The 57,671-nt window shown below is 32.8% G+C and carries 52 protein-coding genes (1 of these 52 running past the window's edge); 1 reads left to right on the top strand and 51 read right to left on the bottom strand.

All coding sequences use genetic code 11. The features are described from left to right. From F0000_RS15625 to hutH, 51 genes are all read right to left on the bottom strand, one after another. Positions 1-1,415: the 5' portion of a pitrilysin family protein gene (locus F0000_RS15625; protein WP_149625663.1), read on the bottom strand. It extends 1,438 nt beyond the left edge of the window; the window shows 1,415 of its 2,853 coding nt (coding positions 1-1,415); it begins with the start codon at positions 1,413-1,415; its stop codon lies beyond the left edge, outside the window. 74 nt (positions 1,416-1,489) lie between these two features. After that, a complete protein-coding gene (locus F0000_RS15620; protein WP_149625662.1) occupies positions 1,490-2,044 on the bottom strand; it encodes a 4'-phosphopantetheinyl transferase superfamily protein in 555 nt (184 codons plus the stop codon). Continuing rightward, entirely contained in the window at positions 2,041-2,295 is a 255-nt protein-coding gene (locus tag F0000_RS15615) for an acyl carrier protein (RefSeq protein WP_149625661.1), read from the bottom strand. Before F0000_RS15615 ends, F0000_RS15620 begins: the two co-directional genes overlap by 4 nt. Positions 2,296-2,303: 8 nt before the next feature. Beyond that, on the bottom strand, positions 2,304-3,575 hold the full coding sequence (locus F0000_RS15610) for a beta-ketoacyl synthase (RefSeq protein WP_149625660.1): 1,272 nt from the start codon (positions 3,573-3,575) through the stop codon (positions 2,304-2,306). Beyond that, complete coding sequence (locus F0000_RS15605) at positions 3,572-4,036, bottom strand: 3-hydroxyacyl-ACP dehydratase FabZ family protein (protein WP_368668108.1); 465 nt, start codon at positions 4,034-4,036, stop codon at positions 3,572-3,574. The genes F0000_RS15610 and F0000_RS15605 overlap by 4 nt, the downstream gene beginning before the upstream one ends. Beyond that, on the bottom strand, positions 4,024-4,503 hold the full coding sequence (locus tag F0000_RS15600) for a hypothetical protein (RefSeq protein ID WP_149625659.1): 480 nt from the start codon (positions 4,501-4,503) through the stop codon (positions 4,024-4,026). Before F0000_RS15600 ends, F0000_RS15605 begins: the two co-directional genes overlap by 13 nt. Positions 4,504-4,623: 120 nt before the next feature. After that, positions 4,624-5,679, bottom strand: coding sequence for a type III polyketide synthase (locus tag F0000_RS15595; RefSeq protein ID WP_149625658.1), 1,056 nt, complete (start codon positions 5,677-5,679; stop codon positions 4,624-4,626). 27 nt (positions 5,680-5,706) lie between these two features. Further along, positions 5,707-6,414 carry a methyltransferase domain-containing protein gene (locus tag F0000_RS15590; RefSeq protein WP_188112141.1) on the bottom strand — a complete coding sequence of 236 codons (708 nt, stop codon included), beginning with the start codon at positions 6,412-6,414 and terminating at the stop codon, positions 5,707-5,709. Next, positions 6,411-7,547, bottom strand: a complete 1,137-nt coding sequence (locus tag F0000_RS15585; RefSeq protein ID WP_149625656.1) for an NAD(P)/FAD-dependent oxidoreductase — start codon at positions 7,545-7,547, stop codon at positions 6,411-6,413. Before F0000_RS15585 ends, F0000_RS15590 begins: the two co-directional genes overlap by 4 nt. A gap of 79 nt (positions 7,548-7,626) precedes the next feature. Then, positions 7,627-8,322: an OmpA family protein gene (locus F0000_RS15580; protein ID WP_149625655.1), complete on the bottom strand. Its 696-nt coding sequence runs from the start codon at positions 8,320-8,322 to the stop codon at positions 7,627-7,629. 35 nt (positions 8,323-8,357) lie between these two features. After that, entirely contained in the window at positions 8,358-8,837 is a 480-nt protein-coding gene (locus F0000_RS15575; protein WP_149625654.1) for a lipocalin family protein, read from the bottom strand. A 154-nt stretch (positions 8,838-8,991) separates the two neighbouring features. Beyond that, complete coding sequence (locus F0000_RS15570) at positions 8,992-10,206, bottom strand: class I SAM-dependent rRNA methyltransferase (RefSeq protein WP_149625653.1); 1,215 nt, start codon at positions 10,204-10,206, stop codon at positions 8,992-8,994. A gap of 172 nt (positions 10,207-10,378) precedes the next feature. Further along, positions 10,379-11,074 carry an OmpA family protein gene (locus F0000_RS15565; protein ID WP_149625652.1) on the bottom strand — a complete coding sequence of 232 codons (696 nt, stop codon included), beginning with the start codon at positions 11,072-11,074 and terminating at the stop codon, positions 10,379-10,381. Positions 11,075-11,090: 16 nt separating this feature from the next. Beyond that, complete coding sequence (locus tag F0000_RS15560; protein ID WP_149625651.1) at positions 11,091-11,570, bottom strand: lipocalin family protein; 480 nt, start codon at positions 11,568-11,570, stop codon at positions 11,091-11,093. A gap of 264 nt (positions 11,571-11,834) precedes the next feature. After that, positions 11,835-13,130 (bottom strand): MFS transporter, encoded by a 1,296-nt coding sequence (locus tag F0000_RS15555; RefSeq protein WP_149625650.1) that lies wholly within the window; start codon positions 13,128-13,130, stop codon positions 11,835-11,837. Between the two features lie 87 nt (positions 13,131-13,217). Then, a complete protein-coding gene (locus F0000_RS15550; protein ID WP_149625649.1) occupies positions 13,218-14,039 on the bottom strand; it encodes a M48 family metallopeptidase in 822 nt (273 codons plus the stop codon). Between the two features lie 299 nt (positions 14,040-14,338). After that, the gene (locus F0000_RS15545; protein WP_149625648.1) at positions 14,339-16,744 is read right to left on the bottom strand and encodes a glycoside hydrolase family 31 protein; all 2,406 of its coding nucleotides are present in this window, start codon (positions 16,742-16,744) and stop codon (positions 14,339-14,341) included. A 302-nt stretch (positions 16,745-17,046) separates the two neighbouring features. Further along, the gene (gene glgB / locus F0000_RS15540) at positions 17,047-18,954 is read right to left on the bottom strand and encodes a 1,4-alpha-glucan branching protein GlgB (protein WP_149625647.1); all 1,908 of its coding nucleotides are present in this window, start codon (positions 18,952-18,954) and stop codon (positions 17,047-17,049) included. A 222-nt stretch (positions 18,955-19,176) separates the two neighbouring features. Then, positions 19,177-20,451, bottom strand: a complete 1,275-nt coding sequence (locus tag F0000_RS15535) for a glucose-1-phosphate adenylyltransferase (protein WP_149625646.1) — start codon at positions 20,449-20,451, stop codon at positions 19,177-19,179. A gap of 2 nt (positions 20,452-20,453) precedes the next feature. Then, positions 20,454-21,866 (bottom strand): glycogen synthase, encoded by a 1,413-nt coding sequence (locus F0000_RS15530; protein WP_149625645.1) that lies wholly within the window; start codon positions 21,864-21,866, stop codon positions 20,454-20,456. Positions 21,867-22,144: 278 nt separating this feature from the next. Further along, positions 22,145-23,458 carry a phenylacetate--CoA ligase family protein gene (locus tag F0000_RS15525; RefSeq protein WP_149625644.1) on the bottom strand — a complete coding sequence of 438 codons (1,314 nt, stop codon included), beginning with the start codon at positions 23,456-23,458 and terminating at the stop codon, positions 22,145-22,147. A 378-nt stretch (positions 23,459-23,836) separates the two neighbouring features. Beyond that, the gene (locus tag F0000_RS15520) at positions 23,837-24,838 is read right to left on the bottom strand and encodes an SBBP repeat-containing protein (RefSeq protein ID WP_149625643.1); all 1,002 of its coding nucleotides are present in this window, start codon (positions 24,836-24,838) and stop codon (positions 23,837-23,839) included. A 95-nt stretch (positions 24,839-24,933) separates the two neighbouring features. After that, a complete protein-coding gene (locus tag F0000_RS15515; RefSeq protein ID WP_149625642.1) occupies positions 24,934-26,601 on the bottom strand; it encodes a C45 family peptidase in 1,668 nt (555 codons plus the stop codon). Further along, on the bottom strand, positions 26,601-28,142 hold the full coding sequence (locus tag F0000_RS15510; RefSeq protein ID WP_149625641.1) for an NAD(P)/FAD-dependent oxidoreductase: 1,542 nt from the start codon (positions 28,140-28,142) through the stop codon (positions 26,601-26,603). The genes F0000_RS15515 and F0000_RS15510 overlap by 1 nt, the downstream gene beginning before the upstream one ends. Beyond that, positions 28,143-31,823 (bottom strand): MMPL family transporter, encoded by a 3,681-nt coding sequence (locus F0000_RS15505; protein ID WP_149625640.1) that lies wholly within the window; start codon positions 31,821-31,823, stop codon positions 28,143-28,145. It lies immediately after the preceding gene. After that, positions 31,816-33,024 carry a DUF2062 domain-containing protein gene (locus tag F0000_RS15500; RefSeq protein WP_149625639.1) on the bottom strand — a complete coding sequence of 403 codons (1,209 nt, stop codon included), beginning with the start codon at positions 33,022-33,024 and terminating at the stop codon, positions 31,816-31,818. The genes F0000_RS15505 and F0000_RS15500 overlap by 8 nt, the downstream gene beginning before the upstream one ends. A gap of 447 nt (positions 33,025-33,471) precedes the next feature. Continuing rightward, entirely contained in the window at positions 33,472-35,958 is a 2,487-nt protein-coding gene (locus F0000_RS15495; RefSeq protein WP_149625638.1) for a T9SS type A sorting domain-containing protein, read from the bottom strand. A 64-nt stretch (positions 35,959-36,022) separates the two neighbouring features. Beyond that, a complete protein-coding gene (locus F0000_RS15490; RefSeq protein ID WP_149625637.1) occupies positions 36,023-36,499 on the bottom strand; it encodes a hypothetical protein in 477 nt (158 codons plus the stop codon). A 10-nt stretch (positions 36,500-36,509) separates the two neighbouring features. Then, positions 36,510-36,875 (bottom strand): 3-hydroxyacyl-ACP dehydratase, encoded by a 366-nt coding sequence (locus F0000_RS15485; protein ID WP_149625636.1) that lies wholly within the window; start codon positions 36,873-36,875, stop codon positions 36,510-36,512. A gap of 1 nt (position 36,876) precedes the next feature. Further along, a complete protein-coding gene (locus F0000_RS15480; protein ID WP_149625635.1) occupies positions 36,877-37,413 on the bottom strand; it encodes a hypothetical protein in 537 nt (178 codons plus the stop codon). Between the two features lie 64 nt (positions 37,414-37,477). Continuing rightward, positions 37,478-38,104 (bottom strand): outer membrane lipoprotein carrier protein LolA, encoded by a 627-nt coding sequence (locus F0000_RS15475; RefSeq protein WP_188112139.1) that lies wholly within the window; start codon positions 38,102-38,104, stop codon positions 37,478-37,480. Next, positions 38,097-38,870 (bottom strand): polysaccharide deacetylase family protein, encoded by a 774-nt coding sequence (locus F0000_RS15470; protein ID WP_149625633.1) that lies wholly within the window; start codon positions 38,868-38,870, stop codon positions 38,097-38,099. The genes F0000_RS15475 and F0000_RS15470 overlap by 8 nt, the downstream gene beginning before the upstream one ends. After that, entirely contained in the window at positions 38,864-39,928 is a 1,065-nt protein-coding gene (locus F0000_RS15465; protein ID WP_149625632.1) for a beta-ketoacyl synthase N-terminal-like domain-containing protein, read from the bottom strand. Before F0000_RS15465 ends, F0000_RS15470 begins: the two co-directional genes overlap by 7 nt. Further along, positions 39,928-41,124 (bottom strand): beta-ketoacyl-[acyl-carrier-protein] synthase family protein, encoded by a 1,197-nt coding sequence (locus F0000_RS15460; protein ID WP_149625631.1) that lies wholly within the window; start codon positions 41,122-41,124, stop codon positions 39,928-39,930. The genes F0000_RS15465 and F0000_RS15460 overlap by 1 nt, the downstream gene beginning before the upstream one ends. Before the next feature lies 1 nt (position 41,125). Then, positions 41,126-41,383, bottom strand: coding sequence for a phosphopantetheine-binding protein (locus tag F0000_RS15455; protein ID WP_149625630.1), 258 nt, complete (start codon positions 41,381-41,383; stop codon positions 41,126-41,128). 2 nt (positions 41,384-41,385) lie between these two features. Then, entirely contained in the window at positions 41,386-41,865 is a 480-nt protein-coding gene (locus F0000_RS15450) for a hypothetical protein (protein WP_255452767.1), read from the bottom strand. 139 nt (positions 41,866-42,004) lie between these two features. Further along, positions 42,005-43,141, bottom strand: coding sequence for a beta-ketoacyl synthase (locus tag F0000_RS15445; protein ID WP_149625628.1), 1,137 nt, complete (start codon positions 43,139-43,141; stop codon positions 42,005-42,007). Then, positions 43,138-43,584 (bottom strand): thioesterase family protein, encoded by a 447-nt coding sequence (locus F0000_RS15440; RefSeq protein WP_149625627.1) that lies wholly within the window; start codon positions 43,582-43,584, stop codon positions 43,138-43,140. The genes F0000_RS15445 and F0000_RS15440 overlap by 4 nt, the downstream gene beginning before the upstream one ends. After that, positions 43,562-44,851, bottom strand: coding sequence for an ABC transporter permease (locus F0000_RS15435; protein WP_149625626.1), 1,290 nt, complete (start codon positions 44,849-44,851; stop codon positions 43,562-43,564). The genes F0000_RS15440 and F0000_RS15435 overlap by 23 nt, the downstream gene beginning before the upstream one ends. Next, the gene (locus F0000_RS15430) at positions 44,844-45,599 is read right to left on the bottom strand and encodes an ABC transporter ATP-binding protein (RefSeq protein WP_149625625.1); all 756 of its coding nucleotides are present in this window, start codon (positions 45,597-45,599) and stop codon (positions 44,844-44,846) included. The genes F0000_RS15435 and F0000_RS15430 overlap by 8 nt, the downstream gene beginning before the upstream one ends. A 10-nt stretch (positions 45,600-45,609) precedes the next feature. Then, the gene (locus F0000_RS15425; RefSeq protein WP_149625624.1) at positions 45,610-46,608 is read right to left on the bottom strand and encodes a BtrH N-terminal domain-containing protein; all 999 of its coding nucleotides are present in this window, start codon (positions 46,606-46,608) and stop codon (positions 45,610-45,612) included. Then, positions 46,598-47,005, bottom strand: a complete 408-nt coding sequence (locus F0000_RS15420; RefSeq protein ID WP_149625623.1) for a hypothetical protein — start codon at positions 47,003-47,005, stop codon at positions 46,598-46,600. The genes F0000_RS15425 and F0000_RS15420 overlap by 11 nt, the downstream gene beginning before the upstream one ends. A 49-nt stretch (positions 47,006-47,054) precedes the next feature. Further along, positions 47,055-47,513, bottom strand: coding sequence for a hypothetical protein (locus F0000_RS15415; protein WP_149625622.1), 459 nt, complete (start codon positions 47,511-47,513; stop codon positions 47,055-47,057). Further along, the gene (locus F0000_RS15410) at positions 47,513-48,646 is read right to left on the bottom strand and encodes a beta-ketoacyl-ACP synthase III (protein ID WP_149625621.1); all 1,134 of its coding nucleotides are present in this window, start codon (positions 48,644-48,646) and stop codon (positions 47,513-47,515) included. The genes F0000_RS15415 and F0000_RS15410 overlap by 1 nt, the downstream gene beginning before the upstream one ends. 13 nt (positions 48,647-48,659) lie before the next feature. Then, on the bottom strand, positions 48,660-49,583 hold the full coding sequence (locus F0000_RS15405) for a dialkylrecorsinol condensing enzyme DarA (RefSeq protein WP_149625620.1): 924 nt from the start codon (positions 49,581-49,583) through the stop codon (positions 48,660-48,662). Then, on the bottom strand, positions 49,580-50,476 hold the full coding sequence (locus F0000_RS15400; RefSeq protein ID WP_149625619.1) for a lipid A biosynthesis acyltransferase: 897 nt from the start codon (positions 50,474-50,476) through the stop codon (positions 49,580-49,582). The genes F0000_RS15405 and F0000_RS15400 overlap by 4 nt, the downstream gene beginning before the upstream one ends. Continuing rightward, on the bottom strand, positions 50,476-50,733 hold the full coding sequence (locus F0000_RS15395; protein WP_149625673.1) for an acyl carrier protein: 258 nt from the start codon (positions 50,731-50,733) through the stop codon (positions 50,476-50,478). Before F0000_RS15395 ends, F0000_RS15400 begins: the two co-directional genes overlap by 1 nt. Before the next feature lie 26 nt (positions 50,734-50,759). Further along, positions 50,760-51,977 carry a beta-ketoacyl synthase gene (locus F0000_RS15390; protein WP_149625618.1) on the bottom strand — a complete coding sequence of 406 codons (1,218 nt, stop codon included), beginning with the start codon at positions 51,975-51,977 and terminating at the stop codon, positions 50,760-50,762. 6 nt (positions 51,978-51,983) lie between these two features. Then, positions 51,984-52,715: a 3-oxoacyl-ACP reductase FabG gene (fabG, locus tag F0000_RS15385; RefSeq protein ID WP_149625617.1), complete on the bottom strand. Its 732-nt coding sequence runs from the start codon at positions 52,713-52,715 to the stop codon at positions 51,984-51,986. Between the two features lie 298 nt (positions 52,716-53,013). Continuing rightward, positions 53,014-54,153 (bottom strand): WG repeat-containing protein, encoded by a 1,140-nt coding sequence (locus F0000_RS15380; protein WP_149625616.1) that lies wholly within the window; start codon positions 54,151-54,153, stop codon positions 53,014-53,016. Positions 54,154-54,244: 91 nt separating this feature from the next. Beyond that, complete coding sequence (gene hutH, locus F0000_RS15375; RefSeq protein ID WP_149625672.1) at positions 54,245-55,792, bottom strand: histidine ammonia-lyase; 1,548 nt, start codon at positions 55,790-55,792, stop codon at positions 54,245-54,247. Positions 55,793-55,893: 101 nt separating this feature from the next. On the opposite strand from hutH, the gene F0000_RS15370 reads away from it, so the two are divergent. After that, a complete protein-coding gene (locus tag F0000_RS15370; RefSeq protein WP_149625615.1) occupies positions 55,894-57,135 on the top strand; it encodes an NAD(P)/FAD-dependent oxidoreductase in 1,242 nt (413 codons plus the stop codon). Positions 57,136-57,671: the final 536 nt, after the last annotated feature.

Below are 57,671 nucleotides of genomic sequence, written 5' to 3'. Positions count from 1 at the left end.
ACAGTAGCTTTTTGTGATCCCGCAACAGCAAGCTCCAATTCCCCTTTGGGAACAACACTTGTCATGACATAGTTTTTATTCTTGATATACTTTGTATATACGTGCATAATGTCTTCTCTGGTGACAGCGCTCATAAGCTTTACTGTCTCAGAAATATACCCTGGATCTCCATTAAATTCGTTATCCTGTACTAATTGGAAAGCTTTATTTAATACCGTACTAAATCCTTGGTACATTCTGGTTTCTAATTCCGCTTTTATTCTTTTTAATTCAGTATCAGTAAATCCATTTTTTTCAAACCTCAACAAACCTTCCTGAATAGCAGATTTGACGCTATCTAGATCTTTTCCGGCATTAGCACGTATTCTAAAGGTAAATTCTCCTGCTAATTCACTGGATTTTTGAGATACAGAAATTCTGGGAGCTAATTTTTTCTCTTCGACAAGGATTTGATACATAGCAGACTTCTTACTTCCTGTTAGCAATTGTCCAAGAATCTGTAGTGCATATCGATCAGTATGATATTCTTCTACCGTAGGAAACACCATTCTAAGTTCTGGAAGTTTCGCAAAATTATCTTCAAAATATAAAGATTTACTCTCTGATAATATAACAGGCATCGGTTTTAATGGCTCTATTGCGGGGCCTTTTTCTATTTCTCCAAACCACTTTTTAACTAACTCCTTAGTTTTAATAACATCAATATCTCCCGCAATTACAAGAGATCCGTTACTAGCACCATAATATGTTTTATAAAATTCTTTTACATCTTCCAGCGTTGCAGATTGTAAATCCGGTAATGAGCCAATTACTGTCCAGCTATAGGGATGTCCTTCTGGATATAAATTTTTTCTTATAATCTCGTCAGTATATCCATAGGGTGCATTATCTACTCGCTGACGTTTTTCATTTTTAACTACTTGTTTTTCTCTTTCTAAGGCAGCATCTGTAACCGTATTAATCATATATCCATATCGATCAGAATCGATCCATAAGATTTTTTCAAAAGCATCTTTGGGTACTACCTCATAATATACAGTGCCATCAGTCCATGTTCCTCCATTGCGCTGCCCTCCCCATTCCGGAATTAGTTTTCTATTGGCTCCCACGGGTGTATTTTCTGAATCATTGAAAGACATATGTTCAAAAAAATGAGCAAAACCTGTTTTTCCCGGCTTTTCTCTATTAGAACCTACATGCATCATGGTTGCTACTGCTACAATCGGATCGCTATGATCCTCATGTAAAATAACTTCTAACCCGTTATCTAAAGTAAATTTTTCATAATCAATTTTAAATTCGGGAGCTTTACTATTATCTGTTTGAGAAAGTTCAATATCCTTTTTAGCCTTGGCACAGGAATATGTGAAAAATACAATCGTTAGCAGTATACCGATTTTTCTTAAAAATAACATGATGTGTAATTGTTTTGATTAATGAATTATTGAAAATAGCCCTAATCAAAAATATGAAAATCAATAAAATATTATTATAAAACAATCACAAAAGCGGTAAATGAGCCATGGGAAGTAAGTGAAAATTGAATATCTGTCAATTTATGATCAATCATTATCATAGGAATACCGTTGTCATTTTTTTCTATTGTAATACGTGAAGAATGAATTTTTAATTCTTCAGCAATAATTTTTTTTAGTTCATTTTTATAATAATAAAAACTATTTTTAAATACCCTGGAAGTATACAAAACATTTCTTAATGTGATTGACGAGGCTATGGTGTATAAACACCTATCATTCATTAACTTAGATATTGAAAAATAACTATAGTTACCAATAGTGATTATACTGTCAGTACAAACAAAATCTTTAGGATTAAACTTAGGTGCTAATAAAAACTGCCTTTGATGTGCTTTATAGGTAGCTTCTTTCATGCTCCAGAATTTCCAAACCAAGTGATGAGGGTTTTCTGATATCATTACTTGATTTTGTTCTGATACTGTAAAAATTTTTTGTACCCATCCTTTTCTCTGCCAATTATTTTGGATTTCTGCTGTTTTTAAATCTACAATATCATTGCCAATCATTTTGCTGCTAATTTCTCTAAAATCACATCTATAGATGCACTGACAGTGAGCATCTTTTCCATGCCATCATTATCTATTTCAATACCAAATTCATCTTCTACATCCAAAATTACATCTACGAGATTGGCAGAATTGATATCAAGATCGTTTATAAAATCAGTGTCTCCGGACAGTTTTTGAAATTCTTCCTGATTTTGCACATAAGGCTCTACAATAGTTTTGAGTTTAGATAGTAATTCTTCTTGTGTCATAATTATTATTAATATTTTTTAAAGATAATACAAGCATTTACATCCCCAAATCCAAAGCTGGCTTTTACCACAATATTAAGAGGTTTGTATACTGTTTTTGTGGGGATACGTGATCGGTCTACTAAGGATGATATTTCGGGATGTAGTATTTCACAATTAATCGTGCCAAATATAAAATTTTCTTTTAATTGAAGTATACTTGCCACGCTTTCTATACTCCCCGAGGCTGCTAAACAATGCCCTATTAAACTCTTTAAAGAGTTTATGTATGGGAACTCTTTTCCGCTACGATTCAACGCCTGAGTCCAGTTTTTGATTTCCTCAGGATCTTTGGTAGTTGCTGTCAAATGCCCGTTGATAGCATCAATGTCATCAGCATGAATACCTGCCTGAACTATTGCTTGCTGTATACATTTTTGTACCGCCATGCTATTAGGAGCAGTCATGCTACCACCGTTTCTTTGTCCGCCACTATTTACCTGACCTCCCAGAATTTCTGCATGAATAGTAGCACCTCTTTTTTTGGCACTCTCTAAACTTTCTATAACTAGTGCTCCTGCCCCGCTTCCAGGAACAAAACCAGCAGCTGTAGCACTCATAGGTCTTGAGGCTTCGGTTGGATTATCGTTATACTTATGTGGTAGAATTCTCATAGCATCAAACCCTCCCCAAATATAAGGACCGCTATCACTAGTACTTCCTGCCAGAATGATTTCTGATTTTCCTGATGTTATGTGATCATATGCCATTAAAATTGCTTCGGTACCAGTGCTACACGCAGAAGAATTAGTAGTTGTAATATTTCCGCAGCCTATCATACCTCCCAAAAAGGCACTGATTCCACTTGCCATAGTCTGGATAACTGTGGTGCTGCCCAAACGCCTTACGTTATTGTTGTCTACTTTATATATAGCTTCACGAAATTTATCTACTCCTAGAATTCCTGTGCCAAAAATGACCCCAGCCTCCCATAGAGGTTCTTCTTCTTTACTAACCAAAGATAAACCTGCATCTTTCCAGGCATCCAGACCTGCAATAACTCCATATTCTAAACCAGATGCATTCAGTCCTCTTAACTGAATGTTATTAAAGTAATTGTTTAAATAATCCTTATTATAATTCGGTTTTCCAGCTATTTGACATGAAAAATTTAGTTTTTTAAGATTGTCTATATATTCAATCCCACTTACTCCATTCTGCAGTGCATTTTTAAATTCTGAAACGTTCGTTCCATTTGGTGACACTACCCCTAATCCAGTTACTACCACTCGCCTACTCATGCGTTCCATGGTTTAACCATTCCTGAGATAGTTCCTTTTGCAACTACTACATCTTTCTCGTTATACATAGAAACTTTGCACTTCAACTTATTAAATCTAAAGTACTCTTTCTCAGAAACCACAAAGACTTTTTCACTCGGCAACACTGGTTTATAAAAATCAATGTTTGTATTACTCATTGCCACTCCAATAGTCTGATTATCTAGTTCATTTCTAAAAAGAAAGATACCCAGGCATGCAACTCCAATCTGAGCCATAATTTCTGTGAGTATAACACCTGGCGTAATGGGGTTGTCTCTAAAATGTCCTTTATAGAAATATTCACTCTGTTTTAAAGTATAATCTCCTTTGATACAGTCTTCAGAAACATGTATAATGTTGTCTACAAACAAAAAAGGTGCATCATATGGTAGTTTTTTAATAATCTCTTCTTGTAACATAGCAAGAATTAAAATGCGCATCCATTGGGTAATGGAGCTGTGGTTTCTACATCGGAAGCAAAATTATCTTCTAGATCAAAGGATTCAAATCCCTGCAAAACACTCCCGCCGAAAGCACCTCCATAGCCCATATTGTTCATGTGAACTCTTACATATACCACTTGATCATTGGTGATTGAAACTGGACCTCCAGATCTTGTAAAAGGTTGTTCATTTACATGACTATGTGCCAGAATTCTTCTGTAAATCAATGTCCCCTCTTCAGAAATAACTTCCCACCAATCTGCATATTGATTACAACCCAGATCCGGACTTTTTATCCCAACATTGAAGGTGTACTGATTCTCTTCTCCTGATACAGTCACAGAAGTTATAGCTGCTGTAATTTCTGACACAACATCATCTGTATTTGTAACCGAACTATCATCATCCTTGCAAGCCATTAATTGAACAAGTCCACAGGTTAAATAAATAAATATATTTTTCATATTCAAGATTTTTCTTATCAATCACATTGTTACTAGTTAATTTTGCATAAAATTATTCATTCGTAAAAAAAATAAATAAAAACTTTAAATAAATTACATAAATAATTTAAAAACAATGATTTAATTCCATTTTAATAAAATTCTTTGCGCAGAAAATCCAGGACCAAAACTCAGCATTAACCCTATAGTTCCTTGTGATTGTTTTTGATCTATAAATCGTTCTAAAACATATAATACAGTAGCACTACTCATATTACCATATTCTTTTAAAACGGCTTTGGTTTCATCTATATTTTTTCCGAGACCTCCAAAAAGTTCTTCCACGGTTTGCACTATTTTTTTACCTCCCGGATGGAAGATAAGGTGATCAACTTCTTCAATTGATGTATTGTATTTTTTTAAAAAAGGATGTATGATCGCTGGAAAATGATTTGCGATTCTTTCCGGAACTTCTTTGTCTAACACCATTTGCAAGCCTCCATTTGTCAATTTGAACCCCATCATATCAGTAGCATTATAAAAATGATACATTTCGTCACCAATAATTTCCGGGCCTTCTGCATCAATTTCTGACGATAACAAAGCACAAGCAGCACCATCTCCAAAAATTGCAGCACTGACAATATTAACCATACTAAAATCATCTAATTGAAATGTAGCTGTAGGTGATTCTATTGCAACTACCGCTGCTCTTTTTCCTGGATTTGCTTTCAGAAAGTTTCTAGCATATATAATTCCAGAAACCCCAGCGGCACATCCCATTTCAGTAACAGGAAGCCTTACAATATCTTGCCGCAGGTCTAAGGCATTTATAAGATATGCATCTAAGGATGGTATCATAATTCCTGTACAACTTACCGTGATTATGTAATCTAACGACTTAGGATCCCAACCAGCTTTATTCAATGCCCTGGTCACTACAGATTTACCAAGTTTTTTGACTTCTCTACAATAAATATCATTTTTTTCCTGAAAAGAAGTTGCTGTAAACACCTCTTCAATACTCATAATCCCATAACGTTTATCCACTGCTGCATTTTCAAAGATTTTAAGTACTTTTCTCTTAAAACGCTCTTCCTGACCCGTTAGCCATTGAGAAACAAAAGGCAATATCTCTTTAGTTTCTCTTGCATATTCTGGCAGTTCTTTTGCCACGTTAGTTATTTTTACACTCAATTTATTTTACTTTAATTTTAAGTTCATTTATATATCAATAATCCATCTGTATCTAAACGCCCATTTCCAATGTAATTGATATTTTTTAAGCTGTAATTCTTTTGCAAAATTCACTAACTCTTCTCTTTTAAATCCTCTTTTTATGGATACCAAACCATCATTTTTGGCAACATATCCTTGAATAAAGAAAAAACTAAAAAGTTTAAAAAGATAATATGTCATCTGATTTCTATGAATGTCATTGATGATTACAGCTGTTGAAACCAACTCCATACTCTTTTTGAGTACTTTCTTTATGCCTTCATCACCAAAATGATGTAATGTCAAGGTACAAATGATTATATCACAATTAAAATCCTGTTTTGTTAATTTAAAAATATCTTGCGTATAATATGATATTTCTGGATACTCAACACTCATTTTTCTGGCTCTGACAATACATTTATCATTAGTGTCAATACCTATTAATTGTATGCTTATATTTTCTTTTCTCGCATGTTTCGCAATATACCGTAACATCTCTCCATCCCCACATCCCAGATCTATCAGTACCCATTTTTTTACAACGGGTGTTTTTTTAATTTGATTAAAAACTGCTTTTACTGTAATACTAGTTCCACCTAATAGCCTATTTACTCTGGATATATCAGAAAGAGCAACATTCAATGCTTCTTCAGTAACATTAGGATCATCCATAAGCTCTTCCTCATTACTTCTCTTTGAAAGATCTATCAACATATTAACGGTTTTCCATGAGTTTGCTCAATAATTTTAGGCACAATCGACGGAATGATACTTGCCAACGTCTGTGTTACTTCCTGAATTTTATCATTCAATAGCACTTTTTGAAGTATTCGACCTACATATAATCTTTTTGCAAAGGCGGTATTCCAGTTTTTTTGATATATTTTTTCTATTTCAGCGCGCAAAAATAAATTATTTTCATAACTCTGTATTAGTAATGTAGCAAGAATCTGGGCACTCTGAATTGCCATAGCCATGCCATTACCACAAAGAGGATGTATCACTCCTGCCGCATCTCCTGTCATAAATACATGGTTTTCTACGGGTTTTTTCTTATCAAAATTAATCTGACTAATCGTGATTGGTTTTTCGAATATTGATGTCGCATTCTCAAAAAAATCCTTTAAATACGGATTCTCATATAATACTGCTTTCTGAAAAGCATTGATATTTTTATATTTCTTAAAACTTTCATAGTGCACCAAATAACAGGCATTCACCTTGTTATTTTCAACTTTTGAAAGACCACAATATCCTCCTTCAAAATTATGTAATGCGACTACATTTGTATCAAAATTTGATGTATAATGTCCTTTTACAGCCAACCACGGAGATTTTTTCAGGCTAAAATCACGTTCCAGATTTCTGTCAAGAGCTGTACGTTTGCCATATGCCCCAATAACATAATTACTAGTAATTGTTTCTTTTTGTATTAGGGTTTTGATATTAAATAGATCACTGTTTTTATCATATTCTATATCCACAACCTGATCATTGATCAGCTGCACGCCGATATCTTGCGCTTTGTTCCACAAATAATAATCTAGCGTATATCTACTAATCCCAAAACCTCCTAAAGGAAGTGTACTTTTGATTACTTTACCTTTCCTGGTAGTAATAGTTAATTCTGAAATTTTTACTGGGTTTAAAACATCAATATCAATCTCCAAAAATTCTAAATACGGAAGCACCTCATTAGAGATATACTCTCCACAAACTTTATGTTTGGGATAGCTATCTTTTTCTATCAGAATGACAGGGATATTGGCTTTTGCCAAATGAATTGCATTAGTCAATCCTGATAATCCGCCGCCTATTATTAATACATGAGAATGCTTATTCATTTATTGAAGATACACAAATTTTGGGCATAAAAAAATCCCAAACGCTTAGTCGGGATTTTAAGTAATCAATTACAATAATTTACCCTTTTGTTTGTGTTGCTACTTGTTTTCTCATGGCTTCATTAGGTGATATCGTTACTTCTACTCTTCTATTTTTTGATCTCCCTTCTGGAGTTTCATTTGTAAATTTAGGCTGAGATTCCCCATGATATTCTACAGTAAATCTTTGTTCATCAATACCTTGAACAACTAAATAATTTCTAACAGATTCTGCTCTTTTTTTAGAAAGAAAAAAATTAAATTCATCTTTTCCTACATTATCTGTATGTCCGGCTATCAAAATATCAGAATTAGGGTATTCATTTAGTATGTTTGCGAGTTTTTTAATACTTTCTTTGGAGGTGTCATTTAGTTCGTGTTTATTACTCTTAAAATAAACACCACTAGTTTCATCAAAAACAATATTGATCTCTTCTTCTACTCTTTCTACAGATACACTTGGTAACTCTTCTTCTATTTTTTGGGCCTGTTGATCCATTCGATTACCTATAATACTTCCTACTGTAGCTCCTACAATTCCTCCGAGTACTGCTCCTACTTTTGCATCATCGCCAATCTCATTGCCTATTACGCCCCCTATCACTGCTCCTCCGGCAGCTCCAATAAAGCCACCTATTTCTGAGTTTTTCATAGATTTACAACCCATCAAACTGATTGCAATCAATGCGGACAATGCTGGTTTTCTTAGTTTTATAATATTGCTGTATGTTTTCATGAGCGTATTGATTTGTGAGTTAAGAATAAAAAAAGTTATTTTACAAAATTGAGTTTCAATAAAAGATTTTTTCCTTCTATGGTAACATCATAAGTCCATACCATGGTAGCTGTATCTAGTTCTGATAATTGCATTCTATATGCTTTGTCATTTGTAGTGCTTTTCATTTTTTTATTTACTGGTTTCAGCATAATACTATACTCTAATCCATACATCTCTGTCGGAATTGACCAAATGAAATTTTTAATACCTTTTTCGGTACACGCATCATTTGATAATTCATAATTACCGCTATGATTGTTCGCTATAAATTCCCAATGAGAACCTTCTATACATTGGGTTGAGATTTTGTCTAAAATTGTAATATTAAAAGTCCCTTTGGCATTTGTTTCATAATCGATATTTTTTAATAACCATTTTCCATTGATCATTTTTTTAGCTGATCGCGTAATACCATCGGATGCTCCACAGGCTGTTAAAATAACACACAAGGAAATAAGTACAATATTTTTCAAGAAAGTTTAGATTTTAAAAGAGTTTTTAATAAAATAACACACCTATTTTAGGTATAGGCAAATATTTTAAAACTGTTGCGCCTACACAATATCGTAAATAGTGAAAACAAGACCCCTGTTTTCAGGGGGTTGAAAATGCAGTGTTAAGATCGTATTATGTCACTTGATAATATCCACATTTGAGATATGCACCTTCTGGAAAAGTAATGGGATGATCTATATCGTGATATGTCTTTTTGAGTAGGGTATACTTCTTTCCTTCTTTTAAAATATTTTGCTCAGAAATTTCGAAAAAATCTTCTGAAGTTACTCTGGATGAACAGGAAGCTAATACCAGTGTTCCATTTGGTTTTATAAGCTTAGCGCCTAGTCTAGCTAATCGGGCATAGCTATTCTTTGCTTTTGATACCTCAAGCTCCTTCTTGGCAAAGGATGGAGGATCAATTACTATAACATCAAATTGATTACCATTGTTAATTAATTTTTGTAATCCATCAAATGCGTCGGCAACTATAATAGAATGTTTTCCTGAATGATGATTCAATGCAGCATTCTCTTCTGCCATTTTTAAGGCTTGTCTGCTGATGTCTAAACTGATTACTTCGTTGGCTCCTCCAGCAAGTGCATGAACTGAAAATCCTCCTGCATACGAAAATACATCAAGTACAGTTTTTCCTTTGGAGATCAGCCCTACATGTTTTCTATTATCTCTATGATCCAGGAAATATCCTGTTTTATGTCCTTTGATTACATTAGCAGAAAATAAAACGCCATGTTCTCTAAAGATTACCACCTCATTTTCTAAAATACCATAAATAACTTGCCCATCATATAAATTATAGGTTTTCTCACTTGTCTGGAGTGCTCTACTAAGCCTTAATACAGCTGTAGTACATCCAGTCTGATCTATTAAACGAGGTATGATGTCATTAAGATAAGGAAACCAAATATGTGAATACAATTTTACAACCAAAACGGTATCATATACATCGGCTATAAACCCTGGCATATGATCGTTTTCTCCAAATATTAATCTGTAACTGTTTGTATCTGTTTTTAGAAGTGGTTTTCTGATTGTGTATGATTCTAGAATTCTTGTTTGAAACCATTTACTATCTATTTGTACAGCTTTCTTAAACTGAATTAGTTTAATTCGTATTGGAGATACTGGGTCATATAAACCAATGGCTATTATATTATTAGCTTTTTTATCATAAACTATAGCCAGGTCTCCTGCGTTCCCATCGCTATTTTGTTTAATAATACTATCAGCGAAAACCCAGGGATGTCCCTTTTTAACCATTTTTTCGCCAATAGGTCTAAGCTTTATAGCCAACCTTTTTATTTCTATCTGCGGTACTATGTTCATAATAGTATGCAAGAATAATACTATTTTTTAGGATTTATAGCTTTTCTACTTTAAAATTACCTATTCAAAAATTCCTCGTTGTATTCGATTTTTTTTAAATTTTTAGTATCAATACGCAGTAGTTCCAATAGGATAAGAAATCGTATAAGAAAATCCTTGATGTACACAGTGATTAATCTACTTTTTTCTTAGCCTCGTCAATCATTTTATCATTCGCAAGAATACCGAACTCTACTCTTCTGTTTTTTGCTCTGCCTTCTGCCGTACTATTATCATATTTTGGTAATGTTTCACCATGAAAATAGGTTGTCAGACGTTCTTTACTGATTCCTTGAGCGATTAGGTAATTGGTCACAGAATTAGCTCTTTTCTTAGATAGTTCAAGGTTATAAGCATCATTTCCAGAACTATCTGTATGTCCTTCTACTATAATATTTGTATCCGGATATTCTTTAAAAATTCCTGCTAATTTATTTAAATTCTCCTGTGATTTAGTATTGATGTCATGTTTGTTCGTATCAAAATAGACACCACTGGTTTCATCAAATACGATATCTATTCCTTCGCCAATACGAGTTACTTCTGCTCCGGGGATTTCTTCTTCGATTTTCTGAGCTTGTTTATCCATTTGTTTTCCGATAACTCCACCAGCGACCCCACCAACAACGCCTCCTATAACGGCCCCCAGTACAGAATTTTCTTTATTCCCGATATTATTCCCCAAAACACCGCCAAGAACAGCGCCTGCGGTAGTACCTATTACAGCTCCTTTTTGTGTGTTATTAGCATTTTGTACTGCATCACAACTACTCAAAAGGGTAAGTGTAATTAGTGCTATTGCTATTTTATGTAAACTTAATTTGATCATTGTTTAAAAATTTGATTTATTGTATTTTATTAAAATTCATGATGATCATAAACGGTTTTCCTTCAAGGGTAACTGCTTGTGTCCAGGTCATTGTAGTTTCGTCCAGATGCTGTAAGGTCATTCTATATCCTTTATTATTATTTGTACTTTTCTTTTTTTCATTAATTGGTTTGAATAAAAAACTATATTCACCATTTGATGAAGGTTCTGGGATCGTAAACCTGAAATTACGAGCTCCTGTAGAAGTACATTGCGTATCATTTACTGTGTATATTCCGGTATTATTATTAGGGATAAATTTCCAAATACCTCCTGTAAGGCATTCTGCAGAGACATCATTATATAATAAAACGTCAAAAACTCCTGAACGATCATAAGATATTTTATCTAATGACCATTCGCCTTTTAATGTTTTTTTAGCCGAAATAATTGTTTTCTGAGTCGCAGAACAAGAAGTAAGTAAAATGACTGTTATTATTAGGATTACTTTTTTCATGAGTACAAAGATTTGTGTAATTAAAAATGATGTGACTGTCTATATCCAAATATTACGCCAAGCTACAATGTATATAAAATTTTATTTTAAATACAAGAATATGAATTATTTAAAAAAAAAAGGTGTACAGTGTATACATTTTTCAGGTTTTACATTTTATTACTAATCTATATAAGATTTAATCTGAAATGAAGAATATTATCAAAAATTAACTATACTATGTTAACAAAATTTAACAGGTATCTAAAGTGATTTTCCTGATTTTTACTTTGATTCTTTGGGGACTCTGAAAAGTAGAAAAATCCCTAAAATAAAAAATACTATTAAAAATACTGTGGCATTACGCATACTGCCGCTTATTAAATCTACTGTTGCATAAATAGCCATCCCAATGACGATTCCTATTTTTTCTGTCACATCATAAAAACTAAAGAAAGATGTGGTATCTTCTGTTTTAGGTAAAAACTTAGAATAAGTAGAGCGCGATAATGCCTGTACTCCTCCCATAACCAAACCTACTACTCCCGCTGCTATATAAAAATGCATTGATTCTGTCATAAAATATGCATAAATACAGATGAATGCCCAAATAAAATTAATTCCGATAAGTGTTTTGATATTCCCAAAACGTCCTGAACACCTCGAGGTTACAATCGCTCCTAATACTGCAACCAGCTGAATAATAAGAATACTACTGATTAGCCCTATTGTTTTCTTATCATCACCACCCCAGTTAATTTCTTGTTCTCCAAAATATACTGCTACCAACATTACGGTTTGCACTGCCATACTATAGACAAAAAAGGCTATTAGATATCTTTTTAATCGAACAATTTCCGACATGGCAATCCATACTTGTTTGAGTTCTCTAAAACCTTTTAGGAATACATCATTTGTCACTTTATGTCCTTTGCTAAATCCTTTTGGCAAATAGTAATAGGAAAACTGACTAAAAAGAATCCACCAGATACCTACCATAATGAATGAGTATTTCATAGCCGCTATTTTGGCTTCACCGCTATCTACTGTCATCACCATTGCCAAATTAACGATCAATAAAATAACACTACCAATATATCCCAGAGAATATCCTTTTGCACTTATTTTATCATGCTGTTCAGGAAATGCAATATCTGGTAAATAGGAGTTATAAAAAACAATACTTCCCCAAAAACCGACCAATGCCATTATATAGAAAAACAGACTTATATAGATATGATCCTTACTAAACCAATACAATCCTACACATGATAACGCTCCTATATAGTTAAAAAACTTCATAAAAACCTTCTTATTTCCTATATAATCAGCAATTCCAGAAAGTACAGGCGACACCAATGCTACAATTATAAACCCTATAGCAGTAGCATAACTGATGAGTGGCGTACTCCTAATATCCATCCCAAAGACTTCGACTGTTTCATTTTTTTCAAAAATAGCACCATAAAAAATGGGGAAAACAGCAGAAACAATAGTTAAGCTATATACTGAATTAGCCCAATCATAAAAAGCCCAGGCATTTAATAATTTCTTATGTCCTTTTGGTAATGTTTCTCTCATTTTTATGGTATTAAAAAAGCTGTTTCAGAGTATTCTGAAACAGCTTCTAAAATAAGTATAATCTTTTTAAGAATTGAAACTTTACAATTATTTAAAGGTCGTTACTCCAAATTTCTTTGCTTCTGCTTTTGCTGCAGGTGCCCAAGCAGTAAGATTTGCTATACGCGTATCATTAGATGGGTGTGTACTCATAAACTCAGGTGGTGCCTGTCCTCCACTATTAGCTTTCATGCGTTTCCATAATTCTGCAGCTTCGTCTGGATTATAGCCTGCAATAGCCATTAATGTCAATCCTATTTTATCGGCTTCTGTCTCGTGGCTTCTGCTAAATGGTAGCATAACTCCAAACTGACTTCCCAGACCAAAGGCTGTTCCTACTATTTGTTGTGTTTCTTCTTTTTGACCACTAACTGCTACTGATGCAGCAACTCCGGCAACTTGCTGTATCTGACCAGCACTCATACGCTGCTGTCCGTGATTAGCAATTGCGTGAACTACCTCGTGCCCCATAATGGCCGCGATACCAGTTTCTGTCTTAGCAATCGGCAAAATACCTGTATAAAAAGCTATTTTACCTCCAGGCATTGCCCAGGCATTTACTACATCGTCATCAATCAGGTTATATTCCCACTTGTAATCTTTTAGATATCCCTGATGTCCATTGGCATTCAACCATCTTTCTGCAGCCTTAGCTATTTTTTGACCTACTCTCGTAATCATTTGCGCATCAGAAGTACCTTTTACAACCTTGCTTTCTTCTAACACTTGACTATATTGAGCAAAAGCAGCTGGTAAAATCTGGGAGTTTGGCACTAATGCCAATGTCTGTTTACCCGTAAATGGATTGGTTGCGCATGATAAGAAAAATAAGATTGATCCAAGAGCAACTATAATTTTTTGTTTTTTCATGATAATAAAATACATATGAATTCTTATTGAAGTGGTTTAAACTTTTTTCAATTCGCTATAAAAATGCCTTTTTTTACTCAATTTTTGTCTTTTTCTTACTTCGTAACGCTGCTATGAAGTGCAAAAAAAACACTTCAATTGATTAAAAAAACTATTTTTCGCCTGAATCAAAAAAGTTTAAACCACTTCATTGTTAAAATTACAAAATTCAACACATTCATTTTAATAATTTACGATCTATTTATCCCAAAAAATCTATATAATACACTATAAATACTATAATCACCGATAAACTGCATTTATTTTGCAGTGATATGAAGTTCTGTAAAATCTTTGGTTACTGTAATGGTATTATTCTTTTTATCAAAAAATAAACTTTTCAGATCTACGACAACATTATCGATTTCGATCTTATGAATATCAAAGGGTAATCCTATTAATTCAATTTTCATTGTTTCATAATCAGCGACATACGTTCCATTTTTATGTTGTTGTATAATCATTTGATTTTCTTTACCTGTAAAAGAGAAACTGCGCAAACTAAACCTCCCTTTTGCATAATCATACCCATCATGAGCATCTTCATATACTTTGGATATTTCTTTACTTCCTAGTTTATAATAGACTTCTAATTTAAGCTCTTCGATTTTCTTTTCTCCAACATATTGCTGAATTGGATATTTAGGAATAATCGCTCCTTCTTTAACAAATAATGGTATTGTATCTAAATCCGCATCTACCCATTGCTCCATACCTCCTTTTACATATTCACGTGTCCAGTAATTATACCAATTACCTCTGGGAATGTATAATCTTCTTCCTTTAGCATTTGGTTCCTGTACCGGGCAAACTAATATTTGATTTCCAAATACAAACTCATCGGTTCTATAATGAGTTTGCGGATCATTTTGGTCATAAAGAACTAATGATTTAAGCATTGGGATTCCTTCTTCTGCATATTCCCAGAACATTGTATATAAATAGGGCAACAATTGATAACGTAATTCTACATATTTTCTGGTTACATCAACGACTTCTTCTCCAAATGTCCAGGGCTCCTGGTTTCCGTGATCTCCAGAAGAGTGTGTACGACAAAACGGATGAAAAACACCTAATTGAATCCAGCGAGCATACAACTCTCCTGTTGGATGTTCTGCAAAACCTCCAATATCACTACCGGTAAATGACATCCCACTCATACTCATTCGCTGTGCCTGAATATTGGCTATCCATAAATGTTCCCAGGTAGCTACATTATCTCCAGTCCAGGAAGAAGTATAGCGTTGCGCACCAGAATATGCTGATCTTGTAATGACAAAAGGTCTTTTGGGATATGCAAATTGTTTGATTCCTTCATAGGTTGCTCTGGCCATCTGAGTACCATATATATTATGTGCTTTTCTATGACTACACGGATTACCATCGTAGTTATGGCGTACATCATCAGGGAATGTTTTTCCGGGAACCTCCATAACCGCAGGCTCATTCATATCGTTCCAAACACCTTTTACTCCAATCTCATCAATTAATTCTTTAAAGAGTCCAGCCCACCATTCTCGTACCTCCGGATTCGTAAAATCAGGGAAGAAGCATTCTCCTGGCCAAACTTTACCCCGCATATAAGGGCCATCGGCTCTTTTACAGAAATAATCATTTTCCATTGCTTCCTGATATACCCAGTAATCATCATCAATCTTAATACCCGGATCTATAATTACAATGGTCTTATAGCCGTCTTCAGCTAATTCTTGTACCATACGTTTTGGATCAGGAAAGTATTCTTTATTCCAGGTAAAACACCTGAACCCTTCCATATAATCTATATCTAAATAAATAGCATCACATGGAATTTTTAAATCTCTGAATTTGCTTGTTATTTCTTTTACCTTACTCTCTGGATAGTAACTCCATTTACATTGATGATATCCTAATGCCCACAATGGAGGGAGTTCCGGCTTACCGGTAAGATCTGTATATCTGGTAACAACATCTTGCATATTAGGGCCGTAAAAGAAATAATAATTCATTTCTCCTCCATGTGCCCAAAAACTGGTTACGTTTCTTCGTTCGTGACAAAAATCAAAATAAGTTCTAAAGCTATTGTCAAAAAATATTCCGTACGCCTTTTCCTCATGCATTCCAATATAAAAAGGAACACTTTTGTATAGTGGATCCTGATCTTTACCAAAGGCATATTGATCTGTAGCCCAGTTTTCTATTCTTTTTCCTTTTAGGTTAAGATGCATCGGTTTATCACCCAAACCATAATAACATTCTCCCTGAGGAGCAGCCTTACTCATTTTTACAATGTTACCACCGTACTCATAACTCTGTTCCCAATGAAATCCCCAATCATCTTTACAAATGATGTTATCTTTTTTATCTTTTATAGTAACCTGAATATTAGACTTAGCTATGTAAATTTTTATTTTCTTAGTAATAATTTCATACTCATCATCAAGTTCAATAACTGATAACTCACTATATCCCTTTGCTCCTTTTTCACTAATTGCATAAGAAAAATCTTTTTCAAAGTTATTATCAGTTGCATATCTGAAACGGACAACACTTCCTCTTATAATAGTTACTTGAAGAATAACACCATTTTCTGTGGTGAAATTAATCTTGTCTACATTTTGCGAAAAATCAATTATTTTTCCTGGGAATAAATTTCCTTTGCTTTCTAATTCTGTATTAACGATCATAGTAGGTTGGTTGGTTTTTCTTATAATCTTTCACTATTGTAAAAAAACGATATCTATCTCAATAAAGAAACTGTTTTAATTAGTATTTATTAAAAAAAACTAACGAAAACGTTTGAAACCACATTGAATTAACAATTGTTTAAAGTGTAAAACAGCGTAAACTAACGCAACGGATTCTTTTACACTTGTTATTCTCTGTTTTTTTACTCGATGATCGAGATTTAAATGCTCCGAGGTTTGCCTCGAAATCAAAATGCTTTTTTTCAATAACTACCTCGTGGGACTTGCCCCGAGGTAGTGTACTAATCTATTTTAAATACTATAGCTCCTAATGGTGGAATACTAATTTCTGCCGAAAATTTCCTATAATGCCATACTTTCTTATGGATAACAATCTCTTTTTTAACAGAAAAATCGCTGCCTCCATATTTTTTTGCATCACTATTAAATAATTGAACTAACTTTCCTTTTTGTGGTAGTCCAATACGATATTCATTTCTAGGTACTGGTGTAAAATTACACGCAACCACCAGTGTTTTTTCATTTTCGTTTCCTATTCGTATATAGGCAATCACTGAATTTTCGTGATCATCATAGCTGATCCATTGAAAACCTGATATGTCAAACTGATTTTCATACAATGCAGGGTATTTTTTATAGAGCTTGTTCAGGTCTATAATTAGCTTTTGTATTCCAGAATGATACTCATACTGGAGCAAATGCCAATCCAGACTACTCTGAAAATCCCATTCATCTCTTTGACCAAATTCTGCTCCCATAAATAATAAATTGGTTCCGGGATGAGTAAACATATAACTATATAATAACCTTAAATTTGCAAATTGCTGCCATTCATCACCAGGCATTCTATTAAGGATACTGCGCTTACCATAAACAACTTCATCATGTGATAACGGAAGCATAAAATTTTCTGTAAAAGCATAGGTCATACTAAATGTAAGATCATTTTGATGATGTTTTCTATATACAGGTTCTTTACTAAAGTACAGCAAAGTATCATGCATCCATCCCATCATCCATTTCATACCAAAACCTAATCCTCCAACAAATGTAGGCTTAGAAACCATCGGGAAAGAAGTGGATTCTTCTGCAATTGTCTGTACATCAGGGAAACTTTTATATACTTCTTCATTGAATTCTTTCATAAATGACATAGCATCGAGATTTTCTCTTTCTCCATAAATATTAGGTTCCCATTCACCATCTTCTCTTGAGTAATCCAAAAACAGCATAGAAGCTACAGCATCAACGCGTAACCCATCTGCGTGATATTGATCCAACCAAAAAATGGCATTACTAATCAAAAAACTCCTTACTTCATTACGCCCATAATTGAATATTAAGCTTTTCCAATCGGGATGATATCCTTTTCTTCTATCTGGATGTTCATATAGGCACGATCCATCAAAAAAGCCTAACCCGTGGGCATCTTCTGGAAAATGTGATGGTACCCAGTCTAAAATGATTCCTATATCATTTTGATGTAATTTATCTACTAATAGTTTAAATTCTTCTGGATATCCAAAACGTGAAGTAGGTGCAAAATATCCTGTGAGTTGATATCCCCAGGAAGGATCATAAGGATATTCCATAATAGGCATTAACTCCACGTGAGTAAATTGCATCTCTTTTACATAAGAAACCAGTTCCTCTGATAATTCTGTGTAGGATAAAGATCTATTTTCTTCTATTTTCTTCTTCCACGAGCCCAAATGTACTTCATAAACAGAATATGGCGCGTTAATGGCATTATGCTTCTTTCTTTTTGCCATCCACTTGTTGTCATTCCAGTGATAGTCATCATCCCAAACAACAGATGCAGTACTAGGTGGATGCTCACACCTTCTAGCATACGGATCAGCTTTTTCTGTTATAATACCATTATTATGCGAATGAATTTTATATTTATAGATATTTCCTTTCCCAATATCGGGAATAAAACCTTCCCAAATCCCTGATTCATCCCACCTTACGTGCAACTGGTATTCTCCTTCGACCCAAAAATTGAAATCTCCTATCACAGAAACTGATTTTGCAGACGGCGCCCAAACAGCAAAATATGTTCCTTTTATCCCATCAAGAGTAGTGATATGTGAACCAAATTTTTCATATAATCTATAGTGTTTTCCGGATTTAAATAAATCGATATCAAATTCTGAAAACAGGCTATGTACTTGTACTTTACCCATGTTTTAATTCCTAGTTTAGCGGTTAATAATTTTGATACTTCTACTTGGTAAAAGTACCAAACATTGTTGTGAAAATTAGTAATTTGTGTACATCATACCGCAGATATCAATTTGTTTACTATAAACGGCAATTATCAATGTGTACTTTTTTTGATCATTAGAATTCACTATAAACTACAAAAAAATATTCTCTTTTACAGTGAATTCTAATGAGGTAATGTATTACTCAATTTTAAAACCATTCGGGATAATTGCTCCTTTCTTGATAACGATTATTCCATCTTTGATAACATATTCTTCTTCATTTCTATCTTCAAGATGTTCACCACCTGCAATAATCACATCATTTCCTATTCTACAATTCTTATCGATAATAGTATTACTAATCTCACATCGCTCTCCAACACCTATAAAAGGTCTGCTTTCACTTGCATCAATATTTAACTCATCAATATCTTGATATCTGTTACTACCAATCATATATGTATTTTTAATACTGGTATCTTTTCCGATTCTGGATCGAATACCGATAACTGATTCTTTGATCTCTTTTGCCTGAATTAAGCATCCTTCTGCAATCATTGACTTATCCAGGCAGGTACCAGAAATTTTGGTTGGAGGAAGTATTCTGGGTCTTGTCAGAATCCTTTTAGAATTATCAAATAAATCAAACTTAGGAATATCATTTGCTAATTCTATATTTGCTTCAAAAAAAGAAGATATATTCCCAATATCCGTCCAATATCCTTCATATTGATAGGCAAGCACTTTTTTATTATCGATAGACTCTGGAATAATTTCTTTTCCAAAATCTATTCTACTGGGATCTGATAAAATGTCAACTAGTAGTTGTCTGTTAAAAATATAGATCCCCATAGACGCTAAATAATGCCTGTTCTCATTTCTCATTTCTTCGCTAACTTCAGACTCCCAACCAGGAAGTTTATCCAGACTCGGTTTTTCTGTAAATGAAGAAATAAAGCTGTCTTCATTTGTTTTAAGAATCCCAAACTGCGTTGCATCTTTAGGGTTTACTGGTAAAGTAGCTATAGATATGTCTGCTTCTTTTTCTATATGCGCATCAATCATTTTATTAAAATCCATTTGATATAATTGATCGCCCGATAAGATCAATGCATAATCAAAATCATGATTGAGAAAATGATGCATGGATTGCCTCACAGCATCTGCAGTACCCTGAAACCATGTTTTATTATCTGGTGTTTGTTCAGCCGCAAGTACATCTACAAAAGCGTCACTAAAAGAACTAAATATATAGGTGTTCTTAATATGACTATTTAAGGAAGCAGAATTAAATTGTGTAAGTACAAACATTCTTTTAATATCAGAATGTATGCAATTAGTAATAGGGATATCTACTAATCTATACTTTCCTGCAATAGAAACCGCAGGTTTAGATCTACTTTCTGTTAATGGAGATAATCGTGTTCCTTGTCCTCCACCAAGGATAATAGCCAGGACTTTTTTGTTGATCATATTTATTGTTTTAAGGATTTATATAATTTGATATATTGTTTGGCTGAGTTATTCCAAGAATTATCAATCTTTACGATACGTTTTTGTAGTTCACTATAACTTTCCTGATCTTTATACAATTCAATTCCCCTATTAATTGAATAACATATATCGTGCACATCAGCATGTTTATGACAAATTCCAAAACCTCCATCTCCGATATCAACTACAGTATCTTTTAGCCCTCCTATACTGCGAACTATCGGGATTAATCCATATCGCAGTGCATACATCTGATTAAGACCACAAGGTTCTACTCTCGATGGCATCAATAAAAAATCTGCTCCGGCATATATTATATGTGATAATTTTTCATCATACCCTATATACGTATTATAGTTACCAGAGAAAAGTTCTTTGAGCTCTTGTAATCGTCTCTCTACTTCTTTATTTCCTGATCCCAAAATAAGAATTGAAATGTCATCAGTATTCACCAGTGTTTGATATATGGCATCTGGAAGTATATCTGCTCCTTTTTCATATACTAATCTTCCTATAAAGGCAAATAAAGGCTTTTCCGGGTTTAGGTTAAACTCTTTACATAACCATTCTTTATTAGGTTTTCTTTCGGAAACTAGATTGTCATCTGTATAATTTTCGATAATCATAGGATCTGTTTCAGGATTCCAGGTATCATGATCAATCCCATTAAGAATACCGGTACACTTTTTATTTTCGTGAGATAACAAACCTTCTAATCCATTTGCTTTTTCCTGAAGTTCAACCATATAACTTGGAGAAACTGTAGTAACACTCCAAGCACATTTTATCGCTGCTGCTAGCGGGTTAATAGATTCATACCAATCTAATAATCCTACATTATTAAAATTAAATGGTGGTATATATCGTAATCTATCATAAGAAAACTCCCCTTGATATTGAGCATTATGGATGGTTAAAATAGTAGGGATTTCACATATACTTTGATATTTTTCTACTTGCGAAACAAAAAATGGAATTAAGCCTGTATGATGATCGTGGCAATGTATAATATCTGGTTTTGTTTCTGAGCTCACTATCCAGTCCATTACTGCAAGCTGAAAAGATATAAATCTTTCTGTATCATCAGGATATTCATATATACCAGGTCTAAAAAGTAATTTATTGATATCGACAAAAAAAACCTGAAACCCAAATACATTTGACTTCTCTTTTTTTATCGAAAAATCAAATGTATTTGTTCCCAGATTTAAAGATCCGGAATATATAGTTTCGCACTCTAATTGATTAATTTTTTCGGTATCATAAAACGGAATTATAACATAGGTTTCACATCCTAAACCATTTAGGTATTTAGGTAGAGAACCAACTACATCTCCTAAACCTCCAACTTTTGCTAAGGGATAACATTCGAAACTTGTGTGAAGTATTCTCATTAATTTTATATAGAAATTTAGTGGTTAATATTAAAAAACTGTTAATAATTTCTAACAGCACTTAAAACTAAAAAAAACCTTAAAACAATTCCCGATATAAATTCTAAAAAAACAAAACATTAATGATAATTTAATAATTTTTTAGTGTTATTACTTTGTTTTTCGCAATTAAGAAAAGTTAATAAAATCCTACACTGTTATTTTAACTGTTTTTAAAAGATATTAAGACGTTTTTCACATTAAAAAGAAACGTTTTATACAAATTACAACAATTCATATTATTTTAAAATCTTACTATTCATAATATTACCTCTGGAATCTATAAATGAGATAGGTTTACGACTCATTTCAGGAAACTTTTTTGCTTTTAGCGCTGCTTTGGTATTCAATATTAAGTCGGGTACCACACGTAGATTTGCTCTCAAATGCTCTTTTAATTCCTTTTGTTGTAAGCTACTTAATTCATCAGAAACATGAATCAATAACCTATCTGTTCCTAGTTCTCCAATCACAACTTCTATCACATAGATATCAAGATCCTCAAAACTTGTTAACACTTCGATCACACTTTGTGGATATAGCGTTGTTCCTTTATATTTGATCATATGTTTTTTTCGCCCCAATACTGGACTTAAACGCATCGTTGTTCTGCCACAACTACAGGTTTCTGTATGTGATTGCAACATATCTCCCGTGGTATAGCGTAACAAGGGCATGGCTTCTATACCTAATGTAGTAATGGTTAATTCTCCTATTTGTCCTTCATTAACAGTATTCCCATCCTCATCAAGTATCTCTGCAATAATAAGTTCGGGTCTATGATGCCCTCCTTGATGTGCTTTGCATTCGGTAAATGCTGTACTCATTTCTGTAGATGCATAGGTTGAGTATAAGTTAATATCCCATTTTTCTTTAATCTTTTTTCCCAATGTGTTTAGATTGAATTCCTGATCTCTTAAGGGTTCGCCAATGCAAATAGCAGCTTTGATAGAAGAATTTTTGTAGTCAATTCCATGAGTTTCGGCATATGAAATCAATTTTAGTAAAAAGGAGGGTACTACTACTAAATATGTAGACTGAAAACGTTTTATAGAATCCCACTGCAATTCGGGTATTCCCGATCCAGCTCTCACTATGGCTGCGCCTAATTTTCTTGCCCCCAGAAAATAAGCCAAGCCAGCCATAAAACGTCTGTCCAGTGTAGTGGTCAGTTGCACAACATCATTTTTTGTAACTCCTGCTGTTTCAAAGGAAACAGATTCATTGTACGCTAAACGCTCTAAATCCTTTTCTGTAAGTGCAAAAGTAACAGGCTTTCCCAAAGTTCCTGAAGTGGTGACATAGTCTACAATCTCTGATTTAGGAACACATAGAAAATCATCATTATATTCTTGTAAATCGTCTTTGGTGGTAATAGGTAACTGAGATAGATCATGAACCGTTTTGATATTTTTAATATCAATAGCATGATCTGAAAATAACCGTTTATAATAGTTAGAATTTTCAGTTATATATATCAGTAAATCACGAAGTTTTTTATTTTGAAGACTTGATATTTCTTCTTTTGTAATGAATTCTATAGTATTAATCATATATTCATATGTAGTCCAATGATAGCAATAGTTTTTTCTATAAGTTATCTTTCTCTAAATTAAATCTAAATCACTTCTCTATAAACCTGTTGATAATCTATTAGTTATAGGTGCTTATTCCCCTAGATGCATACAAATATACACATTTAGACAAAATCTTATCTAGAGAAATGATATTCGGATTAAAATATTAATACTTTATTTAGATAATGCATAAGAGCAGATTTTTTGAAAATTATCTTCAAAAAATCTGCTCTTAAAATTTTGTATACATTAATTAGAATTGTTCTTAAAAATCTAATCCTCTTGTGATTTTAATAAGTCAAAATACTTTTCAAGAAACCGTATCTCTATATGATATCCAGAGCTCAGAACAAGTTACTTTATTTGTAAAATACTAAATGTCTCCTGTGTCAAATCTCCATTTAATACTTTACCCAAATATGCATTAAGAACATACACTTCTCCATTGCTTGCTAATGCTGCTGTTGTAGGGAATTTCTCGGCATCAATAGCAAATGATGAATCTAATGTAGCTGAAACCCATCCGTCATCAGAAGATAGTAATTGTGTCCCAGGATTTTGACCCAAAGAGTTTTCTACTAGAATAATATCTCCATCAGCTGTTAATTCTAATCCGTCACCACCAATAAATATAGGAGCATCAATCTTCTCATAAGCAGAAGGATCAGCAATCGGAATTCTGAATAAAGCTCCATCATCTGTTTTGCACACTACTAAGTTTCCATCTATATAAACTATTCCATTAAGACCAAACCCCATTGGCGCTGGTGTAAAGTCGATACCTCCATCAACGAATATAGACGTTTCAAAAGAATTCCCATCTACTTTATAGATCACAGGTGCAAAAGAGTCTGTAACGTATATATTACCATCGGGATCTATGGCAATATCATTTGCAAAAACTGCCGTATCCGAAGGCAATACTTCTGTTAAATCAATTGCTCTGATACGTTCTCCTGTTTCTAAATTATATATTCCCAAATATGCTACAGTACCATTAGCTGTACTATTTGTAGAAAAGCCCAAATCTCCAGAAGCCACCAATAAATGATTACGAATTTCATCCGTAAAAACACCTGTAACGCTCGCTAAATTTTCATCTGTTATAAAAGTAGTATACGCACCAGTTTCTGTTTCTATATATCCTACTTCACTTTTGGTAATTGACCCTACTACGAACTGATTATTTATAGTATTAAAATCTATTCCTTCTGGATATAATCCTATTTCCGAAATAGTAATAACTTCTGGAATTGTAGGAGTTGGAGTTACTGAATCATCATCATCTTTACAACTTTGTAAAATTCCTAATAATAGGAAGAATACCAAAATGTGTCTGGTTATAAGAGTTTTCATAAGTTTTTGTGTAATGTTTGATTAGTATGAGTCGGAATATTCAATAAAACTTACAAAAACATGATTGAGGATATCTAACTAAAAAGCACTTCTAATTAAATTTTATTTTTACATTTTCTGATATATTTTTTTAACTTTTCTATATCAGGTATTGTAGTTACTTCTCGTTTTTTTGCTTGTTTAAAAAAAACTAGTGCTTTTCTAAAATCTTTCTGCGTATAATAATATTTCCCGAGTATAAAATAGGTTGCCCAGTAGTTGGGATTCAGGTTTTGAAATTGGAGTAACTCTTGTTCTGAAACTTTTTGCTTTTTTTCTGTGTAGCTTTGTATTTTTCTGTTTAAAATTCTGAAATTCTCATAATTATCATATGTTTTTGTATGTATGAAGGGATCTTCAGAGATATTTAATATTTCTGAAGCGAGTATGACTTCCTGGTTGTGGGTTGACATCTTATTAAAAACTTCTTTTAAATCATAAGCGACAAACGCCCCCATTTGATATGGATTTGTTGATACCCAAACCAGTCGTTCTTCTGGTTTAAAAACAATTCCGTGATGTGCTAACATCTGATTTAGTGCTTTTTCATTACCATAACCAATTAATTTATCGTCAATACCATCTCTATTTCTTAGGATGGCAACAGCCTTCTCGGGTGTCAATTTATCATGCGCAGAAAGCAATTCTGTCATTCGCTGATATCTATATAATGAATGACTTTCCACTATGGCTTTTTGATTGCGCTTATCCTTTGAATATGAATCACTCTGGAAATGATTTGCGCAAACCAGCTGACTAGTGTTTGCTATCTCGTAGACTCCAAAATTATCAGGTGACACTTCAATTAATACTGCTTTTTTATCTATGGCACTACCAATCATAATAGATTCTGAAACAAATACTTCTCGCTTTTTGGCTATGGCAACAGCCTCTTCTATAGTCGATGCATACTGCAAGATTTCACGGGTAAGGATTGAAATTGGTGTTTTGGCAATTAGTGGGATTTTGGATTTTCCTGCGTTGATAGTAACTGTTAATCCTTCTATATTCATACCTGACAATGCTCCCATCATACCGGCCCACCCATAAGTCATAAACTTATGGCCTTTTGATGGATTCATAAAGGTGATAAGCTTTTCTTTGGAGAATTCATCCCCTGCATAAAAGTCAAAATTTCGTCCAATCAATAACTGTCCATCTGCTGTTTTTTCTCCCCAAGTGGCAAATGAAGTACATCCTACGAGCATCAAATCCTGCAAGGCATGACCTATATCATGAGCACCGTGGGCGTATAGCATGCGCACATATGGTTCTGCAAAATCATTATAGTCATTGGATGCATACCTGGAAACACCATAAATTTCTTTTTTATATTCTTCGGGGACATTAAGATGTAATTTGCGATTGTACCAAGCTATAATTTTACTTAAAAATTTGAGATATCGCTCTGAAGATATTAATTCAGTAATCTTACCTATAAAAGCATCTTCCTGAATTTTTATTAATTCTCTAGCTAAACTACCCGCCGCAATACCTCTTTCCAAAGGCGCTCCCTCAATATAGAGTTCCCATAATCCTTGTTTATTCTTGCGCAGCATATTATCATTCAGGGTGTAATATGTATCTGTATGTTTTATTCTAGTCGTATCAATATTTTTTATCCCGGAAATATTAGGCCGTGCGGCTAATGATTTCTTAACTCCGCAAGAAGAAATTAACAGCAACAGTGATAAAAGAAATATATGTCTCAAAATATTTCTCATTAGGATTCTAATTGTTCTTTTTTATCAAGGTGGCTTTTTATTTTCTGTAACAGGTATTCTTTTCCGATCAATTCCCCACAGGTTACTACTGCACTGATTGTCACGCCTAATACGCCGTGCATATTAAGTCCTTGACCAGTGAACAGCAGATTCGGAATTTTAGTTCTAGGGGATAAAAATGATTTCATTGGATTTTCTGCATCCTTGACAAAGCCATACATTGATCCTTCGTGACAACCTATATAATCTCTATAAGACAAAGGTGTGGATGTATGAACAGATTTAATACAAGAGCGTATCTCAGGAAATTTTTTCTCTATTTCTTTAATATATGATTCAATTTTTCGTTCTTTAAAAGCTTCATACCCCTCTCCTCTATCATTTTTAATCGCTACTGTATTGAAGGTATCAGCCCAAGGTTGAGTTTCTTCGAATCTCATATAGGCAATCGAAGTAAGATTTTCGGCATATCCAGGGTTTTTAAGGTCTTCATTAAAAGAAATTAAATAAGCTTCTGGCCAGTTTTTTTCTTCATAGTGCTGCGTTGTCCATACTTTTTCTATGGTATTGGTATGATAGTAATTTTTGTTTACGTAAGGAAATGTACCCGGTTTAAAAACAATGTAAAGGCTAAAAGAAGAGATTATACTTTCTGTATCTTGTATTCTTTTATAGTATATATTCCTAAATCGTTCTTTACCAATAATATTTAGTGTTAGTTTTGGATCTATATTAGAAATAAAATTGTCTGCAAAAAATGTGTCACCTTTTGTTGTAGACACCGAAACAAGTGTATTTTCATTAAAATTAAAAGTATTGACCTGCTGATATTTAAAAATTTCCCCTCCTAATTGTCTATATTTCCTTACTAATAGTTTAGCGATCTGGCTTCCTCCCTGTATACATCTCCATGCACTTTCTATATATGAATTAATAGATAATGCATGTACATAAAAAGGGGTTTTATCCGGATCTCCTGCATATAACAAGTTAGAACCAGCAAGTACTGCTCTTAGTTTAGGATCTTTTACTACACTATCAATAAAATCCTTTGCTTTGAGTGTTAATAAATCTTCACCATAATAGTGATCACCAGGTTCTAGATTATATAGCGGAAATTTATAACAGGTTTCTTTTACTTTATCTGTATATTGTTTAATTCCTTTTGTTTCTTCTGGAAAATACCTTGATAATTGCTTAATAAAATTATCATATCCCTGTGCGTGCGGGTATTCTATCTCATCATCATCAAAAGTAATCACATCATAAGAATTGACATCCATTCTTTTGATCCTGAGATCATCCATAATACCCAAATACTTAAAATACTGATATAAGTTTTGCCCTTTGTCTAATCCACCAATATAATGAATACCAGTATCAAAAATACTCTTGTCTCTTACAAAAGTTTGAAGGTTTCCACCAAATTGGTTGTTCTTTTCCAGTACACATACTTTTTTCCCTTCTTTGGCAAGAATATTTGCAGAAACCAAGCCTCCTAACCCACTACCTATGATTATAACATCAAATTTATCTTGCATTTATGATATTCTATTCAAAATTGTTAATCCAAACTCTTGATCGGCTACTCTAAACATAGCTGTTATATTTGCAGAAAATCCATTTTCCTCAGAGAAAACTATGATACATTTTATATCCTCGGTTATCAATGTTTCTAAAAGTTGCGGTTGTATTGGTGTAGTTGTATCTAACAAAAGTACATTAAATTTTTCCGAAGTCAAATCCTCAATGGAGACAAAATCAATTTTATTACGGATCGAACTATAACAATTACTAGCAAGTAACACTTCCTCTTTTCCTTGTAAAATACCCTTCAATTTGGCGTAAGGTTTTTTAAAACTCAGATAGATCAAAAATTGTCCGTAGGTATCGCCATAGTACAGTACCCTACTTTTTTTGTGTATATGGGTAGCTGCCTTGTAGTATTTATTTTTATGTATGGTAAAATCTTTTTTGATTTCGGTAAAACAACTTTTATATCGATAGTTATTTAATAAAGCCTTTTTGTAATAATCAACATTTTCTACTTCTTCCTGAATCAAACTGTACTGCTCTTTAAAATACGAGCTTATTTTTTTAGTTCTTTGAACATATTCAGTTCCATAAATATCATTAACAGCTATAATTCTGGGAAGTATCTTTACATGGATTGTACCATCGTGAATAATAAAATCTCCTTTTGGAGAAACATGAGCATTTCCGTGAATTATTACAGGTAGTATATCCAGGTTTAATTCCTGAGCTAAATAGAAAGCTCCTTTATGAAACCTACTCATCTTTGCCGTATTGGTTCTTGAACCTTCAGGAAAGGCTATTAATGAATATCCTTGAGCTACTTTTTCTTTTAAATGCATTACACCACCTTCGATACCAGAAGAAACGGGATAGAAACCAGCCAATTTTGCCGCTTTGCCAAATACAGGGTTGTTATAGACCCAATCTTTAACCAGATATATTAATTTAGGATGTAACATTCCTATGGACAGGATATCTAAAAAAGAAGCATGATTAGCAACAATGATACATTGTTTTTTAAAGTCTTCATTTTCAGTATTAACAATCCGCTTTTTTACATACGGATTAGAATATAGAACAGATCCCATTAAACCAGATATAACAGTATGAAAAATCTTCATTTTCTTTTCTTTACGAGCTGGAAACCAAGGAATAATTAAGCTACTCAAAACAGAAATGATAAACCCTCCTATACTAAAATATCCAAAACTAAAAATAGACCATAATGTCTGTCGTATTCTTAATGGCGAAAAGCCTTTTTCTGATCTAGCACTGATAAGCGTTCTAAATAACATTGGCTGAATCGTAAATGAGACCAATACAGCTGATAAAATCCCAATTAGAGAGACTATAGAAATAGAACGTAAAGCCGGATGTTTTGCAAAAACTAAAACCCCTACGCCTAATATTGTAGTAATTACGGAGAGTATAATAGAGGTTTTATAAGTAGGTAATTCCTTTATTTTATAGGTATGTTCTTTTATAAGTCCATTGGTAATAAATATACTGTAATCTACCCCTAGACCAAAAATGAATGTAGAGATGATCACATTAAAAATATTAAAATCAATCGCCAGTATTTTCATAACTCCCAGCGTAATCACCCATGTAATTGCGATTGGTAAGGCTGTTAATAACGTGAGCATTGCATCACGATAGAAGATTAATAACAATACTACTACAGCAATTAAGGAATATCCTATCAATGAATTAAAATCATTCTTCAGGTTGCCTAATAATGTTTCATTAAGTTGTTTTCTATCAATAATAACGGTATTAGCCGTATTACTTACTGATGCACTAATTATGTCGGCTCCTTCATGGAGTGTCTTTATGGCAGAAACAACAGTTGCAAAATTGTCTTTGTCTGTAATAAATTCATCGAGATATAATTCTTTAATCTCTTTATATACAGCAAAATCAATGGGAATAACCTGAGTATCTAATGTAGTATAAAATCTTGAAAAAGTTTCTGGTTTAAAACCTATAATACTTCCTTCTCTTTTTAAAAATGTCTGAATAGAATCCTTACGATTAGTTGTCCAGAAATCATTCCATAATTTTATTTTTTCTTGCTGTACTTCTTGAGATAAAACGACGCCTCCTATAGAGCTATAGTTAATGATTTGTTGATTTTTTTTCTTCTGTTCCAGAATTTCATACAGTTTATTATTAGCATTTAGAGCTTCATTAACAGATGCACCGTACGAAACTAAATAAATAGTTTTTGCTTTGTTATTATTTATTCTATCCAAGTCATTTTCTGCTTCTATCAGCGCTATAGGTTGATAATTCATGGTATTTAAATCTGTGCTAAATCCAACTTTATGAAACAGAAATAATGCAATTATAAATACAATGGTAATACCTGAGATCAGGAGTTTACTTTTGTGAAAATCGATTTGAGAAGCTCTATCTATATATGTTTTTCTTTTTATGACATTTTTTTCAGAGAAATGATACACCTGAGGTATAAATATTAACGCAAATATGGATGCTCCAACGACGCTGATTGCTGCAAAAATACCAAGATCATTTAATGCCTCGGATTTTACAAAAACCAGGCATAAAAAAGCTATAGCAGTCGTTAGGCTGCTCATCAATATAGGCATTGCAACATCTTTATATAATTCTGTAACATTATTGTTATTTCTAAAATGCGTGAGAATGTGCAAAGAATAATCAAGAGTAATCCCAAGTAAAACAGATCCAATTCCGAGAGAGATTGCAGAAATCTCACCTTTTAGAAGATACAAAAATGCAATGGCAACAATCCCTCCGAATATAGTGGGAGTAAAAATGATCAAAGGAATTGTTAGTTTTCTATAAAAGAAAATTAAAATGAGTAACAATATACTCATCGCAATGCTCACTGTAAGTTGTATGTCTTTTTTAATTTGTTTGGCATTCGCTACAGCATATAATGTTGCTCCAAACAAACTAGCTTCAGCTTGTCCTTTATACTTTGTATTTAGAGAAGCTGTAATTCTTTTTAGCTTTTCTACAAAAACGGTATTTTTTGCAGTTTCATTTGTAGCCAACGTTGGGGTCAAAAATAATAATAGATTTTTTCTGTCTTTTGTAATCAGAAAACTATTGTACAGGTCATAGTTGTCTCCTAGCTGAAGTTGTGCCAGTTTTTGTAAACCTATAGGTGTAAGACTCAATGGATCATTTACTATATATTTTTTAGTGACTAAACCGGCTGGAGATATAAGGGTTTTATAGTTATTCTCTAAAATTTTTCTAATCGAATCTGTATTGATTTTCTGAGCTATTTTTTCATAATCATCAGTTGTCATAAAAAACGGAAGATGATCGTATACAAAATCATATAACTGCATTATATTATCATCTGCAACTTTCCCCTGTATTTTTTGCACAAATTCAGAAAGATGTGTCTCTACAGAATCAATATAAGTTTCTGCATACGCTGTAAGAGTATCAGGATCCTCTCCTTGATTACTAATATTAATAACAATTTTATCAGAGAAAGAAACTGTTTTTAATACCTTTTGTGTAATTTCTGAAGACTCACTATTAGGAATCAATCTGGTAATATCTTCTTCAAAACCAATACGGCTCGCAAGAAAAGCAAACAAGCCTATAATTGCTATGATTAACAACCATGAAAACTGCTTATTTTGTCGTATATACTGATATATTAAAAGAAAGAAATTATGCATCTACGGCATTATTTTTAGATTGTCGAGTACTAAAATACAAATACGCAATGACTCCTGATATCAAAGCTACTACTATTGCCAGTGTTATACTGCCAATAATATATTGCCCAAAACTTTTAAAAACATCGGCACTAGATTTTATATTCTCGATATTAAGAGATACATCTATTTCTTTTCCCATAAGAATTGCTCCTATTTGATAACTGATATAAATAATAAAAGGAATTAATGGAGGAATGCTGATATTAGAAAACAAGAATGCAATCGTTCTGTTTAATTTAAGAATTGTTGCCAATGATAAGACCAAAATAGTCTGAAAACCCCATAATGGAGCAATTCCTATGAAAAGCCCCAACATAATTGCCAGCGTTTTTTTTAATGGAGATTCATTAATTTTTAATACATTTTCTTTCCAATATTTTTTTAACCCTTTTTTTTTTACTCTTGCAATCAATCGTTTAGGAAGGTAGAATAAAAGTGTCAATGTAACTAACCAGGTATTTAAAATACTGATTCTTGTAAAATCCTGAAATGGTCTAAAATGAGAAACTCGCTCTGTTTCATCATACAATACCTGAATCGGTATATTACGAACTTCTATTCCCTGCCATGCCAGTTTTACAATAACTTCAATTTCTAATTCAAACTTGGTAGTGAATAATCTTAATTTATTGACTTCTTTTACGGGATACATTCTAAAACCAGATTGTGTATCCTCAAGTTTAATTCCTGTTTCTATATAATACCAAAAATTCGAAAATTTATTTCCAAAACTGCTTTTCCCAGGAACCGAAGGATCATCCATATTCCTGGATCCAATGAGTAAAAGAGGTTGGTCTGTATCTTGTTGTTTTAATTCATTAAGAAATACAGGGAGGTCTTCAGGGAAATGCTGTCCATCACTATCAATAGTAATCATATAATCATATCCTAATTGATTCGCACGCTTAAACCCTTCTCTTAGTGCCACTCCTTTTCCTTTATTTTTTGGAAAAGTAATTACCTCTAATCGATTTTGATATTTTGATAAGATTGTTTCTGTAGCATCGGTAGCACCATCATTAACAATAATAATTCTATCTGTATAGTCCAGAACTCCTGTAATAACGGCATCTAGTGTTTTCTGATTATTGAATGTAGGTATAAAAACACAACAGTTACGTGTTTCAAAAAGATTATTGTGTAATATGTGTTTAGTCACAGTTTTTTTTTTCCAAAGCAAAAATAAGACAATCTTGCTATCTTATTAAATTTTAACTTTTATTGTATGATATTACCTTATAGATTGAGAAGTTTAAACTATTTCATTTTCTGATTTGATCGGTGGCTTAGAAGAAAGTTTGAAAACCTTTCGTTTTCAATAAACTAAAAATCGTTATTACATATAAGAAAATATGATTTTAATTTTCTTATATGTAATAACGGCTATTATTCTTTTTATGGGAGGTGTGAGTACGCTCCCTTTTTTATGAAATGTTTAGAGCTTTTTTAAAAACCTTACTTCTTGAAAACAAATATTTTAAGAACCGTGAGGTTACTTCAAATTAATGTAAATATCTAGATATACTCATTATTTGAAGTGTACTCAGAACCTCAAACTATTGATTTTCAATTTGTATTCTTTTTAAACATACTCTTAGAATATCATTTACTTAACGACTAGTTTTTTAACTATTTGTTTATTTCCATTCTTGACTTGAATCATATATATTCCAGAACTATATGCAGACATATCTTTGGTTACTGATAATTCTGTAGTAGTAAAGTTCTCTACCACGCCTCCTATAAGATTATAAATCATAATATTGGATTCTCCTTCGATATCTTTTAATTGGATTGTTAATTTTCCCTCGGTAGGATTAGGATATATCTCTAATACGTTTTCAGAAAATTCAGTTACCTCTAATACAGAAGTTGATTGCAAATCTATTTCCCAAATACCTCTACCATAGGTAGCAACTCTCAGTTTTTCTGTACCATAATGGATTTCGATATCATTTACGACTACTGCTGGTAGACCTTCACCAAAGAGCTCCCAGTCCGTTGCCAGATCATTTTTATGAAATACTCCTATATCAGTACCTAAAAATAAATCCCCATCTCCTCCTGTCAAATACACTATTTTATTTGCCGGAAGATTGGGTAAGGTACCAGAAATGTTAGTCCAGTTACTTCCTGAATCGGTAGATTTGAAAACCTTATTCCCTGCATTATATCTGGCATAGCATATGTATACTTCCTCTGGTACTGTTGAGTTTACCGCGATACTCCTTATTAATCCCTGAACGGGTAAAGATAAATTGTTCCAATTTACACCTCCGTCTGTTGTCATATAAACTTTGCTACCGTCACCCACATAGATCACCTGATTATTTGATGGTGCAATTGTAATAACATTCGGAGTCCCTCCAGGAAAATTAAGATTTGTCCAGCTATCACCAGAGTTTGTGGATTTGTAAATATTATTAAAACCTCCATAAATAGTAGTTGGATCAATAGGATCTATTTCTAATGGCCATACAAAGCCTGCTCCATTTGGAGTAGTTAGTTGTGTTGTTGGTGTTGCCCAACCATCGGTTGTTCTTTCGAGTTTGCCAAATTGGCTACAACTCCAGGCAATATCAGAATTGCTATAGTTCCATAAAGCTTCTACTCCATCACTAACAAAATTTCTATTTACCCATGTTGTTCCATCGTAGTGAGTAACATCATTGTCCTGGGCTCCTGCCAATATAAAATCAGCATTTTGTGGAGTACCTGCCAGTTTATAGTATTGTGTAATAGCTAATCCAGAAGATAAATCTGTCCAGGCATCATTACTGGTAATATCTCCTTTGAATAATCCACCATCATTTGCAGAAAAAACTTCTGTAGTACTTCCGGGTAAAAACTCAAGATCGTGGTGATCAGAATGAACATAAAAAAATGGATCTCCGGACTGCCAGTATCCATTCATATATTTTTCCCAGCTATCACCACCATCAATACTCCTCCATCCATCAACTCCTCCTAAAAGAATCAGGTCTTTATTATCAGGAGCAATAATAACTGTTTGATTATAACCTCTCTGGGTTTCGAATGTCGGAGGTTTAGTAATTACTGACCAGGACATACCTCCATCTATAGATTTAAATACAGAATTAGCATTTATGCCTATAATAAATTCTGGATCACTTGTTGTTGTTGCAATATCAAGACGCCCAAATCCTGCTGCCGATAATCCGACAGAAGAAGAAGTCCAATTTTCTCCATTATCAGTAGAAATATAAAATTCGGTATCTATTGATGTTGCGAACAATACTGATGATGATCCTTCTTTATACACAATATCATTAAATACTGTCGTACCATTTTTTAATTCCCAATTAGCTCCGCCATCTATAGATTTAAAGATTCCTGCAACAGATGTTGCAAATATGGTGTTGGGATTAGTAGGATCAATCAATAGGTGTGAGATTAATTGAAAGTCTTTCTGCTCGTAGTTCAATCCTGTAATTTGCCAGCTTTCTCCATGATCTGTTGACTTTAAAACTCCAATCGAAGGATTGAAGCGCCCATCAAAATCTCCAGAAGCCAGGTATATAATATCTGGATTTGTAGGGTGAAAAACAATGTCTGAAACCGTTAGATTAGGTATTTGATCTCCTTTTGGTATCCAGGTTGCACCAGCATCATCAGAGCGCCAGATTCCACCACCTGCTGCACCAACCCAGATTTCATTCGGATTGGTAGGATTAAATGTAACAACATTTAGCCTTCCCATTCCTGCATACGATGTTATTTCTGAATCTGGAATCACCTTAGGCCCAATTAATGACCAATCCGAAGCGTTATTATTCTTTATATCGCTTTTTTGCTGATATGTATTCCATTCGTTGAACGCTATCATTGGGTTTGGAAAACTTCCATCATCATTGATCCTTGTTTTCCAGTAATATGCCCAACGTTCAAATTGTTTCACTTTCTTTATATCAGCTCTTTTAGTACTGGAACGTAGATTTGATAGCTGATTTTTTTGGTTTTCTATAATATCAAAATAGTTCGCTTCTGGCTTAAAAGACTCTTGTTTCCAATCTTGTGCTATTATTGAGAAGATCGATAAAAAGAAAATAATGTTTAAGGTTGTTTTTTTCATAGTAAGGTTTTACATTTGGGATTAATGGTTCTAACCTTATTAAACAAATAACTATATATATACCCTACCTCTTTTCTGAAAATATTTTTGAATGAGACATAAAACCTTTTATAAATTCCTTTAGTTTGGAAGATGATACCTCGTTAATATTTTTCAGCATGAAATTTTTATCTTCTTCTATATCATCACGATATCCTGTAATTCTGGGAGCATTCATTTGTACACTCAATCTAATCATTCGTATTTCAATATTATCAGGATCAGCTTGGACAGCAGTTTCAATTATTTTTTTTCCTTTTTTGAAATAAGAAATTTTATCTCCCATTTTTGAAGAAATGGAAGCCTTCAAAGTCAATGCACAACCATAATAAGCTGCCATTACATTATCTTTGGTATGATTTGTTTTCTGTGTTAACTGATAAAATTGTTCTGTCTTTTCTTTGGATGAATTTGCATATCTATATGCATCTCTTACTTCATCGACATCTATACCATGTATTATCGTAAAGAATAAACCAAAGACTACTATTAAAAAATTCATATGTCTCTTTTTATGTTTTGATAAAAGTTACTATAACTTTTAGCGCAATGGTATCACCATATTTGAAGGTATTTTTTACTTTAATTTCTTCTTCAGAATCTTCAAAATCATTGGTTATAATTATATCAGGAGTTTTTTCAGGATTAATTACAGCCATAAACTTTACATTAGAAGCTTTCTTCATAAACAAAGAATGTCCTACTCTTTTTTCTGTAAGCTCCTTAATTATTTGTAGCATACAAACTCCTGGGGTTATCGGATTTCCAGGAAAATGCCCTTTAAACACCTCATTTTCTGAATTTAATGTAATAGACGTAGTTTGCACACCATCCCTTACAATATCATGATTAACTTTATATAAATCTGCAATAAGCATATTAATTCTTTAGTAAATTTAATTCTATATTTAATTTAATGGTGTAGTGGTCGATAAATATTTTTTTGGCTATCTGATCTTTTGTGATTTCCTCAAAACGTATGTTGAGTTTTTCCTTTCTTTTTGTAGCATGCACAACGCGGTGTAATATAAATTCCGGCATTTTGTAAAAATAGTAATTACTAAATTCATTAAAAGGACTTTTTAAAACTTCATACGATACATTACTATACTTCTCTATCACTTCTGAATTTTCTCTTATCAGTAATGAAAAATCTTTGAGTAGTGTATTTAGAATAATTTTTCTATTTAATTCGGGGACAATAGTATTAACTGTATGTCTATTGTTTTCTATCTCAATATCAAAAAATGTATTGCCAAATTGAGAGGTAAAAACAATTCTGTGTTTATTGTCTGCTATCTTTTTTAGTATTAAAATTCCGCTTAAAAACTTCCCGTAAACGTTTATATCTGCTTTATAAACGTAATCTATCTTTTTATTAGAAAAATATGGATTATGGATAGTGGCATTGGACACATCATTCCTAGTATAGTTTTTTACTGTTGCAAGCTTACAGCTTGAAAAAAGGATTAAAAATACACTAATGAGCAAATACCGCATCAGAAATAGGTTGGTTTACTGATTTATTTTTAAAATTGATTAAGGTATAATCTCCGGAGGATTCGACAAGTTTAACCTGAGAAACTAAAAAAACCTCTATATCAAAGGTTAATATAATTTGATTAAACATTTTTTGTAAAGTAGGATCGTTTGGCGAAAGCTTTGCAATATATCCAAGTGTATTTTTATAAAAATTCATTGAGAACTGATTTTCATCCAACATATCACCGCTCACACTTTTGGCTATCAAATCATTTAGTTTTTTAAAAACTTTATTAGAAGCCAAATTTACATCACTTTTCTTTCCTGAATCGTTAATATATAGTTTTTTATCTTTAAAAATTACACTATAATCATATGGTTTGGTATAACTCCATTTTATAATATTAGGGGCTTTAAAATATAAGTCTCCACTACTCTCTATATCATTTGATAAGAAATCAATATGCTTTAATTGCGTAAAAGAGTTTACAATTGTCTTTGATTTTTGGGCGGTAGCACTCACATTGCTTTTTAATTCCTCAATCTCTGATTGAGATAATTTTGTTTCCTGTGCATAACAAATAAAAACAAAAGAAAAAAAGAAAACACACAAATGTCTAAGCATACGCTTGTATTGAAAATAATTCATCTATAGTAGCTGTTGTATAATTATTCTTTTGCAAAAATAGCAACAATTGTTCCAATACTGCGATTGTAATGAATTTTGTATCGTGAAGAAGGATAATATCGCCTGGTTTTAGATTTTTAGTAACTCTATTAAGAATTACTTTTTCTGAAGGAATTGTAGTATCAAAAGATCTCTTGTTCCAACCTATTACGTGATGTCCTGTCTTTTTAACTGCTCGTGCTATATTTGGGTTTGTTATCCCATACGGAGGTCTAAAGAGCAAGGGGATCTTTCCTGAAACTTCTCTAATAACAGTATCTGTCGTTATAATTTCTTCTGTAAACCTTTTGGTAGTATACATATCAATAAATTTATCATGACTATATGTATGATTGGCTATGATATGACCTTTTGCAATAATTTCTCTAGTAATATCAGGATATAACTTTACTTGTTTTCCGATACAGAAGAAAGTTCCCTTTACATTATATTTATTTAGTACATCTAAAATTTTTAATGTATTCTGACTAGGACCATCATCAAAAGTAATCGCAATTTGTCGTCTTTTTGTATCAGGATTATAACTTAGGCTTTTAAGAAAATATCCAGATCTTATATTAGCAACTCCATATGCAGTTATTAGTATCCATATTAATACAATAGCAGCTAAGCTCCACCAAGGTAGCTTGTTAAAAAGAATGGTAACCATTACTATAATAATGATTACTAAGGATATACTATTAACTACTTTTCTGACTAGCATCTTTGCAATAAGGCGATACTATGATTTTTAGCACGATATTGATTATATAAAAGTATGTTTTTATGATTTTGCGCGCTAATATTATTTACTTTTAATACTGAAGGCACCTTGTTAGTCTCAAAAATTTTACTAGCTATCCAAAACCCAACTGCAGAAGCCGTATGATATTCACCTATCACGTGTTTATAACATAATTGCTCTTTCTCAGAAAATATCGAATTTTGTAAATTTTTGTAGTAGTGATCAAAATCGATATCTCCATTATTTCCTAAAACAATTGCATCAATATCATTAATTGACAAACCTTGTCTATCTATAAATTTTTCTATGTCCTTTTTAATTTCATCTGGAGTAGCAGCATTTTTGGTCTCAATATCAACAATTTTTGCTAAACTATTTTCTTTTCTTTCAGAACCCAACACTACAAAAGTAGCGCCTTCACTACATACTGTTCCTTTACTGTTAGAATCCAGCAAATCAAGCACGTTTATATTTTTATTTTTTATATGTCCGTCTAATGTATGTAGCAGTGTAGAGTTTTTGGCAATTTCATCAATCCCTCCTACCAAAATATTTTTTTCAGGTGATTCTGATAGCATCAAATGTGCATCAATTATAGAAGTCTCAAAGGATACAGCACCTTGTACATACGTTACATTATAAGCTTTACATCCTAATCCTAATGCTATTTGCCCACCTACTGTATTATGCGTTGATTGAATAAAGAGTGTTGGTGTCAAAAACTGTTCATCATTATGGAGTATTTTTTCCAAGAACTTTTCTGAGTCCTGTTTGCACCCCATTCCGGTTCCGGTAATGATGGCGTCTGGCATTTCTATACAAGAAGAAGCCAGCGCTATTTTAGAAGTAGTAACTCCCATTTTTACAGACTTAGACATTCGTCTCATTGCAGAAGGTTTGATATATGCCTTGTAATCAGGATCTGTAGCCCTAAAAATTACTTCATCAAAAGCGATAACATCTTCAAGAAAATTATTGGGATCGGTAGTTGGTTGTGCTGTGATAGTAGCAATACCGTTTATATAACAACCACTCATTATCTGGTAAAAATTAAAGTAGAACAATTACCGCCAAATCCAAAAGAATTCGAAAGAATGGTTTTCATCTCTTTAGAAATCAACTCGGTTTGTGGGATCAGCGAAAATTCTTTCATCCGGGTTTGAAAATTCAAATTTGGAAAGATCAAGTGTTCACGAAGTGATAATATAGAATATACAGCTTCTACAGAACCTGCTGCTGCAAGTGTATGACCGGTAAAAGCCTTCGTAGAGCTAAAAGTGGGTATCGTATCTTCACCAAAAATTCTGGTCATTGCCACACCTTCAGACAAGTCATTATTAGGTGTCGCCGTGCCGTGAGCATTTATATAATCTATATCTTCTGAAGAAATATTTGCTACTTCAAGAGCTTTTTTCATAGCTAAATATGCTCCTTCCCCATCAGAAGATGATGCTGTTTGATGATAGGCATCATTTGCATTTGCCCATCCAGATACCCTGCCTAATACTTCTTTATTTTCTTTGGTGACAATTTCATCACTTTCCAGCACCAAATATGCAGCCGCTTCTCCCAGATTTAATCCTTTTCTGTTCTCATCAAAAGGAGTACACTCCTCGTCTGATAATATCATTAATGTACCAAATCCATTTATAGTAAATTTGGATAATGCATCAGTACCTCCAACAACAATCCTATCAATCTTACCTGCCTTAATCATACGCGCCCCTAGCATAATGGCATTAGCAGCAGAAGAACAAGCGGTACTTATCGTAGATACATATCCACGAATTCCTAAATAATTCGAAATAGATTCTGTGGTAAAACCGGCATGTTGTGCTTCAATATATCGCCTGTTTTCTTTTATTTCATGATATTTTAAATAATGACGCTCAGTCATATCCATTCCGCCAACACTTGTTCCCGAAACAAAACCTGTACGATACTTATCGATACTATCAATTTTGGCATTATCTAATGCTTCTTTTGCAGCAATTGCACCAATCATAGCAGTTCTGGAAAAGCTATTGATCGCAGGTAAACCAAGTGTATTCTCTAAATCTTTATTAGTTTTCTTGATTTCTCCTACCATTATAGCATCTTTATGCTTCGTTTCTAAAAATTCAATTCTCGAAATTCCATGAACTGTTGATCTTAAAGCATGAAAGTTATCCTCTACGGTATCTCCTATAGAAGATATTATTCCCATACCGGTTATGGCAATGCCTTTACTCATATTATTTGGTACGATGTTTTGATATATAATCTGCCATTACACCAACTGATTCAAAAATAGCTTTACCCTCTTTGGGATCTTTTAATTTAATTCCATAATCTTTTTCTAACAATACTATGAGTTCAAGAGCATCAATAGAATCTAATCCCAATCCATCTCCAAAAAGTGGATCATCATCCCCTATTTCCCCTATTTCAATATCTTCAAGACTTAATTGTTCTATTATTTTTTCTTTTAGCTCCTCTCTTAATTCTGCCATAATTATTGATTATATAATTTACTTAATTCTTCTTTTGTTAGTCTCCTGATCCCCTTTGTCGAAAGTAACGCCAAAAATACGTCATATTTATTACTATCCAAATCTACCCAACCACAAATAACACTACTTGCTTTTCCCGTATTCATTAAAATTTCTGAATAATTGCTTATAAAATGTGGTTGAAAGGTTTCTGTAACAAAAAATGCATTCTCACTTTTCATGTTGTTTCTAATACTAATCTCTCCCATTATAATATTAGGAAGTGTATATACAAATATGGCGGGTGATGGGAAAAACTGTTCTCTATCTTCTATTGTATGTTGATGTTTTCTATCTGTATCTAAACTAGACGCCCTATTCGAAAAAACCAAAGCTGTATCCTCATCTACATTTTCTTCATTCTGTAATACTACTTCTGAAGCTAAAAAACCTAGTTTACACAATTCATCCATTTTATGGAATTTTGAATAATTTAGTTCCATAAACTTATATATATTTTTAGAGAAATCCTTCAGTGATTCTGATGTTATATCTTTATATATAAGCTTTCCATTTTTAAAAACACAACCATTTCTTATGGTACAAAAATTTGATATATAGTATTCTTTTCCTGACACTTTATTATCCTGTTTTTTCTATAATCAGCGCTACATTACAACCACCAAAACCTGATGCAGTTTTTAAAACTCGATGTATTGTCTGATTACTATTTGTTGTAATAACATTAATTGGTTGAGAAACTCCTAACTCTTCAAAACCTAGCGAAGCAAATAATTCATTATTAAGCAGACAATGTCTTGCAATAATACTCTCTATTAATGCAGAGGCTCCTAAAGTATGTCCATAATATCCTTTTAGACTATTAATAGGCGTATTTTTAAGCCCGGATCTATTAAAAGCGATTGCTTCCATTTCATCATTAAAAGGAGTCGCCGTGCCGTGCGCTGTGATAAAATCAATATGATTACTACTCAGTGCTGCTTCTTTTAATGCCTTATTAATACTTTTATACAAACCTTCTCCTGTGCGAGATGGCCCAGAAATATGATTTGCATCATTAGCAGTGGCATCTCCTGTAATCTCGATGACACTTCTTTTACTGTTTTTTATATCAGAACTTAACCAGGCTGCTGCTGCTGCTTCTCCCAGACTAATTCCCGTTCTATTTTTACAAAAAGGTTTGCAAGGTTTTGGACTTACTGCCTGAAAAGAAAAAAAACCTGATAATGTAAACTCAGAAAGCAAGTCTCCTCCAATGACAATAATATCATCAAAAAGCGCTGATTGAATCATTCTCTTGCCTATTGCTAGCGCCAGACCTCCAGATATACAGGCATTAGAAAGTATGGTTGGTGTTTTTTCTAATTTGAAATAGTCTTGGATTGTTACCGCAATACTTCCTAAATATGCTTTATTGTTATTTTTTTCTCGTAACTTATCTATGTTACCTTTTGTAGTAGAAATAATGATTCCACTTTTATGGATATTTAAAGATGGATTTTGTTTTAATAGCTTTGACACTGATAACAACATCATCTTTTCAAGTTTTGTATAATCGGAATCGTTTGAGAAGCTACCCCAAGCATCTGATAGCGAATCATTATCCAGCAAAGCTCCATAAAATACTGATGGCCATATAGAATCATCTAATACTTCCTTAATACCTGTACTATTATTACGAAGGTTTTGCAGATTTTCTTCTGTAGAAAAACCCAATGGAGAAATAATAGTATCATCAGCTAGATAAACTTTTCTCATAATAACCCCACACTACGTTTCCAGTCCAAAAAAAAATCAGGAATACTAAGAGACATATTTCCTTCCATATCCAAAAATACTTGTGTTGTTTCACCAACACACACAAGTTCTTTATTTTGGTTATATACATTGTACCTAAAAATCATTTTGGCTGCCGGACTGTCTACATAAATTGTTTCTACTGTTGCTACATCACCATATTTAAGTGGTAATTTATGATCACAATTAGAATTCACTATAGGTGTTACATAATTGTTTTCTTTTACATGGAGATATGAAATTCCGTGATTTCTACCAAAAGCCTCTCTCCCTTCTTCAAAATACGTTATATAAATTCCGTGCCAAACAATGCTCAATGGATCACAGTCATTAAACCTGACTCTTACCTCATGTACATGTTTAATATCTGTGATGATTTCTTTAAATCGCTTTTTTCTTTTCATAATATAATATAGCGATTACGATAGTACTAATAAAAAAACCAATAAGCAAACCTATTTCCGGAAGAATATCCCCTAAATTACCTTTTCTTAAAAAACAATCATAAAAAGCTTCTAAACCCCAATTCATGGGAGACACTTTTGCAAGTACTTGCATTGTATCCGGCATTACAAATACAGGTACCCATACGCCACCAATTGCTGCCAGCATCACTATCAAAACAGCACCAAAAGGTGCAGCTTGCTCATGGGTATTAAATACGGTGCCTAGTAAAATTCCTAATCCAATAGCGCCCATCCCTGAAGAAATGGCTACCAGATATAATAACCCAAGGTTAGTACCAAGATTTAAGGTAGGTAATCCAAGCTTCGGGAATAAAAAAATGCCTAAAAGTAAAATAATCGTGAATTGTAATACACTGACGAATAAAAATAAAATAGCTTTTCCTCCTATTATAAACAGATAATTGATAGGCATGGTCTGTAAGCGAACAAATGTACCTTGCCCTTTTTCGTGTACGAGATTTAGTGACAGTGGTAAAATCATAAAGAAAATGGCAAATAATGTCCAGGCAGGTATGTTATGTTGTACAGAATTAGGAAGAACTGATTCTCCGGATAATGAAGGGTTAATTTGTTTATATTGTACAAAATGCGCTCTATTAAACGATTTGAGACTCTCTGATTCTCCTAATTCTTTCTCAAATGCTTCATAAATAGATTTTGTTTCAATATTAGCTACTAATTTGTCCACGGCAAATATTACGGAACTTCTAAAGGTCTCCTGGGTGACTGGATCAAAATAGATTTTTACTGTTTTACTGATTGCCTTTTCTGCTATAGCTTCTATTTTTAGAGAATCTTCTTTGCCTTCGAATTCCTCTAATATTTTGATTATATTTTTATCAATTTGTTTTGAAAGTTCCTGACTCAAACCCTCCGGTATTACTACCGCCAATTGATACGCTCCAGAAGCTACTAACGAGCTAGCTTTTTCTTCAGTAATTTTTATATTATCAATTTCAGAAACTGGTGTAAGAAATTCTATTGCATCAAAATTCTTCTGAATCTCTGCAGATAGCTTTCCCTGATCATTGTCTACTAATAGTATATTGATAGAATTGCTGGAAACAGATTTAAAAGTAGCATCTTGTATCAATGTAATTGTAATTACTAAGATAACAGGCATCAAAAAAAGGATCACCAGACCTCCGGGATCTCTTAATAGTAATAAAGATTCTTTTTTTACAGATGCTATAAATTTATACATAATCTCTTAATTCTCTACCCGTTAGTTCTATAAAAACATCTTCTAGATTACGTGCGTTTGGAACCTTTGAAATTAAATTATCGGGAGTATCTTTTGCTATAATTTTGCCTGAATCAATAATAGCAACTCTTGTGCATAAATCCTGAGCTTCCTTAAGGTGGTGAGATGTATAAATAATTGTTGTTCCTGATGCATTAAGCTCTATGAGTTTATTGAGAATAGCCTGTTTTGATTGAACATCAACCCCAACTGTCGGTTCATCCAAAAACAGTATTTCCGGATTATGAAGTATTCCTGCTATTAGGTTGACACGTCTTTTCATCCCACCAGAAAATGTCTTAATCTTTTTATCAGCAAATGGCAATAGTCCTAATTGATCCAGATGAGATACTACCAAAGATTTTAATTGGGATGTATTGATCCCAAACATACTGCCAAAATAAAACAAATTTTCTTTTGCTGTCAATTTAGGATATAATGCATATTCCTGTGGAACCACTCCTATCAACTTTTGAATCTCTATAGAATCTGTTTTAAAATTTTTAGTATCTATTAATATTTCGCCATGACTAGATTTAATTAATCCACAGAGAATAGATATCAGCGTAGTCTTACCTGCTCCGTTAGGACCCAATAATCCATAGATAGCTCCTTTATCAATACTCAGATCGATTGTATCAAGAGCATAAAAAGCTGCTCCCTTATATCGCTTAGATAGTTTATTTATTTGTATAATAGAAGCGCTCATAAGCGAATTATTACTTAATTGCTTTTTTTAGTTTTAAAAAGACTGCTCTTTCTGCCATTGCAATAGCATCTAGCTTATCGGCAATTTTATTATATGCATCAGTTTCTCTACTTCTGTTTTTATATAGTCTCGAAGCATCAATAGCAAAATCTCTCCATTGATCTCCTATAGCTGTCATTTCTACGGATAATTCTGCAAGTTTAGGGTTTTTTAATATTTCTGAAGCTTCTTGTAAAAAGGCTGCAAATATAAAGCGGAAACCTCCACCTCCGGTACCAATTTCTTCTTGCATACGGACTAACTGCCCCAGATAATGATTTGTTTTTTTGACCCCAATCTTATCAGGCCATTTACGAATCTTTTTTGCAACAAATTTGATTCCTCTATATCCAACAATAGGAACTGGTGCCAACATATGACGATATGCTTGCTTAATTCCTTTTATGATTGCTTTTTCTAAATCGACAGTATCTGGTAACTGACTTGGATAGTATATATGCCCATTTGGAGCAAAAGGTCCTTTTGCAAAACGTACTTTCTCTAACTCTTTGGCAGTTAATGTTGTTACTTCGGGCATTACAGGATCACTAATTAGATATTTATTACCTTCTTTGCCATATACAACCAGATTATGGGCATTAAAGTGAAAACGGTATTCATCAGGAAAATAAGTAAGATTATATACACCTACTTGTAATCCTACCGGATTTTTTTTCCCTAATTCTATATCCAAACTTTCCTGTGCCTTCTCTTTAGATTTAAATTTATGTCTTTTAATTTTAAAACCTAATCTTTTACTGACTCTGGAGAAAATAAACCCAGGAACTGGTCTAAAGCTAAACATTGGTGCAAAATTTATTTTCACGAATGGAATATAAATAAAAAACACGCCAGAGGCAATCCCAAAAACCATGGGCTCACTGATTTTAAACCCGTTGTAATTCAGTAAATTAGAAACTACTCCATTTTCGCAATGAGCAGACTGATTGTGTTCAAAGTTAATCTTCAAATTTTAGATTTTTAAGTTCGGATACACTTATTTCGAATGCTTCAGCGTATTTATGTAAAGTTTTCTCACTTAATTTTTTAAAGACCTTTGATTTCAGGTGTCTTTTTACTTTCCACTGCCAAAAGCCTACATATCCAGAAAGTACAGTAACATCCATTCTATGACGTTCCATGTAATAGGCAATCGGGCTCAGTTCATCTTGCTTAATTTTTTGGATCGTCTCTTGTAACTGTTCATCAATTAGTTGCAATGATTCGTTTAAGGCAATTGTTTTTGCATCCCAACCAGAACTTAAAGCTTTTCCATACTTTCCTTCTTTATCAACTGCATATACGACCTCTCTCATATTTGTACGAGAAAAACAACTTTCATCCTGTGGTACTTCCTCTTTTTTCATACTAATTGTTTTAAAATTATTAAGCTTTCAAGAATTACCTGTAATTTTTTTATCTGTCTACAATAATCGTTTTCATCTCAGAAGAAGCGATCAGCTTTCCTTCTTCATCCCTTACCTCAATTTTCACCAAAGAAACCAGCATTATCTCAGCAATAATTTCTACGGTGGTTAAGAGTTCTGTTCCTACTTTTGGCAGAGAATGTATTGTTGCATGTTTTATAGATCCAATAAACCCTGTTTTAGGCTTTTCGTCTTTTCCCCTATTTATATACCCGCGATAGCCACGATGTAATGCTATACTTTGGGCCATATTTTCTACCAATCCTCCTTCAGTAAAATAGTTGTCAGAAGATGTTAAAATATTCTCAGAAGTTATTGTTAAACCAGAAATAACTTTATCTGTATCAAAATATAATAACTTATCGATCATTACAAATGGATCTTTCTGAGGGATTAATTTTTTTATAAAATCAATATCGCTTATGGTATCTTCTAGTCGATTGCTCATTAACAAACTGTAAGTAATATATGAAAATATGAAAATCTACCACTTTCCGGAACTAATGCTAATATCTTTTCTCCTTTTTTTAGTCTTCCTGAATTTTTAAGCTCATCAATCATCAAATAGATAGAAGCAGATCCAATATTACCTACGTTTTCTAAATTAGTAAACCACTTTTCTTTAGGAATAGCAACTTCCTGTTTTACCATTTCATCATTCAATTTATCTTCAAAATAAAAAGAAGATATATGTGGTAAAAAATAAGCTACATCATCGAGCTCTAATTTATGTTTAATAACCGCATCTTTTAGACTCACAATAGCTTTTTCTACAACGTGCTTATCTAATAGTTTCACATCCTGCTTTAGTGAAAAAATAGATTCATCCAACCATTCTTTTGGTGTATAATCCGTCCAGGGTTTTAACGAGCCATCTTCAAGCTTTTCACCACCAGCATACATACAGGCTTCTAACTCATGCGCATATGAATACGCTTGCATCCAGTCAATTCTTAGTGATATTTCTCCTCTTGGTTGATCTTCTAAGAGAAATGCTCCGGCACCGTCTGATAACATCCAGCGTAAAAAATCTTTCTGAAACCCTATCACAGGGATTTCTTCTAGTTTTTTTAGACTATGAACTTCTTCTTCATATTTTTGTGATTGCATCCAAGTAGAGGGTCTTTCAGAACCTGTACATATTGCATTATTAGTACTCCCGGATTTTATTGATAAAAAACCATATTTAAGTGCACTCATTCCAGAACAACAAACTCCGGATGCAGAATGAAGTTCTATACTTTGGGTATTCAATAACCCATGAACCATCGATGCGTGAGATGGTAATAAATTATCAGGAGAGGATGTTCCACAAGAAAGTAATTCTATATTTTCCTCTGTAAACTCTGTATCACACAAATTTTTGATAGCTTCTCTGGTAAGTTGCGCATTATTATGTGTTATATTTCCACGATCATCAATAGCATAATATCTTTCTTTAATTCCATTATTTCTCAAAACAACCCTCCTTGCCCTAGAGGGTTGATGATCAACCATTCCCAATCTCTTTTCCATTTCATCATTAGAAACTGGCTTATTTGGCAAGAAATGCCCTGTTTTTGTAATGTAAACGTTCTTCATAAACAATAGTTACCTACCTTAACTTTATTGATTGATAATAGCTGATATTCTTTTTAATACGTGTATAAAATGGTATATATGTCAACAAAAATATAATAAAAACTATTGGCACAAAAACCCAAATTGCAAATAGTAAATAATACCTGAAAAAATTAAGCCATTTTTGTCTATTTACGGGTGATTTTAAGCCTACCTTGTATATGTGAGCTGCCCATTTACTAAAGATATGATTTCCAGATTTATCAGACCTGATTAAAAAAGGTTTTATCATAACTCCTCCTCTACTGACAAGCTCTTTTTGCAATTGTTCAAAACTTTTCTGAAAAAGATGTTTTTTTATAACGTCTCCAAATGTGCCTGCATTTTTGATATCCTCTTCAGACACTCCTGGTTTAGGAAAAATCCCCAAATACCTTGTCTTTTTCCCTTTCATCATCCAATGTACAATAGTGATAACACTAATATGATTCCAATGCTTATCAACAAAAGCTAAATTACCAACTAATTTTGCTTTATTATCTATTAATAACCTTTTTATTTTCTCCTGAGTCAAAATCCACATATTTCTCGAAGCATTGATTGTAATTACAGGTGTATCTTTTAATAGCTGTTTAGCATCATTACTTTTTAAGAACGAATTAATCGGAATTGAAGGAGATAAATACCAAACGGTATATCCTAGAATAATAAGATCATATTCATTATTTTTTATTTGTTCAGGAATTGGTCTATTAGGTTGTGGAATCTGTAGATAAGATTCTGGAAAAACCTGTAAAAAATCTTTTTTATTCCATGGAAAAGGATACTCAGTTTCTGGTTTTATGTCTTGTACTATTACATTACAATTTTCATCTTCTTGAAATGGTTTTATCAGGTTTATCAAAATGTCTTTTAACTGACCGCTTTGGCTGTAATACAGCACAAGTATATTTTTCATGAATTAGGTTTTAAGTCATCCCAATAGTCATAATAATTAAACCATTGTAAGGGATATTTTCTAACCATAATTTCCATATTTCTAACATATTCACCTAGAATATGGCTTGGTTTAATAGAAGAGTGTTGAAATTGTGGTTCTCGAGCATATAGATGATATTTTTTTCCAGATCCTTTCATGATATACATAAACAGCATTGGTTTTTTTTTCCTGGCAGCAAGTTTATACGGCCCTGAAGGGAATTTTACAGCTTTATCAAAAAGTTCATGTTCTATAAACTGAATACCTTCTACATATCTATCTGCTGCAAAAATAATGACTTCTCCATTAGTTAAAACATCATTCATTTGAAATATGTGAGACATATCCTCTTTGATGACAATAAATTTTAAAGTAGTTTCAGAAGATACAGCACCGACATATTGCTTAATTTGTTCACTTTCCTGATCAGTCACCATCAAATTAACACCAGTCCCAACCATATCAAATTCATCAAAAAAGTAGCGGGCAATATTAAAACTCCCTATATGAGCACTAAAAATAATCCCGCCATTTTTTTGATCTATAATTTTTTGTAATTTCTCTTTGCCATCATAGGTGAAAATAAACTTATCCTTTAAACCAAAAGATATAGCCGTTCTGTCTATCAGTGTTTGACCGAAAACAAAATAATTTTTATAGACATTTATTATTGTACGAAAAAAAGGTTGTTTAAGTCTTTTTCTATAAAAATAATAACTAGTTTTTGTTGTTGAGAAAGAAAACACAAGGTAATATGCAGACACAAATATTAAAACAAAATATGCTGCATTAATTCCTAAATTTCTAATAAAAAAAATGAAAATTTTATATCCTAAAGGCGTTCCTTTAGCTTTTCCTCTCCATTGGGTCATTATGCCGCTTGAGTGTTATTAACCTTATGCTCTATTAACTTATAGAAATCTCTAAAAGTTTCTATGCCAACAAAATCATCTCCTATCAATTTTACTCCAAAAGTAGCCTCGATAGCTACCACAAGATCTACATAGTCTAAGCTATCTAAATCCAATGTTTCTTTTAAATTAGCATCTGCAGATATATCTTCTGCTTCTACTTCGAATTCCTCAATTAAAAATTCATCGACTTTTCCAATAATCACACTTGTTTCCATCATCCTTAAGTAATTTTTTTTGTTTACTAAATCTTTTTTATGACGATTGCAGAATTTGTGCCCCCAAATCCAAATGAATTCGACAAAAATACATCAATTTTTTTATCTACGGTTTCTTTTACTAAATTTAACTTGACCGAATCTTCATCTGGGTTTTCCAGGTTAATATTAGGTGCTATAAAAGAATTATTTAACATAATTAGAGAATATACTATTTCGCTGGCTCCTGCCATCCAACATTCATGTCCTGTCATGGATTTTGTAGAACTCACAAATGGTTTTGATTTACCAAAAACCTGATCAATAGCTTTTGCCTCATTGGCATCTCCAATAGGCGTAGAAGTCGCGTGAGCATTTACATAGTCAATATCTTCAGTATTGATATTTGCCTGCTCTACTGCTCGTCTCATTGCTTTTGCAGGGCCTTCTTGATTAGGAGTAGAAATGTGATCTCCATTTGATGAAAACCCATACCCAACTACTTCTCCCAAGATGGTTGCTCCTCTTTTTATGGCACTTTCATAGCTCTCCATAAACAAAGCTGCTCCACCACCGCTAGGAACCAAACCATCCCTTTTCCTGTCAAATGGTCTTGAAGCTCCTATAGGATCTTGTTCATTCACAGAAAAAACTCCTAAGCCATCAAAACTTCCAAAAGCGTAATCATTGATTTCCTGAGCGCCTCCGCATAATATATAATCTTGTAAGCCTTGTTTAATCAATAAATATCCCATACCTACAGAGTGAGATCCACTTGCACAGGCAGCACTTATCGTAAAATTAATTCCTTTCAATTTAAATACTGTTGACAAATTCATAGTTACTGTGGAGTTCATAGATTTAAAAACTCCTCCTGATCCGACTAAAGTAGTGTCCTTTTTAACTCTTATTTTATCTATTGCTTCCATTACTGACTGTGCAGTACTATCATTACCAAATAAAATGCCTATTTCTTCCTGATCCAAAAAATCCTGATCTATACCTGCCTGATCAAAAGCTTGTTTTGTTGCTATGTAGGCATATTCTGATTCTGAGCCAAAACTAACACGCTGTCTCCTGCTAAGCTCACTTTTTAAATTAGGCTTGGGTACAGTCCCTGTAAGTGCGGATCTATAACCAAATTCTTTACGAGATGGTTCATAAATTATTCCTGATTTACCTTTATATAATGACTCTTTAACTTCCTGTATATTAGTTCCAATACAGGAGTATATTCCCATCCCTGTGATCACTACTCTACGCATATACTACTACGAATAAATTCCTCCATTAATATTAATCACTTCTCCTGTAATATATGATGCTTTTTTTGAAGCTAAAAAGGATACTAAATCAGCAACTTCTTCTGCCTCGCCAAAACGATTTACAGGAATCAAACGTTTTAGTTCTTTTTCATTCATCTCTGCTGTCATATCTGTATTTATAAATCCAGGTGCTACTGCATTTACAGTGATTTTTCGTTTTGCTACTTCTTGTGCTAATGCCTTGGTCGCTGCCACCATCGCTCCTTTGGCGGCAGAGTAATTTACTTGTCCCGGAGTTCCTTTTACTCCTGAAACTGAAACCACATTAATAATACGACCATATCGATTGGTCAACATTTTCTGAATTAAGTAATTGGTTACATTATAAAAACCGTGTAGGCTTATATTCAAAACATTATGCCAATCTTCTGGTTTCATCCACATAAACAATCCATCTCTGGTGATCCCTGCATTATTAACGACAACTTCAATAATAGCATCAGGATTATCAGAAATCCATGTATCTAATGTTTTATGAGTAGACTCGATATTTGCTACATCAAATTTTAATAATGTGCAACTACCTCCAAGATCTTCAATTATCTTTTTTGTTTCATTGGCAGCAACATCATTAGATTGATAATTTATCAAAACAGGATATTCTAATTCTTTAGCTAATTTTATAGCTATTGCTCTTCCTATTCCTCTGGATCCACCAGTAACAAGGGCGTATTTCATGTATCAATTTAGTTTTTAAAAAACAATTACGGTTTAAGAGCTTGTTTAAAAACCTTACTTCCTGAAAACAAATATTTTAATAACCGTGAGCTTACTTCAAATAATTAAAATATCTCGATATTCTCATGATTTGAAGTATCCTCAGAACCTCAAACTATTGATTTTCAAATTGTATTCTTTTTAAACATACTCTAATTAAAAGCAACAACTATTCCAAATTAAGTTTTATTTAACAATATTAAAAGATTACGAACAATTTTAACAATCGTCTAATGTTGTTCATTTTCGAAAAAAATGATTATTTAATCTTTACAAAAAGCTCCAGATTTTCGAACCATTTATCCCCAAGTAGTTCTCCATTAGCTTTTATAAATCCCCATTTTTTGTTATTTTTAACACGTGCTAAGCCATTTATAAATCCTTTCTCAGCAACTTTACCAGATAAAAAACCAAAACCACCTGCCGTAATACCATATTTGGTTTCTATCACTATTTCTCCTTTTGTATTCACAAATCCCCATTCTTCATTTTTTACAGGTGCTAATCCATTTTCTGCAAAGAAATCTACATCATCAAACTGATACGCTATAACAACCTTACCATTTGTGTCAATAAATCCCCATTTTTCACCATTATATACGCCTGCATATCCATTTTTAAATGCTTTTGCTTTTACAAACTGAGGCTCAATAACCCAGGTACCTTCTTTATTTATAAAACCTATTTTTTCACCTTTTCTTGCAATTGTATATTTTCCTCCTACCTTAAAATCCCATATTTTTAGGGCACCATCAACTAAATTAAAAGAATTTGGCGAAGCAATCCCGAAGGTTTCTTCTCCTTTTCGTACTCTTACCACTCCATTAACATAATTACCAATTCCTGTATATTCTGGTTTAACAACAATTGTTCCTTTATTATCAATAATACCCCACATATCATTTTGGGTAGCAAAACGAGCATAACCATTCCGGAAACCCTTAATAACTTTATATTTTGGTACTACAATTACTTCTCCTTTTGTATTTAGTAAACCTACCTTTTTATCTGATTTAATAAATGCCACTCCATCTACAAAAGGGTATTTTTTTTCTTCTTTAGAATATTCTAATTCTTTCCCTTTTTTATCTATATAGATCCATTTCTTATTTTTTATCACCATTGCCACACCACTATCAAAGTTTTTAGCTTTGTCGAACTGAGGTTCTAAAAGCCAACTTCCATCCGGAAGAATAAATCCCCATTTTTTTCCCTCCAAAACAAGAGCTACTCCATCTGAAAAACTATGTGCCTTTTTATACTGTGGTTGAATAACAAAAGTTGCTTCTTTGTTAATATATCCAAACTTGCCGTCTTCTCTTGCCAATGCCAACTCTTGAGAAGAAACAATCTGTAAAGCAACTACAAATGTTAGTGTAATTAAAAGTGCTTTTTTCATAATATTCATAGTTTAAGTTTATTTCTTATTAGTTCAAATGTTTAAAGATAGGTTAACACCTGATCTCATCTAAATAACTATAAATTACAACTTAATTTGAAATATCATTTTGATAAGCATCATTATTTTTCAAAAAATCTTTAACTTTTTGAACAAATGGATAGGTTACATAATCTTTGGTAAAAGGAGGAACAATCTTTTTGATGTCATTTACTAAAGTTTGTGTTCTACTTGATAATTTATCTTCAAAATCAAGAAACTCTAATGCCTGTACAATAGTCATTAGTTCTATAGCAAGTACCTCAAAGGTATTTTCTATTACCATTTTAGTCATATTAGCTGCATTGGTTCCCATACTTACAATATCCTGATTGTCATTATTATTTGGGATACTATGAACATACATAGAGTTTGATAACATTTGATTTTCTGCAGTGGTAGAAACCGCTGTAAACTGTATTCCCTGCATACCAAAATTAAAACCTAATTTACCAAGATTAGCAAAGGGCGGCAAAATATCATTGAGCTTAGAGTTTAATAAGTAGTTTAACTGACGCTCTGCCAACATTGATAACTTAGTAATTACTAATTTAAGCTTATCCATTTCCAGAGAAACATAATCTCCATGAAAATTACCTCCGTGATATACATGCTTTGTCTCTACATCGATAATGGGATTATCATTGGCAGAATTTAATTCTTCAATTAATATTTTACCTACTTGCTTGATTGTGTCACAAACAGGACCTAATACTTGAGGAACACATCGCAAAGAGTAATATTCCTGTACTTTTTCCTTAAAATAAGTATCTCCATTCTGACCAGAATATAAATGCTCATTACGATCTCTGGTAAGTTTACTATCTGACAAATGATTTCTCATTTTTCTGGCAATCTCTTGCTGACCGTGATGAAGTTTACTATTATTTAATTCTTCTGAGAGATGATCATCATACGCTTCTACAATTTCATTTATTGCCGAAGAACAGCATATTGACCAATCTAATAGTTTTTGAGCATTAATAACATTAACAATTCCTATACCTGTCATTGCTGATGTTCCATTCATTAATGCTAAACCTTCTCTGATTTTAATCTGTATCGGTTGTAGGTCTAATTCTTCAAATACATCTGCTGTATTTCTTCTCTCTCCTTTATAGAAAACTTCTCCTTCTCCTATTAATACCAAAGCTAAATGAGCTAATTGAACCAAATCACCACTAGCCCCAACACCACCATGTTCAAAAATAAGTGGAGTAATATCATTATTGATCAAATTTTTTAGTCCATTAATAACAGAAATATGAACTCCGGATTTACCCAATGATAATGTATTAAGACGTGCCAGCATCAATGCTTTTACATATGCAGGTTCAATGGGTTTGCCTACACCTGACGAATGGCTTCTTATGAGGTTAAATTGTAACTCTATGCGATCCTTATCATCTATCTTATACTGTGCCATAGGACCAAAACCAGTATTCACACCATAGATCACTTTATTTTCAGAGAATTCTTCTAAAAACTCATAACTCCTTACTACTCTGTCTGTAATGAACTCATCTATAAACAATTCTTCACTGTTAAAAATAATGTTAATAAAATCTTTAATTTCTAACCTATCCTTTAGTATTAGCATTCGCGAATTCGTAAGTTTTTTCCAATTATTCATAAAAATTAGACTTTAAGTCTCTATTTTTACGATGGCAAATGTAATGTATTTATAGTACCTTTAAAAATATGAAAAAAGAAAATGTAGACGTATTAGTCATTGGAGCTGGTCCTTCTGGGAGTGTTAGTGCTGCATATCTTAACAAACATGGAATTAATGTTAAAGTTGTGGAGAAAACAAAATTCCCGCGTTTTCAGGTAGGAGAAAGTCTTATTCCAAGATGCATGGATAACTTTGATGAAGCCGGATTATTAGAATGCCTGATGCAACAGGGGTATGAAAAAAAACTTGGTGCCAGATTTATACGTAATGGGGTTATAGGATGTTTTGATTTCAGCAAAAAATACAGTGAGGGTTGGAATTGGACCTGGCAGGTCCCCAGAGATCATTTTGATAAAACTTTAATTGATGAAGTAATTAGACAAGGCGTAAGTGTAGATTTTGAAACTGAAGTCACTAGTGTAAAGTTTCAAGGTGCTAATTCATTGACTACGGTAAAGCATAAAGATGGTACTGAAAGTAATATAAAAGCTAAGTTTATTATAGATTCTAGTGGTTTTGGAAGAGTTATCGCGAAACAATTAGGTCTCGAAGCTCCTCCAAAAATTGCCGAGCATGGTTCAATTTTTACACAAGTAAAAGACATAAAAAGACCCGAAGGAATTGAAGGAACATCGATTACATTCGAAATTATTGAAAGAGAAGTATGGTTTTGGTATATACCTTTCTCCAACGGTAATACAAGTATTGGGTTTGTGGGACCAATGGAATGGATCAATAAATATAAAGGTACTAAAACTGAAGTATTACAACAAATGATAAAAACTTCGGTACACTATTATGATCAATTTGAAGATATTCCATATTTATTTGAGCCATATAAAGTAGAGAATATTTCCAAAAATGTTACCAGATTATTTGGAGATGGTTTTGTACTTACTGGAAATAGTGCAGAATTTTTGGATCCTGTTTTCTCTTCTGGAGTTTCTTTTGCCACAGAAACTGGTTTATTAGCGGCTAAATTAACAATAAAACAGCTTGATGAGGAAGACGTTGATTGGCAATCAGAATTTGTAGATTACATGAAACAAGGTGTTGATGTGTTTTCTACTTATGTAAAGGAATGGTATACAGGAAATCTTCAGAAAATTATTTTTCACGATAAGCCTAATGAAGAAATAAAAGAGCAAATATGCGCAGTACTTGCTGGATATGTATGGGATAAGACCAATCCTTTTGTTAAAAAACATCAACGCATATTAAAAAGCATTGCAAAACTTATAGAGATGGAAGAGAATATGTCTGAATAATTATTCATTAGACACATCTTTCCCTTAATTTTCTATAATTGACTTTTGTGCATTCTCTAGCTTTTTTCAGATTGCAAATATCAGGGATAATTGTGAAATCAAACCGTGGCATTCCATACCCTAAAAACACCACGGCTCTTGATTTCTCTTCGTAATTGCATATCCAATTTGATTTGCCTACCCTCTAGGATTTGCTCTTACTTATAAGTTTATGTCTTAAGCCGTTAATTTGTTACCTCTTTTTTTCTTTTTTTTTATATTTTAATAATCAATGAGTTTTAAAAAACTCATAAAAATAATTATACATTATTTTAAAAAATTGATTATCAATGTTTTATTATGTAAAAATAAGGGAAGGTTTCAATTTAAATTATTTATTAGTTTTAAAACATAGAGGAATCATTATTAATGAGTAATACGATTTATAACTAAAAATTTCGCATATTCATCGTTTCTTTTTCCTTTCTACTTCGTTTAAAAAATAAACCGTAGCTATAGCTATGCTTGATTTTTTTGCCTTGCATAAAGAAAAAATA

It is taken from the genome of Aquimarina sp. RZ0 (genome assembly GCF_008370685.1).
Taxonomy (GTDB): Bacteria; Bacteroidota; Bacteroidia; order Flavobacteriales; family Flavobacteriaceae; genus Aquimarina.
This window is presented reverse-complemented; position numbering and strand designations above follow the sequence as displayed.

What these genes read in the sequence shown, in the direction of transcription:
- F0000_RS15620 (WP_149625662.1), bottom strand. Translation starts at nt 2,044, where the DNA reads ATGATTGGCAATGATATTGTAGATTTAAAAACAGCAGAAATCCAAAAT.
- F0000_RS15615 (WP_149625661.1), bottom strand. Translation starts at nt 2,295, where the DNA reads ATGACACAAGAAGAATTACTATCTAAACTCAAAACTATTGTAGAGCCT.
- F0000_RS15610 (WP_149625660.1), bottom strand. Translation starts at nt 3,575, where the DNA reads ATGAGTAGGCGAGTGGTAGTAACTGGATTAGGGGTAGTGTCACCAAAT.
- F0000_RS15605 (WP_368668108.1), bottom strand. Translation starts at nt 4,036, where the DNA reads ATGCGCATTTTAATTCTTGCTATGTTACAAGAAGAGATTATTAAAAAA.
- F0000_RS15600 (WP_149625659.1), bottom strand. Translation starts at nt 4,503, where the DNA reads ATGAAAAATATATTTATTTATTTAACCTGTGGACTTGTTCAATTAATG.
- F0000_RS15585 (WP_149625656.1), bottom strand. Translation starts at nt 7,547, where the DNA reads ATGAATAAGCATTCTCATGTATTAATAATAGGCGGCGGATTATCAGGA.
- F0000_RS15580 (WP_149625655.1), bottom strand. Translation starts at nt 8,322, where the DNA reads ATGAAAACATACAGCAATATTATAAAACTAAGAAAACCAGCATTGTCC.
- F0000_RS15570 (WP_149625653.1), bottom strand. Translation starts at nt 10,206, where the DNA reads ATGAACATAGTACCGCAGATAGAAATAAAAAGGTTGGCTATAAAGCTT.
- F0000_RS15565 (WP_149625652.1), bottom strand. Translation starts at nt 11,074, where the DNA reads ATGATCAAATTAAGTTTACATAAAATAGCAATAGCACTAATTACACTT.
- F0000_RS15560 (WP_149625651.1), bottom strand. Translation starts at nt 11,570, where the DNA reads ATGAAAAAAGTAATCCTAATAATAACAGTCATTTTACTTACTTCTTGT.
- F0000_RS15555 (WP_149625650.1), bottom strand. Translation starts at nt 13,130, where the DNA reads ATGAGAGAAACATTACCAAAAGGACATAAGAAATTATTAAATGCCTGG.
- F0000_RS15550 (WP_149625649.1), bottom strand. Translation starts at nt 14,039, where the DNA reads ATGAAAAAACAAAAAATTATAGTTGCTCTTGGATCAATCTTATTTTTC.
- F0000_RS15545 (WP_149625648.1), bottom strand. Translation starts at nt 16,744, where the DNA reads ATGATCGTTAATACAGAATTAGAAAGCAAAGGAAATTTATTCCCAGGA.
- glgB (WP_149625647.1), bottom strand. Translation starts at nt 18,954, where the DNA reads ATGGGTAAAGTACAAGTACATAGCCTGTTTTCAGAATTTGATATCGAT.
- F0000_RS15535 (WP_149625646.1), bottom strand. Translation starts at nt 20,451, where the DNA reads ATGATCAACAAAAAAGTCCTGGCTATTATCCTTGGTGGAGGACAAGGA.
- F0000_RS15530 (WP_149625645.1), bottom strand. Translation starts at nt 21,866, where the DNA reads ATGAGAATACTTCACACAAGTTTCGAATGTTATCCCTTAGCAAAAGTT.
- F0000_RS15525 (WP_149625644.1), bottom strand. Translation starts at nt 23,458, where the DNA reads ATGATTAATACTATAGAATTCATTACAAAAGAAGAAATATCAAGTCTT.
- F0000_RS15520 (WP_149625643.1), bottom strand. Translation starts at nt 24,838, where the DNA reads ATGAAAACTCTTATAACCAGACACATTTTGGTATTCTTCCTATTATTA.
- F0000_RS15515 (WP_149625642.1), bottom strand. Translation starts at nt 26,601, where the DNA reads ATGAGAAATATTTTGAGACATATATTTCTTTTATCACTGTTGCTGTTA.
- F0000_RS15510 (WP_149625641.1), bottom strand. Translation starts at nt 28,142, where the DNA reads ATGCAAGATAAATTTGATGTTATAATCATAGGTAGTGGGTTAGGAGGC.
- F0000_RS15505 (WP_149625640.1), bottom strand. Translation starts at nt 31,823, where the DNA reads ATGCATAATTTCTTTCTTTTAATATATCAGTATATACGACAAAATAAG.
- F0000_RS15495 (WP_149625638.1), bottom strand. Translation starts at nt 35,958, where the DNA reads ATGAAAAAAACAACCTTAAACATTATTTTCTTTTTATCGATCTTCTCA.
- F0000_RS15490 (WP_149625637.1), bottom strand. Translation starts at nt 36,499, where the DNA reads ATGAATTTTTTAATAGTAGTCTTTGGTTTATTCTTTACGATAATACAT.
- F0000_RS15485 (WP_149625636.1), bottom strand. Translation starts at nt 36,875, where the DNA reads ATGCTTATTGCAGATTTATATAAAGTTAATCATGATATTGTAAGGGAT.
- F0000_RS15475 (WP_188112139.1), bottom strand. Translation starts at nt 38,104, where the DNA reads ATGCTTAGACATTTGTGTGTTTTCTTTTTTTCTTTTGTTTTTATTTGT.
- F0000_RS15470 (WP_149625633.1), bottom strand. Translation starts at nt 38,870, where the DNA reads ATGCTAGTCAGAAAAGTAGTTAATAGTATATCCTTAGTAATCATTATT.
- F0000_RS15465 (WP_149625632.1), bottom strand. Translation starts at nt 39,928, where the DNA reads ATGAGTGGTTGTTATATAAACGGTATTGCTACTATCACAGCACAACCA.
- F0000_RS15460 (WP_149625631.1), bottom strand. Translation starts at nt 41,124, where the DNA reads ATGAGTAAAGGCATTGCCATAACCGGTATGGGAATAATATCTTCTATA.
- F0000_RS15455 (WP_149625630.1), bottom strand. Translation starts at nt 41,383, where the DNA reads ATGGCAGAATTAAGAGAGGAGCTAAAAGAAAAAATAATAGAACAATTA.
- F0000_RS15450 (WP_255452767.1), bottom strand. Translation starts at nt 41,865, where the DNA reads ATGGAACTAAATTATTCAAAATTCCATAAAATGGATGAATTGTGTAAA.
- F0000_RS15445 (WP_149625628.1), bottom strand. Translation starts at nt 43,141, where the DNA reads ATGAGAAAAGTTTATCTAGCTGATGATACTATTATTTCTCCATTGGGT.
- F0000_RS15440 (WP_149625627.1), bottom strand. Translation starts at nt 43,584, where the DNA reads ATGAAAAGAAAAAAGCGATTTAAAGAAATCATCACAGATATTAAACAT.
- F0000_RS15435 (WP_149625626.1), bottom strand. Translation starts at nt 44,851, where the DNA reads ATGTATAAATTTATAGCATCTGTAAAAAAAGAATCTTTATTACTATTA.
- F0000_RS15430 (WP_149625625.1), bottom strand. Translation starts at nt 45,599, where the DNA reads ATGAGCGCTTCTATTATACAAATAAATAAACTATCTAAGCGATATAAG.
- F0000_RS15420 (WP_149625623.1), bottom strand. Translation starts at nt 47,005, where the DNA reads ATGAAAAAAGAGGAAGTACCACAGGATGAAAGTTGTTTTTCTCGTACA.
- F0000_RS15415 (WP_149625622.1), bottom strand. Translation starts at nt 47,513, where the DNA reads ATGAGCAATCGACTAGAAGATACCATAAGCGATATTGATTTTATAAAA.
- F0000_RS15410 (WP_149625621.1), bottom strand. Translation starts at nt 48,646, where the DNA reads ATGAAGAACGTTTACATTACAAAAACAGGGCATTTCTTGCCAAATAAG.
- F0000_RS15405 (WP_149625620.1), bottom strand. Translation starts at nt 49,583, where the DNA reads ATGAAAAATATACTTGTGCTGTATTACAGCCAAAGCGGTCAGTTAAAA.
- F0000_RS15400 (WP_149625619.1), bottom strand. Translation starts at nt 50,476, where the DNA reads ATGACCCAATGGAGAGGAAAAGCTAAAGGAACGCCTTTAGGATATAAA.
- F0000_RS15395 (WP_149625673.1), bottom strand. Translation starts at nt 50,733, where the DNA reads ATGGAAACAAGTGTGATTATTGGAAAAGTCGATGAATTTTTAATTGAG.
- F0000_RS15390 (WP_149625618.1), bottom strand. Translation starts at nt 51,977, where the DNA reads ATGCGTAGAGTAGTGATCACAGGGATGGGAATATACTCCTGTATTGGA.
- fabG (WP_149625617.1), bottom strand. Translation starts at nt 52,715, where the DNA reads ATGAAATACGCCCTTGTTACTGGTGGATCCAGAGGAATAGGAAGAGCA.
- F0000_RS15380 (WP_149625616.1), bottom strand. Translation starts at nt 54,153, where the DNA reads ATGAAAAAAGCACTTTTAATTACACTAACATTTGTAGTTGCTTTACAG.
- hutH (WP_149625672.1), bottom strand. Translation starts at nt 55,792, where the DNA reads ATGCTAATACTAAAGGATAGGTTAGAAATTAAAGATTTTATTAACATT.
- F0000_RS15370 (WP_149625615.1), top strand. Translation starts at nt 55,894, where the DNA reads ATGAAAAAAGAAAATGTAGACGTATTAGTCATTGGAGCTGGTCCTTCT.